Genomic DNA, 57,671 nt, shown 5'->3' on the forward strand with positions numbered 1-57,671 from the left:
CCCTGTGAGGGTAGGACGTCGCCACGCTATAATGGAGGTTTAGCTCAGCTGGGAGAGCATCTGCCTTACAAGCAGAGGGTCAGCGGTTCGATCCCGTTAACCTCCATATGAGTCGTTAGCTCAGTTGGTAGAGCATCTGACTTTTAATCAGAGGGTCACAGGTTCGAGCCCTGTACGACTCATACTCATATTTGCGGGTGTGGCGGAATTGGCAGACGCACTAGATTTAGGATCTAGCGCCTAACGGCGTGGGGGTTCAAGTCCCTTCACCCGCATAACTTTAGCCGGCTTAGCTCAGTTGGTAGAGCATCTGATTTGTAATCAGAGGGTCGAGGGTTCAAGTCCTTTAGCCGGCATTTACGCGGAAATAGCTCAGTGGTAGAGCACCACCTTGCCAAGGTGGGGGTCGCGGGTTCGAAACCCGTTTTCCGCTTTACTATTATGCCGGGGTGGCGGAACTGGCAGACGCACAGGACTTAAAATCCTGCGGTGAGTGATCACCGTACCGGTTCGATTCCGGTCCTCGGCATTCTTAGTAATGCGCCCATAGCTCAATTGGATAGAGTGTTTGACTACGGATCAAAAGGTTAGGGGTTCGACTCCTCTTGGGCGCGTAAATAAATAACGGGAAGTAGCTCAGCTTGGTAGAGCACTTGGTTTGGGACCAAGGGGTCGCAGGTTCGAATCCTGTCTTCCCGATAATGAATATAAGGGGCCTTAGCTCAGCTGGGAGAGCGCCTGCTTTGCACGCAGGAGGTCAGCGGTTCGATCCCGCTAGGCTCCATTCATTTGAAAAAATGAATATCGCGGTGTAGCTCAGCTGGCTAGAGCGTCCGGTTCATACCCGGGAGGTCGGGGGTTCGATCCCCTTCGCCGCGATTTAAGAGCCTGGACCTTTAGCTCAGTTGGTTAGAGCAGACGGCTCATAACCGTCCGGTCGTAGGTTCGAGTCCTACAAGGTCCATTGGTGACATTGTACAGTTTCGGAGGATTACCCAAGTCCGGCTGAAGGGAACGGTCTTGAAAACCGTCAGGCGGGTAAAACCGTGCAAGGGTTCGAATCCCTTATCCTCCTTTCATATTATCGCGGGATGGAGCAGTCTGGTAGCTCGTCGGGCTCATAACCCGAAGGTCGTAGGTTCAAATCCTGCTCCCGCAATTAAAAACTAAAATTAGGGTTCCGTGGTGTAGGGGTTAACATGCCTGCCTGTCACGCAGGAGATCGCGGGTTCAAATCCCGTCGGGACCGTATGGCTCGGTAGCTCAGTTGGTAGAGCAATGGATTGAAGCTCCATGTGTCGGCAGTTCGATTCTGTCCCGCGCCATTTGCGGGTGTAGTTTAGTGGTAAAACTACAGCCTTCCAAGCTGTTGTCGCGAGTTCGATTCTCGTCACCCGCTTTAGTTTTTATTATGGGCCTATAGCTCAGCTGGTTAGAGCGCACGCCTGATAAGCGTGAGGTCGATGGTTCGAGTCCATTTAGGCCCATTTTTCTTGGTCCGTTGGTCAAGTGGTTAAGACACCGCCCTTTCACGGCGGTAACACGGGTTCGAATCCCGTACGGATCATATTTTTTGGAGGATTACCCAAGTCCGGCTGAAGGGAACGGTCTTGAAAACCGTCAGGCGGGTAAAACCGTGCAAGGGTTCGAATCCCTTATCCTCCTTTAACATTATCGCGGGATGGAGCAGTCTGGTAGCTCGTCGGGCTCATAACCCGAAGGTCGTAGGTTCAAATCCTGCTCCCGCAATTAAAACTAAATGAGGGTTCCGTGGTGTAGGGGTTAACATGCCTGCCTGTCACGCAGGAGATCGCGGGTTCAAATCCCGTCGGGACCGCCATGCGGGTGTAGTTTAGTGGTAAAACTACAGCCTTCCAAGCTGTTGTCGCGAGTTCGATTCTCGTCACCCGCTTTAGTTTTATTATGGGCCTATAGCTCAGCTGGTTAGAGCGCACGCCTGATAAGCGTGAGGTCGATGGTTCGAGTCCATTTAGGCCCATTTTATATCAATTACCATACATAATTGGTATTGGGGAAGTACTCAAGTGGCTGAAGAGGCGCCCCTGCTAAGGGTGTAGGTCGGGAAACTGGCGCGAGGGTTCAAATCCCTCCTTCTCCGTAATATATTGGTCCGTTGGTCAAGTGGTTAAGACACCGCCCTTTCACGGCGGTAACACGGGTTCGAATCCCGTACGGATCATGCGTTGGAAGTGATGGCTATATCACTTCTATTTTTTTATTCTTAATAATGTAAACGTTTTATATCGGGTGGAAATATTGTCTCGAAGATGAGATGAGTATGGCTGTGAGCGTAATCCTAGGAATGTGATTACAGATTTAAAACGGCTGAATCCTATGGTAGAAAATTCAATAAGAAAGAAAATCCATCTGGGGACTGAAGGAAATTTGATACGAAGTGTGTTATACTTTAGCTAAGAGAAAATGAAAGAAGTGAGTGTTATGCGTATTTTTGCATATATCTTATTGTCCCTTGGAATCTATGAAGCTTATTTCGTGTCAAAAGCAATTTGTCTGGAAAAGAATGGCCAAAAACAAGAAGTAGCCATAGCCTTACCATTGGGGATTCCTCAGGGTTTGATGTTTGTGGTTTTAATGTTCTTGCTAGGGATTAGTTTTCTATTACCTAGCTGTTGGTAATGAAATAGAAATGGGGCAATGAAATGTCTGAAATGAAATTGGGGATTCGTTATCTTGAAGAATTGCAAAAAGCTTTTAGTCATCGTTTGTTGCAGACAAGTGATGAAATCAAGTTTGCTGAAAGTTTGAAGGATTGTTTAAAACAAGTGAAGCAACAAGAAAAAGTAGATAATCGCTACTATATTTCCTTTGAACGCTTTTATCAACAAGCAAGCCTATTGATTGGGTTATCGACCTTACAATTATCAGATGAGGAAAAGCAAGATTGGTTAGCCTTTAGAAAATGGCATGAGGAAGTGGTTAAACCTAATCTACACTTATATGGCCCGGTAATCATCTAACAAAGAGCACGTTAGTCTAAATCTAGCGTGCTCTTTTAAGTTTCTAGTTTGTTGAGAAAAGTGGGAATTTGACTTTCTTGCAAGTGATAGCGTTGATAAGGGCGTCCAACTTTGAGATAGATAGTTTCGCTGGTCAGGATTTGATGTTGCTCGAGAAATTGGATATATTTACGAATCGAGACATGGGAAAGTGACAATTCAGTAGCTAGTTCCTGAATAGTAAAGCTTGTTTGGCGATTTTTTAGATGATTGAGTATCTGGATTAAGGTATCTTTGCTCAAGCCTTTCTCAATTTCAATGGTGGGATTATTTGTCACTGTAGGCTGAAAAAGCGCATCTAGACTAGCTTGGTCGATGAATTCTTGTTGGAGCATGCTTCGTTTTTGTTGCCACTTCTGGATTGCTTGCTGGAATCGTTCGAAGGTAAAGGGTTTAATTAGATAATCAATCACGCCAGCTTGCAAGGCTTGTTGGGCGAATTGGCTCTGAGTTGCTGCACTAATAATAATCACATCTGGAACCTTTGTGAGCCCATCGATTTCACTAAGCAAATCTAATCCATGCGCCCCATTTAGATGAATATCCAGTAAAATCAGGTCAATCGCATTGCTCTTTAAAAATTGCCGTGCTTCATCTAAGTCTTTGCCGACCACTATTTGAAACGTCGCGTCGATTTTTTGTAAATAGCCTTGATGAATGCGTTGAATCAAGGGCTCATCTTCAATCATCAGTATCTTCATATAATCCTCTTTTCTGTTATAAATTGAATCTTCAAATGAGCATCTACGCGGTGTAATTGCATCTGGGTGTGTTCTTCATTTAGGATTTGTTTGAAAAATGCTTCACTTAATTTGTTTTGATAATCTTCAAGCTTTTGCGCACTAGCTTGAATCATTAAGGTAAGTATGAGATTTTGTGCGTCCTCTTGTAATTGTACTGCTAACTTCTCAGGGTAATTTTGACTGAAGATTTGCTGTGGGTAGTGATAAATTTTTAAGAGATTCATCATGGTTTGACTGTCGGTAAATGCTATAATCTCCCCCAAGATATCAAACTCACTCGCAACTTTAGCTTCAAGAAGTTGTTGCTGCCAATATACTAAAAAGCTTGCTAATATCGGATTTTTAATGAGTAGACTGACTTTTTCACTGAAAGCCTGAGTCATGTCTAATTGTTGTGCTAGAAAATCTTTCAATTGCTCATATTCGCCCAATTCTGTTAACCCGTATAAAATATGCATCTGGTTGAGATAATCATGGGTATGGGTTTGCAAGGTTTTTGCAAATTGCTGCGTCGATTGCAGTTGATGTGCCAAAAATAGGGTTTCGGTCGCATTTTTTAGTACAACCAAATGTCCGACCAACTTACCTTTCACTTCAATTGGTGCAATCGAAACAAAGTAAGCTTGTCCGTTTTGCTGATAATATTGTTCTTGACGTTTATGAAAATCAAGTTGCGTGGACTCTTGAATCAAATCAGTCCAGGGATGTCCGACTAAACTTTGATTGAATAATCCGAGTTGTTGCGCTAAATGTTCAGCCTGATGATTGGCTAGTAAAATATTTTGATTCAAATCAAGAACTAAGACTATATCTTTGGTTTCATTAATCATGGCGTTGCGTTCTTCTAAAAGGCGGGCAATTTCTTTAGGCTCAAGATTATGTAGCTGTCCCTTGAGATGATAGGCCAGTCCAAATGCCACCCCTAGACCAATTAATAGACTCAGTAAAAGACTCCATTGATAATCATATAGTGTTTGGCGAACCATTTGCTTTAAACTAACCAACTTGATGCCCAGTGCGACAACGCCAATTTGCTTACCTTGATGCTTCACAGGCACAAAGACCCGTAACGAACGCCCCAGAGAACCCTTGCTGATAGAATGCGTAACTTTTCCTTGCAAGGCTTGCTTTTCGTCGCCTCCTTCAAAACTTTGCCCAATTTTATCTGGATTAGGGTGCGTGAGGCGAATACTATGATTATCCATCAAAACAATGAAATCCAGATGGTGATTTTTCGTGATTTGTAACAATTTTCGCTGCAAAGGTAGTGGGGCTTGTTTTTGTTCTAAGGCTGAAATGATATCCTCTTGTTTAGCGAGTTCGTGACCAAGCGTAGTGAGATTGTCGATTTGTTGCGTTTGAGTTTGCTTGGTGACATCGCGCATTAAAAATAGATAAAAACTCGTAGCTAAAACTAGAATCACCCCGATAAAAGTCAGTGATAAAAGCGTAAATAAGCGAATTCCTTTCTTCATGTTTACCTCCCATTTCCTCATTAGTATAACATAAGCAGCAACGTACTTAAATTAATTAAAAAAACTTTCCGAATATACTTGTAACCGTTAAACTAAGGATAGTTTTGCTGTCGAGATATTTGTGAAAGATAGCGCAAAAAGATGAAGGGGGAAATTTCAATGAAAAAGTGGCTTTCAATTAGCTTATTAGCATGTTCAGCCTTACTTTTAACAGCATGTAACTCAGGAAAAAGCACGCAAACAAAGAGCACTACAACACAAAGCTCACAAGTAACATCGAGTGCTTCTAAAAACGGCTATACCGATCCAAAGGAATTAAAGGATAGCTATGATGTGATTATTGTCGGAGCTGGTGGTGCAGGAATGACCGCAGCGATTGAAGCCAAAGATGCTGGTTTAAATCCAGTTATCTTTGAAAAAATGCCGGTTGCAGGCGGAAACACATCCAAATCATCAAGTGGAATGAATGCGGCTGGTTCAAAATTCCAAAAAGCCCAAGGAATTAACGATACGACAGATGCCTTTTATGAAGAAACGCTAAAAGGTGGGAAAGGTACAAACGATAAAGAATTATTGCGTTATTTTGTTGACCATTCTGCTGAAGCCATTGATTGGTTAGACCAAAATGGCATCAAATTAGATAACTTAACAATTACTGGTGGAATGAGTGTGAAACGTACGCACCGCCCAACAGATGGTTCAGCAATCGGCGGGTATCTAGTGAAAGGTTTGGAACGCAATGTCGCTGAACGTAAAATTCCAATCTTTGTGAATGCGGATGTAAAAGACATTCATACGGACAATGGTGTGGTTGATGGTGTGAAAGTTCAAATTCAAGGCGAAAAAGCAAAAAATATCAAAGCTAAAGCCGTAATCGTGACGACAGGTGGTTATGGTGCAAGTAAAGAGATTTTAGCGAAATATCGTCCTGATTTGAAAGATTATGTGACAACCAACTCTAAAGGTACAACGGGTGATGGGATTGCTTTAGTCGAAAAACTTGGCGGTCAAATCATTGATATGGATAAAGTGCAAATCCACCCAACTGTTAACCAAGAAAAAGGAATTTTAATTGGAGAAGCAGTACGTGGTGAAGGTGCGATTTTAGTTGATGATGAAGGAAATCGTTTCGTTAATGAAATGGATACGCGTGATAAAGTTTCGGCTGCAATCAATGCCTTACCGAAAAAACGTGCTTATCTTATCTTTGACCAAGGTGTAAGAAGCCGAGCAACTGCGATTGAATTCTATGCCAAACAAGGTTATGTCAAAGAAGGCAAGACGGTGGCTGATTTAGCGAAAACGATCAAAGTACCAAAAGCCAACTTAGAAAAAGCTGTTGCAAATTGGAATAAGGCGGTTGAAAGCAAACAAGATAGTGAATTTAACCGTACAACAGCGATGGAGCATACTTTATCTACACCTAATTACTATGCCATTCAAATTGCCCCAGGTGTCCACTACTCAATGGGTGGGGTGAAGATTAACACCAATACTGAAGTGTTAAACAAAGATAACCAACCAATTAAAGGATTATATGTGGCTGGTGAATTAGTAGGTGGTTTACATGGTGATAACCGAATCGGCGGTAACTCAGTAGCAGATATCGTGATTTTCGGTCGTCAAGCTGGACAACAAGCCGCAGCATTCGTCAAAGCGCAATAATCATAAACTTCATTTTCATTGCAAAAAAGACCAAGCAGATAATTAGGTTTGCTTGGTCTTTTCCTGTTATCAGTGATTATTTCCATCTATCACAGTTTGATTACAATTTGAAAAAAGTGCTTTCCTTTTAGGGTAAATCTGCTATAATACTATTCGTTGCAAGTTCCCGAAAGGATTCGCCTCTTTGCGAAGATGCCTTGTAACCGAATAATTTTAGGGGGAATACTTCATGGTAGAAAAACATTTATTTACTTCAGAGTCTGTTTCTGAAGGACATCCGGATAAAGTCGCGGACCAAATTAGTGATGCGATTTTAGATGCAATTTTAGAAAAGGATCCAATGGCGCGTGTTGCTTGTGAAACTTCTGTAACCACTGGGCTAGTCTTAGTTTTTGGTGAAATTTCAACAACAGCATATGTGGATATTCAAAAAGTCGTGCGCAAAACGATTAATGAAATTGGCTATACGCGTGCAAAATTTGGATTTGATGGAGATACAGTAGCCGTTTTAGTAGCGATTGATGAGCAGTCACCAGATATCGCTCAAGGTGTGAATACGGCGTTAGAAGCAAGAGAAGAGAAAAAAGATGACAAAGACGAAACAGGTGCCGGCGACCAAGGCTTGATGTTTGGTTTTGCGGTAGATGAAACACCTGAATTGATGCCTTTACCAATTGCTTTAAGTCACCGCTTAGTTCGTCGTTTGGCTGTTTTGCGTAAATCAGGGGAATTAAGCTATTTACGTCCTGATGCGAAATCACAAGTCACTGTTGAATATGATGAAAATGAGCAACCATTACGTGTTGATACAGTGGTTATTAGTACGCAACATGATGAAGCTGTGGATAATGCAACGATTCATCAAGACGTGATTGAAAAAGTCATCAAAGCAGAAATTCCAAGTGAACTTTTAGATGAGCAAACAAAATTTTATATCAACCCAACTGGCCGCTTTGTTATCGGAGGTCCTCAAGGCGATGCTGGTTTAACTGGCCGTAAGATTATTGTGGATACTTATGGTGGTTATGCCCGTCATGGTGGGGGTGCCTTTTCTGGTAAAGACGCGACGAAGGTGGACCGCTCCGCAAGTTATGCCGCACGTTACATTGCCAAAAATATTGTCGCAGCGAAATTAGCGAAGAAATGTGAAGTGCAACTTGCCTATGCGATTGGGGTAGCCCAACCCGTTTCTATTTCAATCAATACATTTGGTACAGGGGTAGTGCCAAATGATAAGTTAATTGCGGCTGTGCGTGAAAACTTTGATTTACGTCCAGCAGGGATTATCGAAATGCTAGATTTACGCCGTCCAATTTATCGTCAAACCGCAGCTTATGGTCATTTCGGTCGTACCGATGTCGATTTACCATGGGAACATACGGATAAAGTAGATGCACTATTAGCAAGTGTCAAAGCTTAATCAAACATTTAAACAGACATCCTTTTCTTTTTTGGTTTAGCCCAAGAAAGGAGCGGGTGTCTTTTTTAGTAAATGAATTTTTACTGAATGATAAGTTAGTGAATGATACTTCAGTAAATTTGATTTAATGTAAATGGCGCAATACCCCAGTAGATGCCGCTGTGTTAAGTGTCTTAATCCAAAAAGGTGAAGATTTATTCTCGCATAAGAATCGCACTTATTTTATATTTTCAAAATCAGGGTATACAAAGGAGGCCCAAAAATTTGCTCAGGAACAACAGCTACATCTGATTACTTATCAACAGATGGTGCAAGATTTGAAAAAAAGAATAAACTCTAAAAAGGGAAAGTAAGCAGTTTGAGGTGACCCCCAAAAGTTAGACTTTTTTACGAGACGACTCCGGTCGTCTCGTTTTCATTATGCAGCTAAAAGATGGAGCCTATATTGAACAGGACTCATCCATCCTAACTTTTCTTTTATTCGTTGTTCATTATAATACTTTATAAATCGTTCTATTTCCATTTTTAATTCCTCATAGCTATAGTAAATAACGCCATAGTATATCTCTTGCTTAAGCAGACCGAAGAAATTCTCCATTACGGAATTATCTAGACAGTTGCCCTTTCGAGACATGCTTTGAAATATTCGTTCTTCTTTTAGCCTGTGAGAGTATGCCTTCATCTGGTATGCCCAACCTTGGTCAGAATGGAATGTTCGTCTATAAGGGCAGTCTGAAGTGATTTCAATGGCTTTATCCAAGGCATTCATTACATTCTTTGCTGAAGGTTTCTTATCGATGCTGTAACTTAGTATTTCTCCATTACACATATCCATAAATGGATCTAAATACAGCTTATGCATTGTCATATGTCCTTTGACATCAACTTCATAATACTTAAATTCAGTCGTATCCGTTGTGATTTTTTGATGAGGTATGTGCGTATTAAAGCGTCTGCGAATTCTGTTGGGTGCAATGGTACCAATCCTGCCCTTATAGGAACTATATTTCCTACTTTTGCGTGTGTAGGATGTCACCTGCAAGCCAAGTTTTTGAACTATTCGCTGAACCTTCTTTTTGTTGATGAGATATCCCTGATTATGAAGCTCTCCATGTATTCTACGATATCCGTAATCCTTATTATTCTTACGGATTTCTTGGATTTTTTCTTCAAGTTCTTTGTCAGGATTTTCTCTATCAAATCGTTTTTGCCAATACATATATGTTGCTTTAGGCATGCCTGTATAAGAGAGAAGGTCTTTTAGTTTGAATTCTCGTCGGAGACTGTTGATGACGAGTGCCGTTCTCTCATTTTTTCCTCGTCCTCTAAACGCAGCCTCCTCAGTTCTTTTAAAAAGGCATTCTCAATTCTCAATTTAAGAAGTTCATCTTCTAGCTCTTTTACGTGTTCTGCACTTGTATCAACAGAAGATTCTTCAACTGGTTTGTTTTGTGTATTGCCATTAGTTGTATTCAATGTTTTCTTTCGTCCCTTCTTGCGTGGTCTTAGGGCATCAGGACCAGCTGCACGAAAGCGACTCACCCAATTTGTGATCATACTTGGATTAGTAATTCCTTCTTGCAGAGCTAAATCTTGATATGAGATTTCACTTGATAAATATAACTCTACTATAGAAAGCTTCTTTTCAAAAGAATAAAAATCTTTTTTTCTAGAACGTTTTAATCCTTCATCACCAAATGCATTGTAATTATCCACCCATAGTTTAACTTTATTATCAGATGGAATGCCGAACTTATTTGCAAGATAAGTATAACCACCTTCGCCATTAAGATAAGCATTTACAACTTGCTTTTTAAACTCATAAGAATATTTGGACATAAAAATACCGACCTCCAATTGTTAGATTTTATGGTCTAACTTTTGGGGGTCGGTACAGTTCGCCTACTTTCCTTTTTTTGCACGTATATCACTAGCTGTCATTGCATATCTACTTTCAAGTGCTCGATTCATTGAACGTAATCCGCTAAAACCATTCGCGAAGGCTATGTTTGTTAAGGTTTCAGATGAGTTCACAATCGCAGTATAGGCAGATTGGATACGGATATTTCGCAAATATTCTCCGATTGTTAATTGCATATGTTGTTTGAAAAATCGTGATAAATATTCCTTTGAAAGATGCATATACATGGCCAATTCATCTAAAGAAATCGATTGTTGATAGTTTTCTTCGAGATAATCAGTAATTTTTTGCAAACGATTAAGAATAAAAATCGATTGTTGTGACAGGGCTTGTTTGGGAACTCTAAAATACTGAACAAGCTTTTTTAATATTTGTAAAACTAAAATATATAAATCAAATTGATAGTATTCTTTTTTTTCGTTTGCAAGTGTAAAAAATTCCTGACACAATACTTGAATTTGCTGGTACTGATTGTGTTGGATATCTGTAAATAATTCAGGTTTGTTCAATTGAAGTTCAAAAGAGTCAATATTAGGGTATAGATTTTTTACATAATTATAAGGAAAGATAATAGATAATGCACTTCCATTAGCAGTCGTTTTTATACTATGGATTTCTCTTGAGTTAATGACTAGTATCGTTTTAGGTTGTGTGGAAAATACTTCTTTGTTGATCACAAATTCATCTATTGTTCCTGAATACGTATAACTTAATTCAATACCACGATGCCAATGGGAAGGTATAATTGCCGGGAGTTGGTTGCGTGGTTGTTCGTTGAATAATTCATACCAAATCGGCAAAAACTTAACCGGTTGAACTAATTCATGTTCGGAGTCCATATTCATTTCTCTGTATTCACCAACCCGTATAAAGCCCCATACAAGTTCGCGTCATTGCCTAGTGTTGCGGCGATGATTTGCGGACGTTGCAAGGATAATTTCACGATTTTAATCCCTCGGTCTAGGATACTATCAGCCAACAAGTCATATTGACGGTTAATTTCCTCGATTAAAATGGGTTGCGCGCTAATGCCACCGCCAATCGCATAGTGAGTTAAATCGAGCATTGCATGCATATCCAAAATCAAAATCGCAATATCGCGACAGTAATTTTCAAAGATTGTTACAGCTTGTTCCTCTTTTTGCATAATCGCTTGAAAGGCAACCTTGCCATCTCCAGGATTTTCAAAATTTAAAGCCTTCCCAATATCATGAATCATCTTCACTGCCGAACCCCGTAAGCCATATAAAATCGGTTTATCTTCCAATTTCCCACCATATAGAAAACTTAATTCACCTGCTTGGAAATGATTACCACGGAAAATTTGCCCGTTTAAAATTAAGCCGCCACCGACACCTGTGCCCAAAGTGATAATTGCGCTATTCGGATGACCTTGCAGACTGCCTTGCCAAAATTCACCTAAGGCCCCAGCTTTACCATCATTTTCGGCGCTGACTGCTACATCTGGTGCCTTGGTGTGAACGAGTTGCTTTAAGTCAAGACCATCGATGAAAGGAAGTGCGCCACCGTGATAGACGACTGCGCTATGAGGATCGACTTTTCCTGGAATACTGAAGGCGACTCCCTGGATTTTTTCAGCTACTTCTGCCACTAATGAAAGAATTTGTTCTTTAAAGTCGTCTAAGTTCTTGGCTGTAGAAAGTTGTTTTTTACTTTTGATTGTACCGTCTTTTTGCATCAGTGCACTTTTGATATTGGTACCACCGACGTCGATAATGAGATATTGTTCCATTTGTTTCACCTAGTTTGCTAAATATTTTTTGAAAAAGTTAATTTCGTCTAAATTACATTGTTGAGCGATGGAATCCTTGATATTACAGTGAAAGACATGACCGCGTGGGTGCTTTTCATCGCCATAAATATGCAATTCATGTTTAATTTCTTTGGCCATCAAGTAACCATCTAAACGAATGGCTTGTTCATAAAGAAAATCTTTGTTGCTGCTCATAATAAATAGTGGCGGCAAATTTTTAGTGAGGTATTTTTCGACATTGAGCACTTCTCGGTATTTTTCTTGAGCTTCTTTGGTAAAGTAGCCAGTGACCGCACCTTGTAGATTGCCTGGAAGGTGAATAAAGTAAGCCCCACAGTTTAAGGCGGCGGCACGAATCGTTAAATCAGGAAGTTCGAAGTTAAAGTGTTGACGATAATTTTCATTGGTTAAAATAGCTAAGTATTGTTCGACCATTTGCCCACCCGCACTATCTCCAGCTAAGAAGACGTTGTTTAAATCCAAATGATACTGGTTAGCATGTTCACAAAGCCAGTGCATGACCAAATCGACATCCGCTAAAATACCCGGGAAAGCAACATCTGGTCCTAAATGATAGGTAAAATTCACAAAAGCAAATCCTTCTTTGGCTAAAGACATGCCGTAAAATTGGTAAGTTTCTTTGGTGCCGTAAACCCAGCCGCCACCATGAATATGTACAATGACGGGAATATTTTTTTGCACATTTTTTGGTAAATATAAATCCAGCAAATGCCACTTTGGATCAGGTCCATAACTAAGGTCATCGATACGGGTGACTTCAGGGATTTCTAGTGGTAGATTCGCATCCCGTTTGTCATCATTTTGCTTACAAGCAACGCGCATTTGTTCAATTTCTTTTATGATATTTATTGACATTTAAAATCCTCCTTTAATTCTAGAAAGCGTTTTATATATTAAATTATAAACAATATCCAAAATATTTCTAGTCAATTATTGATAGCTAATAGGAAAATAATTGACATTATGACGATAGTTAGATTTTCCAAAATGTCAATATTCGCCACTTATTGGATAATGAAATGCATTGTATCCGCTTTCTTTCGGTGTATACTTAATTTGAAAACAAAAATATTGGAGGAAAATACAATGAAGTTTTTTGATCGTTTTCAAGCAACCTTAGAAAAAATAGTTGGGCCGATTGCTGCAAGGGTATCGAGTAGTAGATATATTAAGGCGTTAACAGAAGGCTTTATGTACACCATGCCGATTACATTAGGTGTAGCAGTGATTGCGGTATTGTCAAATTTGCCAATAACGGCTTGGTTGAACTTTTTGAAACAAGTTGGTATATATCAAGTCAGTCAAGATATTGTTAGTTTGACTTTATCCTTACTTGCTATTTATGTAGTAGGGGCGATTGGCTATTGTTTTACAAAAAATGAAGGAGAAAATGGTGTAATTGGTGCACTTATTTCGACTGCAGCATTTCTTGTATTAATACCAATTCAACATGCAAAAGTCAATGGAGCTGAAATTACGGCACTAGAAACAAAATACATGGGTAGCGATGGCATTTTTATTGCAATTATTCTAGGACTTTTAATCCCACAACTATATTGTTTCTTAATGAGTAAAAATTTGAAATTAAAGTTGCCTGATTCTGTTCCTCCTATGGTCAGTAAATCATTAACGCCAACTTTCGTATCAATGATTATTTTCTCGATTCTATTTGTTATTAAATATGTTTGCACGCTTACTTCGTATGGTAATTTGTATACATTGATAGCTACGTTTATTGGTAAGCCAATTACTCACTTAGGGACATCACCAATTTCATTGATTATCGTTTTTACGCTAATTAATTTAATTTGGTTCTTTGGTATTCATCCTAACACGATTTTAATGCCTTACATGCCTATTTTAATGGCTGCAGGTGTTGCTAATACTGAAGCATTTGTATCAGGAAAAGCTTTACCATTCTTTACTTTTGTAGTCATATCTTCATGTATTCAAGTTGGTGGAGCAGGCAGTACGTTAGGTTTATGCGTTGCGACTATATTTTCAAAATCTGAAAAATATAAATCTATGCGTAAATTGGTTGTCCCTGCTAATCTTTTTAACATTAATGAACCAGTCATTTTTGGTTTTCCAATTATGCTAAATCCTATCTATTTTGTTCCGATGATTTTAACACCAATATTAAATGGTACAATTGGTATTATTTTATCAAAAATCATTCCAATAACAATAAATCCAACAATCTCAATGCCATGGGTTACACCTGCATTTGTATCAGCCTTCTTTATCGGTGGCGTAGGTTTACTTATTGTTTGGTTGGTTTGTTTACTTGTAGATTTTTTGATTTACTTACCATTTTTTATGATTGATGATAAGAATGCTTTGTTAGAAGAAAAAGCAAATATTTAGCGAAAGAGAGTGTATAACTATGGGATTTCCAAAAGACTTTTTATGGGGTGGTGCAACAGCCGCAAATCAGTATGAAGGAGGCTATTTGTCTGGCGGTAAAGGTTTGGCAGTTGCTGATGTAATCAGTGGTGGTACTAAGACACAAGTACGAAAAATATTAATTGAACTCGCTGATGGAACGAAAAAATGGATTCCTAGATGGGAAGAAATACCTACAGACGCAAAACCTGTTATTGATGAAAATACTTATTATCCTAGTCATCAAGCAGTAGATTTTTACCATCATTACAAAGAAGATATTCGTTTGATGGGCGAAATGGGCTTTAAAGTGTTTAGAATGTCGATAAATTGGTCGCGTATTTTTCCTAATGGTGATGATGTTTGTCCAAACGAGGAAGGATTACAATTTTACGAAGCAGTTTTTGCGGAGTGTAAGAAGTATCAGATTGAACCTTTAGTTACCATTAATCACTTTGATTTACCGCTAAATATTGCATTGAAGTATGGCGGATGGTATAGTCGCAAAACCATAAATATGTTTTTAGATTATTGTAAAACCATATTTGAAAGATATCAGCATCAAGTGAAATATTGGTTGACATTTAATGAAATCAATTTTTTGAGAGACTATTCGACATTAGGTATTACAGAAGCTTCTGATTATAACAAGCAACAACAATCAATCTTCCATGTTTTGTTAGCCAGTGCAAAAGCTGTGCAACTTGGACATCAAATCAATCCAGAATTTAAAATTGGTGCGATGATTGCTAATATTTTGTTTTATCCACAATCTTGCAATCCTGAAGATGTTTTAGAAGAAATGAAGGTTTCAAGAGAATTTAAAGATTTTTACTATGATATACAATGTCGCGGTAGTTATCCAAATTATAAATTAAAAGAATTCAAACGTAATCACTTTAAATTAGAAAAATTACCTGGTGATGAAGAGGAGTTACAAAACGGTACGGTAGATTTTATTTCCATTAGTTACTATAATTCTGCCGTTATCGCTAAACAAAAAGGTGATGCAGAGAAAAGTTCTGGTAATCAATTAGGAGGCATCAAAAATCCTTATCTTGAAGAATCGGAATGGGGTTGGCCGATTGATCCGATTGGGTTAAGAATTGTCTTAAATCGCTTATATGATAAATATCGCTTACCGTTAATGATTGTAGAAAATGGTTTAGGTGCTATAGATAAAATTAAAAATGGTACAATCGATGATGATTATCGTATCGACTATCTGCGCCGACATATCTTACAAATGAAGGAAGCAATTGAATATGATGGCGTTGAATTATGGGGATATACTCCTTGGGGTTGTATTGATTTAGTATCTGCAGGAACAGGTGAAATGGACAAACGTTATGGATTTGTTTATGTAGATAAAGACAATTCAGGTAAAGGCACATTATCACGTACAAAGAAAAAATCATTTGACTGGTACAAACAAGTGATTGCTTCAAATGGTGAAAGTCTATAGTACGAGCGGGCGAGGTAAGAAATATGAATATTATTTTTAGAGCAGATGATTTTGGTATTTGTAAAGGTGTGAATTATGGAATTGCTGAAACGATTAATGAAGGCGTAGTTAAAAATGTTGGATTGATGGTTAATATGGATTCGGCAAAGCATGCGTTACAACTAGTTGAAGTCAAAGATTTGTGCATCGGTTTACATGTAAATATTAGCTTAGGTAAGCCGGTTTTAAGTCCTGATAAGGTTCCATCTTTGGTAGATTCTGCAGGGAATTTCTATTTAAAGGGTAAGAACTTTGAAAATTATGTCGAGCGTGTAAATTTTGACGAGATGCGCAATGAGATTGTAGCTCAAATAGATAATTTTCAAAAGCTTGTTGGGCGTCAACCTGATTATATCGATGGGCATGCAATTTTTTGTTCGGATTTTATTTCTACTATTAAGCAGGTTTCATTTGAAAAAGATTTATATTTCCTAGATCCAATGAATGAACAGTGGAAAGTAAAAAATAAAATTGCAATGTTGCCTTTTATTTCCTTGAATCAGGAAGGCCTTTACAATCCAAGAGATATATTCACTTCGCTAAAGGTAGAGGATTCTCTTGAAAATTATTTAGGAGTCTTTCATCCAGGATTTTTAGATAATTTTATTCTTGAAAATTCTAGCTATACAAGAATTCGTCCAATGGAATGTGAATTTTTAACGAGTCCTTGGTTGAAGTCATGGTTGACGGAGCACAATGTATCATCTGTGTCTATTAGAGAACTAAAATAAATGATAATGGACAGCTATCTTTTGGTGAGGATAGCTGTCCATTTATTATTCATATATCCCATACGTTTCCAGAACTTCTTGTACGAGGATAATGCCATTGCCGGGTTTGTCGATTTCAAGCTCGGTGCGAATGGCTTGGATGATGTCTTTTGCTTGATTGACTTTGGCTAAAATTAAGACCACTTCTTTTTCCGGTTCGATATCCATCGCAAATAATTTACTTGTTTCATGGATGCCAGCACCTCGTCCATGGACAATGGTGCCACCTTTTGCCCCTGCATGATTGGCTGCTGTAATCACATCTTCGGCTTTTCCACGATTTACAATAGTCAAAATTGATTGGTACATAGCACTTTGCTCACTTTCTTTAGGATATTCTTGGTCAGGATAACAACTCACACCGCAAACTTTGAACAAGGGTAGTGAGAAGGCAATTCCATGATTCGGCTTTTCAAAATGAAAGATTTGGGCCAATTTTTGCATGACTTCACGGCAAAGGGTGCTCGGACCAGCCATCATCACAATTTCTTTTCGTTGATCATCAAGGGCAAATAAATGTAAGAGAGAATTTTCAATCGTACCATGTGCACGCAATATAGTGCCCCCACGCATGCCTAGTTTTTTCGCCTTTTTGAGTAATTTGCTACCTAGACCACAGTTGACAATAAAATAAATCTCTTGCATCAGATTCCCTCCCGTTTATTTTTCAATTTAAATAAGACACCTAATAACTCTAACATAATAATTGGCATTAATGCAACTAGGGCTATCATACCAAACCCATCAATAATCAGATTGGCACTTTCGATTTTATCAGCAGCTCCTTGGATAAAGGAGAGGATAAACGTAGCAGTCATTGGTCCAGTAGCTACTCCACCCGCGTCAAAGGCCATCCCGATAAACATTTTAGGGGTGAAAAACATTAATCCCAAAGCCAAAAGATACCCTGGTAATAGATAATGCCATAGCTGGATTTGTGGCACGAGTACCCGCAAGACAGAAAGAAAGACGGCCAGCCCCACACCGACTGCAAGGGAGGCTAGTATTGCTTTTTTCTGGATATAACCACTTGTGACGTCTTCAATTTGATCGGTTAGTACATAGACGGCTGGTTCTGAAAGAATAGTTGCGACCCCTAGAATGAGACCAACCCCTAGAATCCAAGTTTTACCCTCAAAACTTGCAAGTTGATGGCCGATGAGTCCGCCGATATCCATCAGTCCGCCACTAACACCAAGTAAAAAGATGATTAAACCAATATGCACATAGCCAAATCCTATGAACATCCGATAAACTTCTCTTTTTTTCAATTTAAAACTCAAGAGCTGCAAGACGACAAAAATCAGAAATAATGGGAATACAGAAATGGTTCCTTCTTTGACGGTATGGAAAAGCAAATGAGCAAAATGTGACCAGATGGCTTGGTTATCATTGGTAAGTTCAAACGCTGGTGTAGCGAGCGCATTTTTAGGACTGAGTAAGTGTAAAAGTAAAACGGCCAAAATTGCGCCACTAGAAGCAATCGCCACCAGTCCAAAGCTATCTTTCTCGGAGGCTTTACTATCTTTCTTCAGTTTAGAAATCCCAACAGATAGCGCCAAGATAAAAGGAACCGCCAAAACCCCCGTAGTTGAGCCTGAAGCATCAAAGGCCATGGCTAAAAAGGCTGGATTAGTTGGTATGCTTAATAGGAAAATAAGTCCATAGATACCAAGTAATAACTTATAAAGTGGAAAATTATAGAAAACCCGCAAGAAACCAATGGCTAACATCACCGCAACTCCCAATGAAACGCTCATGAGTAAGGTGGTACTAGCCATCATTTTTTGCGTGACTTGTTCAATTTGGTTGGCTAAAACAATTAAGTCTGGTTCCGCCGCACAGATGAAAAATCCAACGACAATGCCGCCGAGTAGTACGGTCCATAATTTGTTGGTCTTAGCGAGAAAAGTCCCAGTTAAATCGCCCAATGGATGAATCGCTAAGTCTACCCCGATTAAAAATAGAGTTAGGCCAATCACCACAAACATTTCACCGATTAAAAAGCGCCATAAAACTGCACCTGGTACCGGACTAATCGTCAAATGTAGCAATATGACAATAAGGGTAATCGGTAAAACGGAGAAAAAGACTTCCTTAAATTTTGCTTGTAAAACCTGCAAACACATCACCTCTAAAATGAAATTTGGTCAACTAAATATTATTTTATCCGTTGGAATGAAAGAAAAATCTACATAAAATAAAACGATAAAATAATAAATTTGTTATCTGAATTGTAACATGGTTGCCAGAACGAATCAAAGATAACGCTTTAAATTTAGAGTTAGACTTAATTTAAAATGAAAAAATACAAGTAATCAAATAAAAGTTAGTGCTATTTTTCAAAAAATCTAGTACAATGTAAACGAAAATCAAAATAAAGGAAGCGACAAGTGAGATGGCTTTTTTACAAGCAAATATTTATTCCAATACTTTAGGAATGGAAGTAATGATAGATATTATTTTACCACAACAAACATATAAAAAATTCGGATCAAATAGTATAGGTGCGACAGAAGATGTTCCAGTTTTATATTTATTACATGGAATGGGCGGCAATCATAGTGTTTGGCACCGACGTACTTCAATTGAGCGTTATGTAAAAGACTTAGAGATTGCGGTGATTATGCCGTCAACGGACCTAGCGTGGTATACAGATACGCAATATGATATGAAATATTGGACTTTTATCTCGGAGGAATTACCACAGCTTTGTCATGAGTTATTCCCACAATTAACGACTAAACGAGAAAAGACTTTTGCAGCTGGGCTTTCCATGGGTGGTTTTGGCGCATTAAAACTAGGCTTGCTTTGTCCAGAAAAATTTGCGGGAATTGCGGCGATGTCAGGAATGCTTACCTTGGTTGAAGCTAAAGAACAATTATTCCAAGTGCGCGATGCAAGTTATTGGCGCGGCATTTTTGGCCCAGAAGAAACTTGGCGAACTTCAGAAAACGACTTTATCTATCAAATTACCCACTATCAAAAGGAACAAAAGAGCAAGTTTTTCATCTGTTGTGGGACGGAAGATGAGCTCTTGTTATCGAGTCAAATTGTTGTGGACCTCATGCAGAAAAATGACTTTGACGTGACTTTTAAAACCGGTCCAGGAGCACACGAATGGCAATTTTGGGATACTTGGATTCAAACGGTATTAAGCTGGATGCAAGAAATCATGCAACAAACAAACTAAGGAAAAAGCGTATCTACTTCATTGGTTACGAGGTAGGTACGCTTTTATTTATTTTTGCAAAAATTGTTGTAGTTTTACTTTGCATGTTTGGCTCTTAGGCAATCCTTCTTGATAGTGGAGCGTGACTTTAGCGGTTAGCATATCTTTAGGCGTAATCTTAATCTTTTTAGGAATCGCTACATTAAGCTCTGCGTCTGTTAATCCTTTGACTTGTCCATTCTGCCATTCGATACTACGAGATACACTTGCTATTTCTTGATCTTTTGCGGTAATAACGACTGCAATATTTTTCACTTTTTCATCAATGAGATTGTCTATTTGCGGTAGTTTCGTGACTACGGCTTGCTTTTGATTACTAACCAGTTTTAAGCCTTTTAAATCCAAATCTTCTAAATCCTGAAAATTGACCTGATATACTTCTAATTGACTGGGTTGGCTGAAACGTCCTACCAAAAAACTAAGTCCCACAACAATCATCACTAAAAGAATAATGGATAAATTCTTTTTCATATTTGCTCGCTCCTTATCTAAATTTAAACGTTTACAATATGATTGTACCAAAAAAACGCTAAAGCACAAATCACTTTAGCGTCGTTTTTTTTCAATACAAAATAGAATCGGGGGTTGATTTTTTTGATTAATAAATTGATATTTCAGCACATTGATGCTTTCTTGGGGGAGCGCTTGGCAGTATTGCTCAACGGCCTGTAATTCTTCTGCTCCACCGGCATGACCATAGTAGCTGACCACAATGATGCGTCCTTTAGCCTTTAGTCGCGATAAGAGCCCGTCTAAAGCTTGCTGGGTTGTTTCAGGGAGTGTAATACAGTGCTTATCGCTATTCGGCAAATAACCTAGATTAAAAATAGCTGCTTGGATTTGATCTTCTGGGGCTAAATAGTCTAGAACATGCTCATGCCCTACTAGATGGCAAGCAACACGCGAGGTTAGATTGGCCTCACTTAAACGTTTGGTGGTTTGCTCGAGCGCTTGTTGCTGAATATCAAAGGCGTGAACCTGACCTTTTTCTCCAACTAATTCGGCTAAAAACAAGGTATCATGGCCATTTCCCATCGTTGCATCAACTACGATATCCCCAGGCTGTACGCATTCCCTTAAGAGTTGATGGCTAAAATGTAAGGCAGTTTTTAGCATATGTTCACCTGCTTACGAATATCGAATTTGCCTTGATAAGAATCACGGCGCAACATTTCTTGATCAATGGCGTTTAGGACTTCCCATTTTTTCAAACTCCACATCGGACCGACAATCGACTCAAATGGTGCATCTCCGGTTAGACGATGGATGATAATGTCTTGTGGAATCAGTTCTAATTGGTCGCAAATGATATCGACATATTCTTTAAAGCCTAATAAGCGCAACCGTCCTTCGTGATAATCTCGGAGCATGCGGGTATTGCGCATCAAATGAAGTAGGTGCAATTTAATCCCTTGAATATCGGAATCTAGAATCGTTCGTTTGACATTTTCCATCATCATTTCATAAGTTTCGCCAGGGAGGCCATTAATCAAGTGGGCGCAGACACGAATATTGTGCTTGCGTAATTTAGCAACACCGTCTAAATACGTTTGATAGCTATGGGCGCGATTGATTAGCTCGCTGGTTTGTTCATAGGTAGTTTGTAGGCCTAGTTCGACCCAAAGATAAAGGCGTTCATTCAGTTCAGCTAAGTATTCCACGACATCATCAGGTAGACAGTCCGGACGTGTCCCAATCGATAAGCCGACCACTCCAGGCAAATTCACCACTTGTTCGAAACGTTCTTTGATGACGGCTAGTGGTGCGTGTGTATTGGTAAAGTTTTGAAAATAGACGATATATTGTGCAACGCCAGGCCATTTTTGATGCATCATATCAATCTCTTTTTGAAATTGAATCGGTAGTGGATCTTCAGGTGCGACAATCATATCCCCTGAGCCAGATACGCTACAAAAAGTACACCCACCATGAGCCACAGTGCCATCACGGTTCGGACAATCAAAGCCACCATCAATCGGAACTTTAAAGATTTTCTCACCGAATTGTTGTCTTAAGGCATAATTCCATGAGTGATAACGTTTATTTTGATCTTCTGCATATAAAAATTTCATCTAATAACTTCCTTATATTATGATATTATGATTCTGAGCCGAAAAAGGATTAAGCACGTTTGTTAAATTCTTGGACAAAACGTTTTTCGGCATAAATAGGATAGGTCAACAGCAACCAACCTAAGCCTAGTGAATAGCCAGCCAGGACATCGCTTGGATAATGCACGCCAAGATAGATACGGCTACACCCAATGAGCAAGATGAATAAAGCGAGGATAACTTGGCAAATGCGTTGACTGGTCTTGTTGTGAATAAAAAGTGGCACGAAGAAAATCAGTGTCCCATATAAAACCATACTACCAGAAGAATGCCCACTAGGAAAGCTATAGCCTGGCGCGTGGACCAGATGCTCACCACTTGGACGTAGGCGATGGACTAACACTTTCACTATATTTGTTAAAGCTAAAGCCACACCAATCATGCCAGCACTTAACCAAAGCGCTTCTAGTTTGCGCTGTCCATAGATTAAGACGGCTATAATGGCGATGGTTAAGATGACCATGGTAATCACATTGGCAAATTTGGTTATCCAACTAAAAAAGGCGGTACCTTGTGGACGTAGCGCTTGAATGGTTTGACTGATCGTTGTGTCAAAGCCTTTCAGAGTTGTCGGATAAAATTTAGCGATGTAAGTCAAAACCGCAAATAGTAGTAAAAAGCAGCTACCGGCAAATTGATAATAAAGTTTGTTTTTCGTCATGTCTTTTCCTTTCTAGATACGAATAATTTTCTTAAACATTTCAGTCATATTACGTCAAATGAATAAGTTTGAGTTCTATTATAGCCGAAATAGTAGTTTTTTAGTAGTAAGTAGTGAAAATACGCGCTGTTTTTCTAAATTTTTATAAAGAAATGTGTCCTTCGTGGAGGAAAAGTTTAACCCTTCGATTAAGAATATAACAAATTGATGAATTTCATTCGTTTTTAAAGTAAAGCTTTTTGTTTTGGTGTATAATAAATCTTGAGCTTTTAGATGAACATTTTACAGGTACATACGTTTGTTTAAAAGGTTTTTGGATAGTCTTTATAAAATAATATTTTAGAATCGATAATTTATTGATGTTGGAGGATAGAAAATGAAAAAACATACTGGTTATCAAGTGAAACATCATACAGCAAATCATAAAAAATATCGAAAATTAAGTAAAACAGCTGCGGTTGTGGGGAGTACTGTGACGGCTGTAAGTGTGGCTGCCCCATTAATGCCTGCGGTGAATGTTCAGGCAGATACTGTGCAATATAGCAGTGCATCTAGTCAACAACAATTTATCAATCAAATTGCCCCACATGCCCAGTCTGTAGCCAATGCCAATGATTTATATGCTTCAGTTATGATGGCTCAAGCGATTTTAGAAAGTGCGTGGGGGCAAAGTACGCTAGCTCAAGCACCCAACTATAATTTGTTCGGTATTAAAGGAAGCTATAATGGTCAAACCGTTTACATGGATACATTGGAATTTTTAAACGGTCAATGGGTAACGAAAAATGAGCCTTTCCGTCGCTATCCTTCTTATGCAGAATCATTTATGGATAATGCGCGTACGTTAAGAACGGTCTCTTTCCAATCTGGGGTCTACTACTATGCTGGGGCTTGGAAGAGTAACACAACTTCATATCGTGATGCTACAGCCTGGTTAACCGGACGTTATGCAACCGATCCTAACTATGCAACTTCGTTAAACCGTATTATTGAAACATACGGGCTAACGCGATACGATACTGCGAGTAATGGCACTCCTTCTACAGTGATTGGTGGAGGGATTAGTTCAGAAAACAATGCAGGAGTAGTTAATAACCCAAGTCAATCTACTGGTAATCTCGGTGGCTCAACTTATACTGTTTCTGTTGGTGATACATTATGGGCAATTTCACGCAAATTTGGTGTGACTATTACACAATTGAAAAGTTGGAATAATTTGTCCAGTGATATGATTTATGTAGGACAAAAATTATCGATTCAAACAGGAACGGGAAATACAGCTGTGACTCCAACTCCGAGTACACCGGGAGTATCTAACAACCCAACCACTTCGAACGCTCAGACTTATACTGTGGTAGCAGGCGATTCAGTTTGGAAGATTGCCCATCAATTCGGTATTTCGATGGATACTTTACGTAGTTTAAATAATATACAAAATAATTTTATCTATCCAGGACAAGTCTTGAAAATTCGAATTATTAGTAGTAATAATGTGACAACACCTACGCCTGAGTCAACTCCAAGTATTCCCACAGGTAGTCAGACAAGTACACAAACACCTACTAATCAAACAAGTGATACAATTTATACAGTCAAATCCGGTGATAGTTTATGGGCGATTGCTAATAAACATGGCCTATCTGTGAGCCAATTGAAGAGCATAAACCACTTAACTAGCGATATTATCTATCCAGGACAAAAACTTAATACCAAGACCAAAGTATCTTCGCAAGATACGGTTTCTTCATCGACAACCAAACCAGCACCAAGCCAAGAGTCGATAACGTCAAGTAATACATCAACAAGCACTAGTAAGACATATACGGTTGCTTCTGGAGATAGCCTTTGGGCAATTGCTAATAAACATGGCTTATCTGTGAGTCAATTAAAGAATATGAATGGATTGACTAGTGATGTAATTTATCCAGGCCAAACATTAAAAGTAGGTCAAGGGAATAATACAAGTACGACAGCGCCAAGTAAAATAGCTACGACAACACCAGCACCAAGCCAAGTGCCGACAACGTCAAGTAATACATCAACAAGCACTAGTAAGACATATACGGTTGCTTCTGGAGATAGCCTTTGGGCAATTGCTAATAAACATGGTTTATCTGTGAGTCAATTAAAGAATATGAATGGATTGACTAGTGATGTAATTTATCCAGGCCAAACATTAAAAGTAGGTCAAGGGAATAATACAAGTACGACAGCGCCAAGTAAAATAGCTACGACAACACCAGCACCAAGCCAAGTGTCGACAACGTCAAGTAATACGTCAACAAGCACTAGTAAGACATATACGGTTGCTTCTGGAGATAGCCTTTGGGCAATTGCTAATAAACATGGCTTATCTGTGAGTCAATTAAAGAATATGAATGGATTGACTAGTGATGTAATTTATCCAGGCCAAACATTAAAAGTAGGTCAAGGGAATAATACAAGTACGACAGCGCCAAGTAAAATAGCTACGACAACACCAGCACCAAGCCAAGTGCCGACAACGTCAAGTAATACATCAACAAGCACTAGTAAGACATATACGGTTGCTTCTGGAGATAGCCTTTGGGCAATTGCTAATAAACATGGTTTATCTGTGAGTCAATTAAAGAATATGAATGGATTGACTAGTGATGTAATTTATCCAGGCCAAACATTAAAAGTAGGTCAAGGGAATAATACAAGTACGACAGCGCCAAGTAAAATAGCTACGACAACACCAGCACCAAGCCAAGTGTCGACAACGTCAAGTAATACGTCAACAAGCACTAGTAAGACATATACGGTTGCTTCTGGAGATAGCCTTTGGGCAATTGCTAATAAACATGGCTTATCTGTGAGTCAATTAAAGAATATGAATGGATTGACTAGTGATGTAATTTATCCGGGTAAACAATTATTGGTAAGTCAAACAAGTAATTCGTCAGCTACAGTTAATTTAATTAGTTTGAATACAACGAATACGAATAGTTCTTCGAATAACTTAAATAGAGCGGCTATTGTAGCTGAAGCAAATAAACATATTGGAAAACCTTATGCTTGGGGGGCGAAAGGACCAGATAGTTTTGATTGTTCGGGTTATACTCGCTATGTGTTCTTGCAAGTAACAGGACGTGATATTGGTAGCAATACAGTAGCTCAAGAAAAAGCTGGTACAATTATTTCTGTTGATCAAGCTAAAGCAGGGGATTTGTATTTTTGGGGTTCTCAAGGTAGTAGTTACCATGTAGCGATTGCTTTAGGAAACGGTTCATATATTTATGCTTCAGAGCCTGGAGACTTTGTAAAAATTGGCTCAGTAGCAAATTTTGCACCTGATTTTGCTGTACGGATGTAATAATCTTAACCTAGACAACATTTCTGCTATAGCAAATACGGAAAATAGTAGAAGAGAACGATTGTTAACTTGAATTTTATTGTAAAATTTGTTACGATAAAACCAACTTATACTTCACATTGACAAGGAACAGTAAAAAGTGATGCAGATTCAGAGAGAGTATGGTTGGTGCAAATACTCCTGACAACTTTTGAAGCTCGCCTTGAAGTGATGGGTGCTGAAAGTAGTAGGCATCCACGGTGACAATCGTTAACATGTTCAAGGTCAGCAATGTCTGATGAAGAATAGGTGGTACCACGTGTGAATGACGTCCTATAGGGAATATTACGTTCCTTATAGGACTTTTTGTATAAGGTTGTGAGAAGGGTCGATTAGCTACTAGCAGCTAAGTTTGTCCGGAATGTCAGGGAAATCCACTGTATTTAAAGATTTTCCTAGACAGACCGGCTTAGATGCGATGTAGCTACCCTTCGAACACCGTGTATAAGGCCGATCAGCTACGAGCGGATAAGCAATCAATATATGAAGTGTTCACACGACATGATTTCATCAGGACCCTTTAGCTAGTCTAAGGTTCAAGATATACCATATTTTTTAGGAGGAAAAGCAAGTGAATTACAATCACAAGACCATTGAGAAAAAATGGCAAAAGTATTGGGCTGCTCACAATACGTTCAATACAACAACAGATCCCGATAAGCCAAAATTCTATGCACTAGACATGTTCCCTTATCCATCTGGGCAAGGCTTACACGTTGGCCATCCAGAAGGGTATACGGCAACTGATATTTTATCTCGTTTCAAACGGGCACAAGGCTATAACGTCTTACATCCAATGGGGTGGGATGCCTTTGGTTTACCTGCGGAACAATATGCTTTAGATACCGGCAATGATCCAGCAGAATTTACCAAGAAAAATATCGAAACCTTCCGTCGTCAAATTAATTCTTTAGGTTTTAGTTATGACTGGAATCGTGAAGTCAACACGACTGATCCTGAATATTACAAATGGACACAATGGATTTTCACCAAATTATATGAAAAAGGATTAGCCTATGAAGCAGAAGTTGCGGTAAACTGGGTGCCTGAATTAGGAACAGTTATCGCCAACGAAGAAGTCATCGATGGTAAGAGTGAACGTGGTGGTTATGATGTGATTCGTAAACCAATGCGTCAATGGATGTTGAAAATCACGGCTTATGCAGACCGCCTATTAGATGATTTAGAAGAATTAGACTGGCCAGAAAGTATCAAAGAAATGCAAAGAAACTGGATTGGTCGCTCGGTTGGGGCGAATGTAACCTTTAAAGTGGCCGGTACAGATAAAGAATTTACCGTCTTTACCACTCGTCCAGATACTTTATTTGGGGCTACCTATACCGTACTTGCGCCAGAATTGGACTTAGTAAAAGAAATTACGACACCAGAACAAATGCAAGCTGTGGAAGACTATATCGCCCAAGCAGCGAAAAAATCTGACTTAAACCGTACTGATTTAGCTAAGGAAAAAACTGGGGTATTTACCGGAGCTTATGCAATTAACCCAGTCAATGGAAAAGAAATACCAATTTGGATTGCGGATTATGTGCTTGCTTCATATGGAACTGGGGCAATTATGGCAGTACCGGCACATGATGACCGAGATTTTGAATTTGCGAAAACATTTGATTTAGAAATTATCCCCGTCTTAGCAGGTGGCGATGTAACTAAAGCACCATTTACTGAAGATGGCGAACATATCAATTCTGAATTTTTAAATGGTTTAAATAAACAAGAAGCCATTGATAAAATGGTGGCTTGGTTAGAAGAACATGGCGTAGGGAAAAAAGAAGTCAGCTATCGTCTTCGTGACTGGTTATTCTCACGTCAACGCTACTGGGGCGAACCAATTCCAATCATTCATTGGGAAGATGGCACAACTACCGCTTTAAGCGAAGAAGAATTACCATTGCGTTTACCTAAAGCGGATAATATCAAACCAAGTGGTACCGGTGAATCACCATTAGCCAACATTACAGATTGGGTCAATGTGGTCGATCCTAAGACAGGCTTGAAAGGTCGTCGTGAAACCAATACTATGCCACAATGGGCGGGTAGTTCATGGTACTTCTTACGCTATGTTGATCCACACAACAAACAAGCTTTGGCCGATTATGAAAAATTAAAACAATGGTTGCCAGTAGATATTTACATCGGGGGAGCTGAACATGCGGTATTACACTTATTGTATGCTCGTTTCTGGCATAAATTCTTGTATGATTTAGGCGTAGTACCAACCAAAGAACCATTCCAAAAATTATTTAACCAAGGAATGATTTTAGGGGAAAACAATGAAAAAATGTCTAAATCTCGCGGCAATGTCGTAAACCCTGATGATGTCGTGAAACAATATGGTGCTGATACTTTACGTCTTTATGAAATGTTTATGGGACCATTGGACGCCTCAATTGCTTGGAGTGAAAATGGCCTTGAAGGTAGCCGTAAATTCTTAGACCGTGTATGGCGTTTGATTGTTGATGAAAATGGTAAACTTAGAGACCGTATCACGACCTTTAACGATGGTAAATTAGATAAAGTCTATAACCAAACTGTGAAGAAAGTGACAGAAGACTTCGAAAATCTACACTTTAACACAGCTATTTCTCAAATGATGGTCTTTGTCAATGAAGCTTATAAGGCAGATGCACTTCCTTATGCCTATATTGAAGGTTTTGTTCAATTATTAGCGCCAATTGCTCCACATATCGCTGAAGAATTGTGGGAAATCTTAGGCAATGAAGGCGGCATTTCTTATGTGCCATGGCCTACCTTTGATGAAGCAGCTTTAGTTGAATCAGAAGTAGAAATTGTTTGCCAAATCAACGGAAAAGTCCGTGCCAAACTAATGGTACCAGTCGATAGTAGTAAAGAAGCCTTGGAAGAACTTGCTTTAGCCAATGAACAAATCAAAGAACAAATTGCTGGCAAGACTGTCCGCAAGGTGATTGCTGTACCGAATAAATTGGTAAATATCGTAGCAAACTAGCAAATAAAAACAAGCACTTATCCTCTGCACTAGGAGGTGAGTGCTTGTTTTGCTATTATTTTTAAACTAATTCAATCACTATTTAAATTCAATCCGCAAGTTTTCTTTCTTCTTCTGATAATCTGATAGAAATGCCATAATCTTATCGCCTTCCTTTCTTTGTAGTATATTGTATTGCCTTGTGCTATGTCAGTAAAATATCGCAGTGGAATTCGAACCTTCAAAATAGTAGGTGGTGAGGTCTGAAATGTAATCAGGACATATTTGATTCAACAAAAGACTCGCAGAAATTTTGGAAGATGTGAAAAGCTTACGTTAAATGAACTGAGGACAAAAAAGATAGGGCGGCTTATTTGTTCACTTAGATAGCTAGTTGATGCATATTTGTTATAAAAAGTATGAAATATTTTGATTTTTGAGCAGTCTAGTGTGATTTTGGAAATGTCTTTGTTATAATGAGAAAAAACAGAAAAAGAGGTTGAATGATGTCTTATTCAGAACTTTTACATAAAGAAGCGATTCGCCCGTTTTTATTGGAAATGCGCATTGGCTTGGAAAAGGAAAGTCAACGTGTCGATTTAGCGGGCAATCTAGCACAAAGCGATCATCCCAAAACATTAGGAAGCCGGACTTTTCATCCATATATTCAAACAGATTTTGCTGAAACGCAGGTCGAATTAATTACACCAGTGACAAATAGTCCAAAAGAAGCTTTGCGAAAATTAGCAATGATTCATGATGTTATTTATCGTTCTATGAATCCTGAGGAAATGCTTTGGCCCTTAAGTATGCCGCCAGCCTTGCCTGATGATGAAGAACAAATTATGATTGCCAAACTAAAGACAAAAGAAGATGTGTTATACCGTCGTTATTTGGCAAAAGTTTATGGTAAACGTAAGCAAATGGTTAGTGGGATTCATGTCAATATCGAGTTAGGTCAAAAATTCATGACGACCCTTCATCAATTAGAAAATAGTCCAGTGAGTTTGGCTGCCTTTCGTACACAAGTGTATCTGCACCTCACACAGCAATACTTACATTATCGTTATGTTTACACCTATCTATTTGGGGCTTCTCCACTTCCGGAAAAGAACTATTGTCTATCCGATGCCCCTCATGATTATGTTCGTAGTATTCGTAATTCTAAAGCTGGCTACCAAAACAAAGAAGCCCTTCATGTCAGCTTTGAAAGTTTTGACCAGTATTGTCAAGATTTAAAACAGCTCGTCGCCCAAGGAAAATTGATTGAAGAAAAAGAGTTCTATTCAGCCGTGCGTTTACGTCAAGGAAAAGGCGAAGAGTATTTAGAAGATGCGATTCGTTACATTGAATTACGTAATGTGGACTTAAATCCTTTTGAAGCGATTGGTATCAATGAAGAACAGCTTGTTTTTATCCAAGTATTCTTATTATATTTATTAACTCAAGAAGCGCCAAGTGATGTCGATGCCTTTTTACAACTTGGTGAGCAATACAACCAACAAGTCGCCATGGAGCATCCTGAAAAAGAAAGTGCCTTGCAAGAAGAAGTGATTCGCATTATTGATGAATTGGTGGCTTTAGTCAAAGAGTTAGATTTACCTGTAGAACAAGAATGGCTTAGAAAATGGCAAAAGATGGCGCGCCACCCACAAGCCACGCTAGCTAGTGAGTACATTGCTAAATTAAAAAACCAAACGCAACACGAACTGGCAACGCAATTAGGACGTCAATATCACGAAAAAGCTTGGGCGCATCCTTATCAGTTGGCAGGATATCGTAGCATGGAATTATCGACGCAAATCATGATGTTTGATGCCATTCAAAAAGGCGTGACAGTTGAAGTATTGGATGAGGTCGATCAGTTTATCAAATTAACTTACGATGGCCAAACAGAATATGTGAAAAAGGCGAATATGACCAGTAAAGATAACTATGTCGTCCCATTAATCATGGAAAATAAAGTGGTAACGAAAAAAGTGCTTGCCGCTTCTCATTTTAGAGTCCCTCAAGGTGCGGAATACCAAGATTTAGCCAGTGCCTTAAGAGATTATCCTAAATATGCGCAAGGAAAAGTAGTGATTAAGCCTAAGAGTACCAACTACGGGCTAGGAATTACGATTTTTAAAGAGGCGATGAGTCAAGCGGATTATCAAAAAGCCTTAGAAATTGCTTTTAAAGAAGATATCGATGTTTTGGTAGAAGAATATTTTGCCGGTACTGAATATCGTTTCTTTGTGATTAATGGTCAGACCAAGGCTATCATGTTACGAGTGCCAGCAAATGTCAAAGGCGATGGGCTACATTCTATTCGTGAATTAGTTGAACAGAAAAACCAAGATATTTTACGCGGCACGCATCATCGTTATCCGTTAGAAAAGATTCAGTTAGGCGATATCGAAGCGTTGATGCTTAAAGAACAGGGATATGATTTTGAAACGATCTTGCCAAAGGATGTCACAGCTTGGTTAAGAGAAAATTCCAATATCTCTACAGGTGGCGATTCGATTGATATGACCGATGAAATTCCGGATGATTATAAGCAAATTGCCGCTCAAGCAGTCGAAGCATTGGGAGCGAAAATTTCAGGTATTGATTTAATTATTCCGGATTATCATCAAAGTGCCACTGCGCCAGATGCTTATGGAATTATTGAGGCGAATTTCAACCCTGCTATGCATATGCACGCCTATCCATATGAAGGGAAAGGACGCCGCTTAACCTTAGAAGTGTTGCAGATGCTATTTCCAACCTTGAAAATATAAAAGGCTCGCCAAATTTGATTGGCGAACCTTATGAAAAGAGCTTATGCCAAAAAGATTCATGTTTTTTGGATGTAGGCTCTTTTGTGTTTGATGGATATTTTTCAGCAATATCAATGATCGCTTCGTTGACTGCCTGACTATCCACGATTAACAAGCCGATACTATCCTCATTACAAGGCTGACTTGACTCGGTGACGGTAAAAGGAATTTGAGCTTGACTGAGAATGGTGATATAGGTCGCTTGCAGACTTTCGGGCAATTTCGCATTTAATAACGCTTTGTAGCCTTTAAATTCTGCTAGATGGTTTTTCAGAGTGGTTTGTAGCTTAGGATTTTGCATTTCACTTTTGGTCATGGAAAGTAAGCAACGTTCTCTAAAAGTCCCTAGATATTTTGCTTGTTCTTCGGGATTGATTTTCGGTGCGCCGTATAGAGACTTATCTAAATGTTGTTGTAATTGATCGCTCATGCATTTTCCTCCGATTCGTTTTCTCCATTGTAACAAAAGCACTTGAAGTCGTCAAAACAGCTTTAACGTAGAAAATGTGCTAGAATAGAAGCGAGGTGAGGAAAATGAAATTAACTTTAACGCCAGAAGCAATCGAAAAATTACAAACAAAAATGCAAAAGGGAGATTATATCTTGCTTGACTATGAAGATGCGACGGGACCTTTTGTCGATAGCGCTGCCAGTTGTCAATTATATCCAAGTTTTCGTTTCTTGTTTGTCCCAGGTGACTTTGACCAAGAAAAATTAGCGGTCTATGATCATGTACACGAAACTCCGCTTGGCAAAGTTTATATGAAGTCAAGATCGGAAATGTTACTAGATGAAGATGTTCGAGTGGTAGTTGAACCTGTCTATCATGCCTTGCAATTACGTTCAGATAGTGGCATTTTAGCCAACAATATCGAAGTTAGACGGATTAACCCTGCCGATTATGAAGGCAAAACGAATACTACTCCAGGTACTTGTTAATAAATAAGGATAAGTTAGCCTAGTGTTTAGCGAACGTTGAATAACTAAGAGAATCCAAATCATTGGAAAATCTACTTTATTTACATTTTTTTGAATAGAAAAAAGCAGCCGAGTACGAAAAGAATGGAAAAAAACGTACTCGGCTTTACTAATTATGGAAGATGGTCAATGAGAATAGGAAAACCATCTAAATATTACATACACTAGAAAAGAATCTAGCGTAGATACCTAATTTTGGACTAATTTCAAAAAACGTTGTGGCAATCTCTGACATACCAAAAATCCAATACCTGCAGAACAAATGGCTTTAATCATATCTGGTAGCAAAAAGTTCACACAACCAGCGATGAGGGCTTGATTCAATGGCATGCCGGTCGCAAATTTTAACCAAATGCTACCAACAATTAAGGTAGTCGCAAACCCGATTATATTGGCAATTAGTACCGTCACAAAGCTTTTCGGATTCATTTGGATGATGGCCCCGATGAGGAATGCACATAGTACAAATCCCCATAGATAGCCCCCTGATGGACCAAATAAGGCACCGACACCCGCCGAACCACCAGCATAAACGGGTAGCCCAATCGCACCTAAAACAAGATAGATAATAACCGCAAGACTACCTACTTTACGTCCTAAAATCGTGGCAGTTAAACCAACAATAAAGGTTTGTAGCGTTAAGGGAACAATTGGCAAAGGAATAGTAAATTGCGCAAATACGGCAATCACTGCGGCAAAAATCGCTGCGACCAATTGTTTTTGTAATCGAATATTTTGCATAATTAAATTCTCCTTTTAATTATGTTAACCATGTATTAATTTCTGGTTAACTCAAAAAGATTATAACATCATGTTTACCAAAATGCAAATAAAGGTTAACGAAAGTAAAAAGTACTCTCTATTTGTTGTAATTAAGTGAATAATATCGAAGAATACGAAAATGCGGTGAGGAAGTTGGATGAATACGTAAGAGTTTTAAATATGGATAAATACAAGACAGACGATTTTTCCATTAATATTGATTAAATGTTCAAAATTCCAACATATTCTTGTCTATATTTGATATAATGTAAAAAAAACAACAAAGGATTAAACATGAATAAACGAGAACGACTAGAAGAAATTACACGATTGGTAAATAAAAAAGGTACGGTACGAATTTCTGAGATTGTTAAATTGCTAAATGTTACTGATATGACAGTTCGACGTGATTTTATAGAATTGGAAGAGCAAGGAGTTCTAACCAAAATCCATGGTGGTGCTAGAAGTAATAAGGCTTTTCAATATCGGGAATATTCTCATTCTGAGAAACATATTCAAAATAAGGAAGCCAAGCAAGAGATAGCAGAAAGGGCAACACAACTGATAGAAGATGGAGACACGGTATTTTTAGGTCCAGGAACAACAGTGGCCTTTCTGGCTGAAGCCATTAAAAATCCTCGTCTAACTGTCATCACAAACTGTATGCCTGTTTTTACCATCTTATCACAAAAGAAGACAGAGGATTTTCAAGTCTTTCTCCTTGGAGGAGAATATCGCCAAGTGACAGAATCGTTTGTAGGAGAAATTACCAATACAAGTTTAGAAAAACTGCGATTCAGCAAGATTTTCTTTTCAGGTAACGGGCTTAAAGGGAGTGATGTCATGACTTCCACCCTAGCTGAAGCTTATACGCAAAATATTGCTATTAAACATTCTTTAGAAAAATATCTACTGCTAGATGCCTCGAAAATTGGAAAAGATGATTTTACTTCTTTTTGTGATTTGAATGATTTGACAGCACTAGTGACAGATATGAATGCGAATGATGAAAACTACCAATTATTACATAACCACATTGAAATTATTTCAACAAAATTATAAAATTATCAAAACCAACAGCAAAATGTTGGTTTTTTGTTTGTATACGAAAAAAAATAAACAAAATATGTTGACTTTATGTTTGTTTGATTGTATAATTTAAACATAAAAAGTGAAAACGCTTTTTCTAAGTTTTGCAAAACAAAGATTTTTTGCCATATATGGCTACAACTTTATATTTTTGTTAGGAGAGAGGTTATGACAATCATTATCGGTGCTGATCCAGCGGGCTCAAAACTAAAAGACCTTATTAAAAATTATTTACAAGAAAAATCATATGACTTTAAAGATGTCAGTGATGGAAGTGATTTTGTTGATACAACTTTGGCGGTAGTTGCAGCAGTCAATCAAGAGGAAGAAAATCTAGGCATTGTGATTGATGCTTATGGAGTTGGCCCATTCATGACCGCAACTAAAGTTAAAGGTATGATCGCTGCAGGAGTTTCAGACGAACGTTCTGCCTATATGACAAGAGGACACAACAATTCGCGTATTATTACAATCGGTAGTGAGATTGTAGGAGAAGGAATTGCTAAAAATATCGTTAAAGGATTTATTGAAGGTAAGTATGATGGCGGCCGTCACCAAATTCGTATCGATATGCTAAATAAAATGTGCTAATTGCTGTAGACAAAGGAGAATAAGAGATGAAAATTGCAATCGGTTGTGACCACATTGTAACCTATGAAAAAATCGCTGTGGTAGATTATTTGAAAAATCAAGGATATGAAGTATTGGACTTTGGGACTTATGACAATGTTCGTACTCATTACCCAATCTTTGGTAAAAAAGTTGGTGAAGCTGTTGTAAGCGGAAAAGCAGATTTGGGTATTTGTATTTGTGGAACAGGTGTTGGTATCAACAATGCTGTAAACAAGGTTCCTGGTGTTCGATCAGCCTTGGTTCGTGATATGACCTCAGCACTTTACGCTAAGGAAGAGTTAAATGCCAACGTCATTGGTTTTGGAGGAAAGATTACAGGTGAGTTGCTTATGTGTGACATCATTGAAGCCTTCATTAAAGCAGAATACAAACCAACTGAAGAAAATAAACGTTTGATCGAAAAGATTGCTGCAGTTGAGACGCTCAATCAAGAGCAAGCTAATCCAGAGTTTTTTACGGAATTTCTTGAAAAGTGGGATCGCGGAGAATACCACGACTAGGAGGCTCACATGATTTTGACGATCACTTTAAATCCGTCGGTTGATATTGCCTATCAATTGGATACCTTTCATTTGGATACGGTCAATCGAGTAGAAAAAGTTCAAAAAACAGCTGGTGGCAAAGGGCTCAATGTCACACGGGTTTTGAAACAAGTCGGTGAAGATGTTATAGCAACAGGCTTTATTGGCGGTGAGATTGGAAGTTATGTAAAGAAACAACTTACTCGAAATGATATTAAAAATTCCTTTGTGGAAATTGGGAACGAAACACGTAACTGTATTGCGGTGCTTCACGATGGTCAACAGACAGAGATTTTAGAACAAGGACCAACTATCCAAGAACATGAAGCCTTGAATTTTATCGAACATCTAGAAATTATTCTGAACAATGTAGAGGTTGTTGTTATTTCAGGAAGTTTGCCTAAGGGACTTGCTAGCAATTATTATGTAGAGATTGTAGAACTTTGTAAACAATGCGATGTAGCTGTTGTTTTGGACTGTTCTGGTGAGGCACTGAAAAAAGTTTTAGAAAGCCAGCAGAAGCCGACGGTTATTAAGCCTAATACAGAAGAGTTATCACAGTTAATTGGCAAAAATATCACAGATGATATTCAAGAATTGAAATCAGTTCTATCTGGTCAATTATTCCAAGGAATTGAATGGATAGTCGTATCCTTGGGTGCAAAGGGAGCTTTTGCTAAGCACAATGACAAGTTCTATCGTGTTAAAATTCCAAAAATAAATGTCGTCAATCCAGTAGGTTCGGGTGATTCAACCGTTGCAGGTATTGCAGCGAGTTTGGCACATGCATTGCCTGATGTAGGACTACTAAAAAATGCAAATGTTTTGGGCATGTTAAATGCTCAAGAAGAACAGACAGGTTATGTCAACTTAGAACATTCAGAAGTATTGTATTCTCAAATTGAAGTCGAGGAGGTTTAAGATGGTATTAACAGCAGAAAAAAGAAAATATATGGAAAAAGTCAGCAATGATGCAGGAGTCATTTCAGCTCTTGCCTTCGACCAACGTGGAGCCTTGAAAAAAATGATGGCAAAACATCAGGCAGAAGAACCTACTGTGGAGCAGATGGAAGAACTAAAAACTCTAGTTTCTGAAGAACTAACACAGTTTTCTTCTTCTATTCTTTTAGACCCTGAATTTGGCTTACCAGCTTCACGCGCCCGCGATGAACAGTGTGGCTTGCTTTTGGCCTATGAAAAAACTGGCTATGACACTAGCTCTACTAGTCGTTTGCCAGATTGCCTAGTAGAGTGGTCTGTAAAACGATTAAAAGAAGAGGGGGCAGATGCCATTAAGTTTCTACTTTACTATGACGTTGATGGTGACCAATATGTCAATCTTCAAAAACATGCTTATATCGAACGCTTAGGTTCAGAATGTCAGGCAGAAGGTTTGCCATTCTTCTTGGAAATTTTGAGCTACGATGAAACGATTGAAGACAATGCTAGTGTAGAGTTTGCTAAAGTTAAACCTAGAAAAGTAAATGAAGCCATGAAAGTCTTTTCTGATGAACGTTTTGGAGTAGATGTTCTCAAGGTAGAAGTACCTGTGAATATGAATTTTGTAGAAGGGTTTGGAACAGGGGAAGTCGTTTATACAAAAGAAGAAGCAGCCGAATATTTCCATCAACAAGAAGCATCAACTCATTTGCCATATATTTATCTAAGTGCAGGTGTTTCTGCTAAACTCTTCCAAGATACACTAGTGTTTGCACATGAATCAGGTGCTAAATTTAATGGTGTTCTCTGTGGTCGTGCAACATGGGCAGGTGTTGTGCCAGTATATATTGAAAAAGGAGAAGAAGCAGCCCGCGAATGGTTACGAACTGTTGGTCGTGAAAATATTGAGGGACTTGATGCCGTCTTGTCTCAAACTGCAACATCCTGGGTAGAAAAATTTTATAAAAAATAACCATTTTTCTCAAAAGAAAGGGTTTACATTTTCTAAGGATATGCTATAATAATCTTATCAGCAAGAATATAGAGTGGATTGTAACTAATTCGATTAGGCAAGACTACAAATGGATTTGGGAGTAGAATGTTCTCGGTTTGTTTGTAGTCTTTTTTGCTTAAAAATATAGGAGGGTTTTATGTTTAGGATTATACAGTCATTAAATAATAACGCTGCTCTGGTAAAAAATGAACATGGGGAACAGGCAGTCGTGATGGGATTAGGTATAACCTTTCAAAAGAAAAAGGGAGATTTGATTGTTAAGGATAAGATAGAGAATATCTTTTCGCTAAAAAATGATGAGGCCAAAGAAAGCTTTCTAACATTATTAAAAGATATTCCCTTAGATTTTATTTCGGCAACCTACACAGTTATCAATCATCTAGTAGCAACGTATCATTATCCTGTACAAGAATATCTCTATGTGACACTGACAGATCATATCTATTGTGCATATCAGGCGGTTCTAAAGAATACTTATCAAGAAAGTAAGCTGCCCAATATTTCATCCGAATATCCATTGGAATATAACATGGCGCGTGAAGCCTTAGCTATATTTCGTGAAAAGTTGCTAAAAGATTTTCCCAATGATGAGATTGGAAGAATTGCCCTTCACTTAATTAATGCAAAGGGTGAAACCATTCATCCCACAAGTGAAGAACATGACATCAGCAAAAAAATTATAGCAGAGGTTGAACAAATCTTAACGGAGAATGGGATTAAACGTTCGAAAGAAAATAGCAATTTTTATGATCGTTTTATGATCCATTTGTCCTATTTTTTGAATTACTTAGATAGATCTCATCAGTCAAATGAATCTATTGCTAGTTTGGAACAGTATATCAAGCTCCAGAATCCAAGAGCTTACCTGATTGGAAGTCAGATTTTTGAGATGATCACAACATTAGTTGATGAACCTGTAAATGACAGTGAAAGGTTCTATATTGTACTACATATTCAACGATTATTGTAAATCAATTCAATTTTAAAAGGAGGTTCATATTTTGAACAGAGAGGAAATTACGTTATTAGGTTTTGAGATTGTTGCATTCGCTGGTGATGCACGTTCTCGAATGATGGAGGCACTGGCTGCTGCTCAAAAAGGAGACTATGCAAAAGCAGAAGAACTAGTTGAAGCTGCCAATGCTTGTATTGTTGAAGCTCATCATGCTCAGACTAGCTTGTTGCAAAAAGAAGCGGCTGGTGAGGATTTAGCCTTTAGTGTGACGCTTATGCATGGTCAAGACCATCTCATGACGACATTATTATTGAAAGACATGATGAGTCATATGATTGAACTGTACAAACGAGGTGATAAGTAATGAATAAATTGATTGAATTCATTGAGAAAGGGAAGCCTTTCTTTGAAAAGATTTCGAGAAATCCATATTTAAGGGCTATCCGTGATGGTTTCATCGCAGCAATGCCAGTTATTTTGTTCTCAAGTATCTTCCTATTGGTAGCTTACGTACCTAATATCTTTGGTTTTACTTGGTCTGATGAAGTAGTTGCTGCCATCATGAAACCTTACGATTACACAATGGGGATTGTAGCTGTCCTAGTTGCAGGAACGACCGCAAAATCTTTGACAGACGCTTTTAACCGTCAATTGCCAAAAACCAATCAAATCAACTTCATTTCAACCATGATTGCCTCAATTTCAGGTTTCCTATTACTGGCTTCTGACGGTATTGAAGGTGGTTTTGCCAATGGTTACATGGGAACTAAGGGTCTTTTGATAGCCTTTCTAGCAGCCTTCATTACGGTTAATCTCTATAAGGTCTGTGTGAAAAACAATGTCACCATTCGTATGCCAGACGAAGTTCCACCGAACGTATCCCAGGCATTTAAAGATGTAATTCCATATGCATTGTCTATCTTCGTTTTGTATGGAATTGATCTTGCGACGCGTCAATTCCTTGGAACAAACGTTGCTGAGGCTATTCTAAAATTATTTGAGCCATTATTTACAGCAGCAGATGGTTATGTTGGTATTACCATTATCTTTGGTGCCTATGCCTTGTTCTGGTTTGTAGGGATTCATGGTCCATCTATTGTTGAGCCAGCAATTGCAGCCATTACTTATGCAAATGTTGAAACCAACTTCCAACTTTTGCAGGCGGGTCAACACGCTGACAAAATCCTGACTTCAGGTACTCAAATGTTTATCGTGACAATGGGTGGTACAGGTGCTACCTTAGTTGTACCATTCATGTTTATGTGGTTGACTAAGTCTAAACGAAATAAAGCAATTGGACGTGCTTCAGTTGTTCCAACCTTCTTTGGTGTAAACGAACCAATCTTGTTTGGTGCACCACTCGTACTCAACCCAGTATTCTTTGTTCCATTTATTTTAGCTCCAATTGCCAACGTATGGATTTTCAAATTCTTTGTTGATACGTTAAAAATGAACAGTTTCAGCGTCAACTTACCATGGACAACTCCGGGTCCGTTGGGGATTGTCATGGGAACAAACTTTGCTCCACTCGCCTTTGTATTAGCTATCTTGTTGGTATTTGTCGATGTACTTATCTATTATCCATTCTTGAAAGTTTACGATGAGCAAATTCTTTCTGAGGAACAATCAGGTAAAGTAGAAAATAGCTTGAAAGAGAAAGTGGCAGCTAACTTCAATACTGCCAAAGCAGATGCTATTCTTGAAAAAGCCTCAGTTGATACCGAAATTTCTGAACAAACAAACGTACTGGTACTTTGTGCAGGAGGCGGTACAAGTGGATTGCTTGCCAACGCACTAACTAAGGCTGCAAAAGAATATGGTGTTCCAGTCACAGCGACAGCAGGAAGTTATGGTGCTCACCGTGAGATTTTGCCAGAGTATCAATTAGTCATACTTGCACCTCAAGTAGCATCGAACTATGATGATATAAAACAAGAAACCGATGCATTGGGCATTAAACTTGCCAAAACTGAAGGGGCTCAATACATTAAACTCACTCGTGATGGTCAAGGTGCACTTGACTTTGTCAAACAACAGTTTTAATCAAAAGGGGAGGGAGTTTTAAATCTCCAACTCCTACCCCTTTATTTATTTTTGATAGAAGAAGGTAGGCATATGGTTAAAACATTACCAAAAGATTTTATATTTGGTGGAGCAACTGCTGCATATCAAGCAGAAGGCGCCACAAAGACAGATGGAAAAGGTCGTGTTGCATGGGATAAGTATCTAGAAGATAATTACTGGTACACTGCGGAACCAGCTTCTGATTTTTATAATCGTTATCCAGTTGATTTAGAATTAAGTGAACAATTTGGGGTAAACGGCATTCGTATTTCAATTGCGTGGTCTCGTATCTTCCCAACAGGCTTTGGAGAAGTGAATCCAAAGGGAGTAGAGTTTTATCATAAATTATTTGCGGAATGCCATAAACGTCACGTAGAACCATTTGTAACGCTTCACCATTTTGATACACCAGAAACGCTACATTCTAATGGTGACTTTCTGAATCGAGATAACATTGAACACTTTGTCAATTATGCAGCGTTTTGCTTCAAAGAATTCCCTGAAGTTAATTACTGGACAACCTTTAATGAAATCGGCCCAATTGGTGACGGTCAGTATCTTGTTGGGAAGTTTCCGCCAGGTATTCAGTATGATCTTTCTAAAGTATTCCAATCTCATCACAATATGATGGTTTCACATGCCAAGGCAGTTAAGCTCTACAAGGATGCTGGTTATAGTGGAGAAATTGGTGTTGTACATGCATTGCCAACGAAATATCCTTATGATCCAACCAATCCAGACGATGTCCGTGCAGCGGAACTTGAAGATATTATTCACAATAAATTTATCCTAGATGCAACATACTTGGGTTACTATTCTGAAAAGACTCTTGAAGGTGTTCGCCATATTCTGAAAGTAAATGGTGGGGAATTAGACCTTCGTGATGAAGACTTTGCTGCATTAGATGCCGCAAAAGATTTGAACGACTTCTTGGGCATCAATTACTATATGAGTGATTGGATGAGAGCTCATGATGGAGAAACGGAAATTATCCATAATGGTAAAGGTGAAAAGGGAAGCTCTAAGTATCAAATCAAAGGAGTTGGTCGTAGAGAGTCTCCAGTTGATATTCCAAAAACAGACTGGGATTGGATCATCTATCCACAAGGTCTTTATGACCAAATCATGCGTGTGAAAAATGACTATCCAAACTATAAGAAAATCTACATCACTGAAAATGGTCTAGGCTATAAAGATGAATTTGTAGATGGTACAGTCTATGACGATGGTCGAATTGATTATGTGAAAAAGCATTTAGAAGTGATTTCAGATGCTATCTCAGATGGTGCCAATGTTAAAGGTTATTTCATCTGGTCCTTGATGGATGTATTTTCTTGGTCAAATGGATACGAGAAACGATATGGTTTGTTCTATGTTGACTTTGAAACCCAAGAACGCTATCCAAAGAAAAGTGCTTATTGGTATAAAAAAGTATCAGAAACACAGGTTATTGAATAAAAATAATACAAGGATGCCTAGCTCATGTTAGCATCCTTGTTTTCATATAAGAGAGGCAGTTTTTATGCTCGAATTAAAAAATGAGAACTTAACGTAAGCGTTGGATAGCTTAGCAGTCTTTTTCCCTCCTTTAATTTAAGATAGTCAGCACTTTACAACTTTTTCTTAAATTTTAACAAAAAAAAAGCGGAAATACCACGCTTCTTCTAGTGAGATTAAATTGCAGTAAAATCAATAGAAAGAAGGTATTTCCACATGACTCAATCATATCAGACTACAAAGCTAATTTCCATTACATCGATTATTTTTAAAATTTTTACAGGTACTCTATCCACGCCTACATTAATGAACTTCTCTGGTTTGGTATTAGCTACGATTTGTATAACTGGTATTGCTTCTGTTCGCTCCTTTTACAATTGGTTTTTGCGACTGTACTACGGAAAATCCTTGAATACTTACTATCATACACTGTCAGTCATTGGAGAAAAGCTCGGTATTCTTGAATTAAAAGTCCTTCAATCTCTATTAGAAATAGATCGCTTTCAAGAGCTTTCCAGTCAATATCCTGTACTATTCCTAATCGATGATACGCTTCAGCCTAAGTATGGCAAAAAATTTGCACATGTTAAAGTACTTCACGACCACGCCTTACATACAGGGAAAGCTTATGTGAATGCACACGATTTTGTCACTTTAGGGATTGCTTTTCCCATTCAGAGTGGAAAACAAGTGGAATACATCATGTTTCCTTTTTCCATGCGAATGTACATTCCTGGTGGTAAATCTAAGTTAAAATTGGCTGAAGAGATGGCTACCGCTGCACTAATGACATTTAAACCAAGCCAACACATCATTGTAGAATGTGATAGCTGGTATCCCAAAAAAGAGCTTTTAGATTTTGTCAAACTTCATCAGAACGTTGATTTTATCGCTAATATTCGAAAAGATACCGCGCTATTTGAGTTGCCAGAAAAGACTGGTAAACGCGGGCGTCCACGTAAGTACGGAAAGAAATTCAGTTGTACAGATATAGCTTTTTCAGATAGTGATGGCACTTATGAGGTTGGCATGACGTATTGCCTAACCCATCTATTTTCTATGCCGGTTTATGTCGTTCGAACAAAGAAATCTGACCAAGAGGGTGGAAGATTATTCATTTCCACGATAGATCCTGAAAAATTACCAGCCATTAAACCTGAAACTCAAGGACTGTGGTGCATTTTAGAATACTATGAACAGCGTTGGAAGATTGAGACTTACTTTTATGAAATCAAAACATTTTGGTCTTTTGGAAGCTATCAAGTTCGCTCCTATGAAGAAATTGAAAGAATGAATTTTTTGATCAATTTCACCTATGGATTAATTAAAATATTACCATTGATAGATAGCCGCTTTTCTGCATTGATGTCACAAGGGACAAGTGCACGCAAAAATGCCTTAAGCCGCGTCATTCTTGAAGAACAAATTTTCCATACTTTGGGGGCAGAGTCCCAAAACGCCAAAAATAAACGCCCAAATATCAGGGTCTTATTTCGCATGCCCTTAAAAAACGGATAGAAAACTATTTTTTGTAAAGTGCTGACAGATGATTATATTAATGTACCCCGAGGAAGAGTTATTTTTGATGAACGAAACAATCAAAGTATTATCTATATAGATGAGTGCTATCTTTCAGATGAGAAAGTTTTGAAAAAAATTATCAAATTATTTCAAGTGAAAAATTATGTAATAAAAACAGACATTCATTATCAGTGTCCAAATTGTTTGGGAAATATATGGGACGATTGATAACTGATTTAATGACCATTGGTAGTGACGCCATATTAGGACTCAATAAATGTATGGGTGAATTAATCAAATTGATAGAAGTACCCTAATGTAGTAGAAATAAGAAATGAGAATAACGAATTATGCATTTTGGCAAGATTCGTTTATTACTCCTGAATACAGAGATAATAGATGGTATTAAGTTAATTCAGAATTAAATGGTTATTGGTTGCATAATATAAAAAGAGCCTAGACTCCTTATAAATAAAGGATTCTAGACTCTTTTCTCTTATTCCCACTCAACAGTTGCAGGTGGCTTAGAAGTGATATCATACACGATGCGGTTGACATGAGCGACTTCATTAACGATTCGTACAGAGATTTTTTGTAAAACATCCCATGGAATACGGGCAAAGTCAGCAGTCATGCCATCAATTGAAGTCACCGCGCGAATCCCCACCGTGTAATCGTAAGTACGACCATCACCCATGACACCGACTGAACGAATGCCTGGTAGAACAGTGAAGTATTGCCAAATATCACGGTCAAGACCAGCTGCAGCAATTTCTTCACGTAAGATAGCATCAGATTCGCGGACGATTTCTAATTTTTCTTCTGTGATTTCGCCAAGGACACGGATTCCTAGACCTGGGCCTGGGAATGGTTGACGCCAAACGATACTATCTGGCATACCAAGCTGTGTACCTAATGCGCGCACTTCATCTTTGAATAAAGTGTTTAATGGTTCGATTAATTCAAATTGCATATCTTCAGGTAGTCCACCTACATTGTGGTGTGACTTGATTGTTTGGGCAGTTTCGGTTCCTGATTCGATGACGTCGGTATAAAGTGTGCCTTGTGCTAAGAAAGAAATGCCTTGTTCACCAGCAAGTTTTGCGGCTTCATCATCAAACACATACACAAATTCATTCCCGATAATTTTACGTTTTTGCTCAGGATCACTCACGCCAGCTAATTTATCTAAGAAGCGCTTTTTGGCATCTACTTTAATGATGTTCAAGCCAAATTTGCCACCAAGACTTTCCATGACTTGGTCCGCTTCGTTTTTACGTAATAGGCCATGATCAACAAAGATACAGGTTAACTGATCGCCAATTGCTTTTTGTAGTAACACCCCAACGACACTTGAGTCCACACCACCAGATAAACCTAGTAGGACTTTTTTATCGCCGACTTGTTTTCTAATATTGGCAATTTGCATATCAATGAAGTTTTCCATGCTCCAATCGCCTTTACATCCACAGATTTCTAAAGCAAAATGTTTTAGTAAATCATTACCGTATTCTGAGTGACGAACTTCTGGGTGGAATTGTACCCCATACATTTTACGTTGTGCATTTTGGATAGAAGCAATTGGACAGTCTTTACTTGTAGCGACGACTTCAAATCCTTCAGGTGCTTGGGTCACTAAATCCCCATGACTCATCCAGACAACTTGTTTTTCTGGTGTGCTAGCAAATAGTTGTGCTTCTTTTGTAGTGACTTCTAATTCAGCTTTTCCGTACTCTTTGTTTACAGCAGGCTCAACTTTACCACCTAATTTATGTGTGATTAGCTGCATCCCGTAGCAAATCCCTAAGACTGGAATTCCTAAGTTGAAAATCTCTTCATCAATACCAAAAGCAGAGTCATCGTACACACTGTTTGGTCCACCTGAAAGAATAATACCTTTAGGATTGATGGCCTTGACTTCTTCAGCAGTGATTTTGTGGCTTAGCAATTCAGAAAAGACGCCAAATTCACGAATACGACGTGTAATTAATTGATTGTACTGGCTACCATAGTCTAGTACAATAATTTTTTCAATGTTTGGCAAATTGTCAACATTCTTCAAAATCATATACCCCTTATTCTATTGATTTAATATCCGGCCTTTTTGTTCAAAAGCTTTCTATTAAGTACTAATATTAATCGCTTTGACTAGATTTTACAAGTATTTCTGAAAATTTCCTAGAATTCTCATCAAAAATTTACTTCAAATAGTAAGAAATGTCGGTCTGCTAGTATTTCTTCAAGTAGAGTTGGTCAATTTCGTGATTATCGGTTTTGTGCAAAATAATATCGGCACGGTTTTTGGTTGGTAAAATATATTCTTTGAGGTTCTTTAAATTGACCGTTTCCCAAATATGCTGGGCGGTATCCAAAGCTTCCTTACGATCACCGATGGCAAACTTATAGTAATAGTTATTTGGTTTTTGGAAGGCAGAATCAAGTAACGACTCAAAACGTTCAAGATACCATTTTTCGATTAATTTTGGATGCGCATCTACATAAATGGAGAAATCAAAGAAATCGCTCACATAAATTTGTTGATTCGCCGGTAATTGCAAGGTGTTAATTCCTTCAACAATTAGGATATCTGGTTGGTGAATGGTTTGATATTCATTTTCCAATACATCGTAAACTTCATGAGAATAAGTTGGAATTTTGATGTTTTTTTCACCGGATTTTACGCGATTTAAAAAGTCAAGTAAACGGACCATATCATAGCTTTCAGGGAAGCCTTTACGATTGAGAATCCCTTTTTCGATTAAGACTTTATTTGGGTGTAAGAAACCGTCAGTCGTAATCAATTGGACGCTTTTTCTTGGAAATAGTTTGCTTAATAAATGCTGAAGCAATCTTGCGGTGGTGCTTTTACCGACAGCCACACTTCCGGCAATCCCAATAATAAAAGGTGGCGTTTTCACATAGCGGTGTAAAAATAAGCCCTTGGTTAATGTGATGGACTCAGCAGCTTGCATATATAATTGAATTAAATGACAAAGTGGAATATAGACGTCTTCTACATCCTGCATTGAAATTCGATCGTTTAAACTTTTGATATTATCTAATTCGCTTTGGGTCAAGGACATTTTGCCATTAGTATAAAATCCTTGCCATTGTTCACGAGGAACTTGATAATAGTTGGATAAATTTTCCATTGAACACCCTCGATTCAAATAAGATTACAGACTTCAGTTTACCATAAAATAAGCCAAGATGATATGAAAATTACTTACCAATATATGAAAGAAAATAACTTTACATGGTCTTTTGAAAATTTTGTATTTTACACAAAAGTCTAGTATGATAAAAGAGAAAAAGGTTGTGAAGCAACTTGCCCAGACATGAAGAAATTCGTGTGCTTACCTTCCGCAGAGAAAATCGGATGAAAGGAGATTTTCTCAAGCGGGAGGGCGAATTTCACAATGTCTAGCTGCCGAACACCGTCAAAAAAAGGTTGTGAGAAGGGTCGGTCAGCTACAAGCAGCTAAGGTTGTCTGGAATGCCAGGAAAATCCGCTATATTTCAAGATTTTCCTAGGCAGGCCAGCTTAGATGTGATGTAGCTACCCTTCGAACACCGTCAAAAAGGTTGTGAGGTAGCTTGCCCAGACATGAAGAAATTCGTGTGCTTACCTACCACTGCGAAAATCGGATGAAAGGAGATTTTTGCAAGTGGGAGGGCGAATTTCACAATGTCTAGCTGCCGAACACCGTCAATAAAAGGTTGTGAGGTAGCTTGCCCAGACATGGAGAAATCAAACAGATAGGAATAGATGAATGAATCATTATTATAGTAATAACACAAATTTAGAACATGAATTTCAAAACTTCACTTTTACATTAAAAGGAAAGCAATTTAAGTTTACGACGGATAGTGGTGTGTTTTCAAAAGCTACGATTGACTACGGTTCACGGGTATTAATCGATACATTTAGTGCCGAAAATTTACCAGCAGGACCGTTATTAGACGTGGGTTGCGGTTATGGTCCGATTGGCTTATCTTTAGCTTATGCTTGGCAACGAGAAGTCGAAATGGTAGATGTCAATGAACGAGCTTTGGCATTAGCACAAAAAAATGCATCTCAAAACCAAATAGAGAATGTAGATATTCATTTATCAAATATCTATGAAAATGTCCATCAAAAGCAATATGCGGCAATTATTAGTAATCCACCTATTCGAGCAGGAAAAAAAGTGGTACATGCAATTTTGACGGATAGTTATGACTTGCTATTGCCTGGAGGAACTTTGACCGTCGTTATTCAGAAAAAGCAAGGAGCGCCGAGTGCCCAAAAGAAAATGCAAGAAGTCTTCGGTAATGTGGAAATCTTAAAGAAGGATAAGGGATATTATATTATTCAAAGCGTAAAATAGGAAAAATGTTTTTACAAGCTGACAATGGGAGATAAGTGCGTCATTGTTAGCCTTTATAATTGTAAACGTTTAAAAAATTAGTGAGCAAATAGAGCGTTTTCTAATAAAAATACGAACATTCTCAGAAAAAATCCGAATATTTCTCATTTTAGTTAAAAATACTATAAAAGATTTGTGGGCAATTTTTGTTCTTTTTGCTACAATTTTATTAACGAGGAGGAATGGCAATGAAGCTGACCATTCGACAAATTGCAGAAATGGCAGGAGTATCCATAACAACAGTATCACAAATATTAAATAATAAGGGTAGTCGTTTTAGTGAGAAAACAAGGAAGCGCGTTTTAGATATTGTTAATGAATATCAATACAAGCCAGATTTTTTTGCTTCCAATTTAATCAATCGTCATTCAAAAACAATTGGGATGATTGTTCCTGAAGTGACTGACCTCTTTTTTACGAAGATTGTTGAAGGGGCCGAAAGTTATTTAGATCCTTTGGGATATATGTTGGTATTATGTCATAGCCAACAAGATCCAGATAAAGAAATCAAGTTTTTAGAAGAGTTAGCACATCGTTCGGTTGATGGGGTGTTATTAGCAACGCCGAATTTAATTCCTGAGAATATCCGTAAAAATAACCGTTATAGAGATCGAATGCCGATGATTTTGATTGATCGTGGCATCAACCGACGTGATCATGGAAGAATAATTATTAAAGAATATGAAGCTTGTTACCAGACAATTGTATATTTATCACAACAAGGGCATCAAAAAATCGGCATGTTACAAGAACAAACGGGGTATTATCAATTAGAAGAACGTCTGAATGGCTATAAAGATGCTTTGAAAGATTTGAATATACCATTTCATAAAAATCGTACCGTTGCTGGTGAGTTAACAGTTCGTGGGGGCTATTTAGCAACAAAACAGTTATTGGCTCAAGACGATGAAATAACTGCAATCTTTTGTGCGAATGATGCAATGGCGATGGGCTGTTACCAAGCTTTGTACGAGTTAGGTAAGAAAGTTCCAGAAGATATTTCTGTGGTTGGGTTTGACGGTATGAGTTTGACGGAATCGATGGTACCACCATTAACAACAATTGCTCAGCCTATTTTTGACATTGGATATACCGCGGCGAAATTTTTAGTTGATGCGATTGAATATCCTGAGCGAGAAATTCCCAATAAAGTTTTTAATACTAAATTAATAATTCGTGAGAGCGTCCGTCCGTTGACAAAAGAATAAAAGTAGTCTATATTGAGTTTGCAAAGGCTTTCATATTTTTGTCAAAATACGTAAACTGTTTTACTCAGATGGATGAAGCCTTGTTCTTTTTGTTGTATAATAAAGTATTGTGAAAGGACGGAGAATTTATGCGAATGGTTGATTTAATCGCCAAAAAGCGTGATGGTCAATCTTTATCAAAAGAAGAGATTGAATGGATTGTCACTGGTTATACAAACGGTAAAATTCCAGATTATCAAATGAGTGCGTTGACGATGGCGATTTTTTACCAGGATATGACTGACCAAGAGATTACTGATTTAACCTTGGCAATGGCAAATTCTGGCGATGTCGTGAATCTAGAGAATATTGAAGGTATTAAAGTAGATAAACATTCTACAGGAGGTGTGGGTGATACCACCACTTTAGTATTGGCGCCTTTAGTAGCCAGTGTCGGTGTGCCTGTCGCTAAGATGTCTGGTCGTGGTTTAGGCTATACTGGAGGCACGCTTGATAAATTAGAGGCCATTCCAGGTTTTCAAATCGAATTAAGTGAAGATAAGTTTGTGGAACTAGTCAATGAGAGTAAAGTAGCAGTTATCGGTCAGTCTGGGAATTTAGCCCCAGCCGATAAAAAGTTATATGCTTTACGCGATGTGACAGCCACAGTTGATTCTATTCCATTGATTGCCAGCTCGATTATGAGTAAGAAGATTGCTGCTGGAGCCGATGCGATTGTTTTAGATGTCACGACTGGAGACGGCGCTTTTATGAAAAATCTAGAAGATGCCAAACGCCTAGCTTCTACCATGGTTCAAATCGGGAAACTAGCAAATCGTCAAACGATGGCGGTGATTTCTGATATGTCACAACCTCTGGGAGAAGCAATCGGTAATAGCTTAGAAGTAGTCGAAGCCATTGAAACGCTCCAAGGTAAAGGACCGAAAGACTTAGAAGAAATGTGCTATGTTTTAGGAAGCCAAATGGTTGTATTAGCGAAAAAAGCTGATACTTTGGAACAAGCACGGGAAATGTTGGAAGAAGCGCTACATTCAGGTAAAGCTTTTGCTAAGTTTAAAGAAATGGTTGCCAATCAAGGTGGCGATGTGAGTGTCATTGATCACCCAGAAAAACTATTAACGGCTAAATATGAAATTGAACTACCAGCCAAACAAAGTGGTGTGATTACTAAATTAGTTGCCAATGAGTTAGGAATTGCAGCTATGATGTTAGGTGCTGGTCGCAAAACCAAAGAAGATACAATCGACTTTGCGGTTGGATTGAAATTACGTAAAAAAGTCGGTGAGGCCATTCAAGAAGGTGAAAGTGTCCTAACGATTTATGCAAATCAACCAGCAGAAGAAATTCAAGATGTGGTGGCATTGTTGTATCAAAACATTGAAATTGGTCCATCAGGTCAAGAACCACCATTAATCCATGGAATTATTACAGAATAGGAGTCTATCATGTCATTTAATCAATATATCGATCATACAATTTTAAAAGCAGAAACAAAAAAAGAAGATGTATTACGTATCATTAAAGAAGCAAAAGAAAATCATTTTTGCTCTGTATGTATTAACCCAACTTGGGTGAGTTTAGCAGCTAAAGAACTAGCTGATAGTGATGTAAAAGTCTGCACAGTCATTGGTTTCCCCTTAGGTGCCAATACTACGGCAGTGAAAGCCTTTGAAACAACAGATGCCATCAATAATGGGGCGGATGAAGTGGATATGGTTATTAATATTGGGGCTTTGCGTGATGGCAATGAAGAACTTGTCTTAAATGATATTCAAGCAGTCGTGGATGCAGCCAAAGATAAAGCTTTAGTCAAAGTGATTATCGAAACAGCTTTACTTACCGATGAAGAAATCGTCAAAGCTTGTCAATTAGCCCAAAAAGCTGGGGCTGATTTCGTAAAAACTTCAACAGGTTTTTCAACAAGCGGAGCAAAAGCAAAAGACGTTGCATTAATGCGCCAAACAGTTGGTTCAGATATGGGTGTCAAAGCTTCTGGCGGTATCCATACAGCACAAGAAGCACAAAGTATGCTTGATGCTGGGGCAACACGTCTTGGTGTAAGTGCAAGTATGGCAATTATTGCTGGTGAAAAAGGAACTGGCTATTAAGAGGGTGTATCTATGAAAGCTAAACAAGAATGGATTGATTTAGCAACGCAAGCCCTTGATAAAGCCTATGTCCCTTATTCTCACTTTCCAGTAGGGGCGTGTCTTGTCTGTGAAGATGGCACACTTTATCAAGGAATTAATATCGAAAATGCTTCTTACGGCTTAACAAACTGTGCCGAAAGAACTGCATTCTTTAAGGCAGTCTCAGAAGGAAAACGCAACTTTAGCCATTTGGTGATTGCTGGCCATACACCTGAACCAATCTCTCCTTGTGGGGCTTGTCGTCAAGTGATGGCAGAATTTTGTACACCGGATATGCCAGTCACATTAATAGGCGACGAAGGTGTCATCAAAGAAACAACGGTGGAAGAATTATTACCTTACTCTTTTTCCAACCAAGATTTACATGTACATTAATTACGGTTATCCAGCATATGGCTGATAACATATAAGACTTATCTAATTTAGGGGGCTTTACAGAAGTGAAAAAAGCAAAATTATTCAGTTTAGCTACAGTTGCTTTAACTAGTACATTAGTGTTAGCTGCATGTGGCTCAAGCAAATCAAATGACGGCGCGAAAAAAGACGCTGCCAAAGACAACAAGAGTGTAGCAATTGTTACTGACGTCGGTGGGGTTGATGACCGTTCTTTTAACCAATCAGCTTGGGAAGGATTACAAGCTTGGGGGAAAGAAAATGGTCTGAAAAAAGGTGTAGGTGGCTATAACTATTTCCAATCTGACAAAGAATCAGCTTATGCTACTAACCTTAACTCTGCTGTACAAAATGGCTTCAAGACAATCTTTGGTATTGGTTTCAAACTTTCGCCTGAAATCAAGAAAGCTGCTGCTCAAAACAAAGATAACAACTTTGGTATTATTGATGATGTAATCGAAGGTGAAGATAATGTAGTATCTGCTACTTTCAAAGATAATGAAGCTGCTTACTTAGCTGGTGTTGCTGCGGCTGCTACTACTAAGACGAATAAAGTAGGTTTCATCGGTGGTGAAGAAGGGGTTGTTATTGACCGCTTTGAAGCTGGATTTGTGAAAGGTGTAGAAGAAACTGCTAAGAAATTAGGTAAGACAATTACAGTTGATGTACAATATGCTGGTTCATTTGGTGATCCTGCAAAAGGTAAAGCTGTTGCTGCTCAAATCTATGAAGGTGGCGCAGACATCATCTTCCATGCTTCAGGTGGTACTGGTCAAGGGGTATTCCAAGAAGCTAAAGCAATTGATGAACAATTAACTGAAGCACAATTAGCTGAAAAACAAGTTTGGGTTATCGGTGTAGATAGCGACCAACAAGCAGAAGGTGCCTTCAAAACTAAAGATGGTAAAGATGCTAACTTAACTCTTTGCTCAACTCTTAAAGGTGTAGGTGCTGCAGTTGCCGATATTTCTCAAAAAGCTGCTGATGGTAAATTCCCTGGTGGTAAACACTTAGAATACGGTCTTAAAGATGGCGGGGTTGATTTAACAGATGGTTTCTTAAGTGATGAAGCTAAGAAACAAGTTGAATCAGCTAAGAAAGATATCTTAGACGGTAAAGTTGAAGTACCAGAAAAACCAAGTAAATAATTAAATGTAATGTATTCTGTGATCTTATCCTTTGTGATAAGATCACAGTTTCTATCAAGGTTACAATTAAGGAGACTAATTTAATCTCTTTAATTGTGGGAATTGATTTTTCACAAAAAATGTTGATGCATCATGTTTATAAGTAAGGAAGTGAAAGAAGTTGACTCAAGGATTTGAAAATGTCGTTGAGATGCGAAATGTAACCAAAATTTTTGGTAGCTTTGTAGCAAATAATCAAGTAAATCTACAAGTACGTCGTGGAGAAATTCATGCCTTGCTTGGAGAAAATGGTGCGGGTAAGTCAACTATGATGAATATGTTGGCCGGACTTTTGCAACCAACTTCTGGAGATATTCTCTTAAATGGAGAGGTAGTACAGATTACAAGCCCTACAACTGCTAATAAATTAGGAATCGGAATGGTTCACCAGCATTTCATGTTAGTCGATGCGTTTACCGTAACTGAAAATATTATGTTAGGTAGCGAAATTAGTCGCTTTGGAGTATTAGATCGCAAAAAAGCGAAAGAAGAAATTGTAAAAATCTCTGAACAATATGGCTTGCAAGTCGATCCAGATGCTTATGTTCGTGATATTTCAGTTGGGATGCAACAACGTGTTGAAATTTTAAAAACACTTTATCGTGGTGCCGATGTCTTAATTTTTGACGAACCAACTGCAGTATTGACTCCTCAAGAAATTGAAGAACTTATTATGATTATGAAAGAATTAATTAAAGAAGGGAAGTCAATCATCTTAATTACCCATAAATTGGATGAAATTAAAGCAGTTGCCGACCGTTGTACTGTTATTCGCCGTGGTAAATACATCGGTACAGTCGATGTCAAGGATGTAACCAGTCAGCAATTAGCGGACATGATGGTAGGACGTGCGGTATCCTTCAAAACCCCTAAAAAGGATGCAAATCCCCAAGAAGTGGTCTTGTCTGTGCAAGATTTGGTGGTCAAAGAAAATCGTGGCTTAGAAGCGGTGAAAGGTCTATCGCTTGAAGTGCGTGCCGGTGAAGTATTAGGAATTGCCGGGATTGATGGGAATGGACAATCCGAATTGGTTCAGGCTTTAACTGGTTTGCGTAAAGTCGAAAGTGGTAAAGTAACATTAAATGGGGATGATATTACCAACCAACGCCCACGTAAAATTACTTTAGAAGGTGTAGGACATGTCCCTGAAGACCGTCATAAATATGGTTTAGTATTGGATATGACTTTGGCAGAAAATATCGCACTACAAACTTACTTTACTGATCCATTAAGTAAAAACGGTATTTTAAATTACAATGAAATCAATGAGCATGCGCGTGATTTAATGCAAGAATTTGACGTGCGAGCTGCAAGTGAAATCGTTCCGGCTAAAGCTTTATCAGGTGGGAACCAACAAAAAGCGATTATCGCCCGTGAAGTTAGCCGTGATCCTGATTTGTTAATTGTTGCAAATCCTACGCGTGGTTTGGACGTTGGGGCAATTGAGTTTATCCACAAACGTCTGATTGATCAACGCGATAAGATGAAAGCTGTCTTATTAATCAGTTTTGAATTAGATGAAATCTTAAATGTATCTGACCGAATCGCTGTTATTCATGGTGGTAAAATTGTTGGGATAGTGGATCCAAAAGAAACCAATGAACAAGAATTAGGTCTATTGATGGCAGGTTATTCATTAGAAGAGGCCAGAAAAGAATTAGCAAATAGCGAGGTAGGTGAGGCAAATGCATAATAAATCTGAAAGAATTCAAAATATCATTGTGCCGATTATCGCTGTTATCCTAGGGTTCGTTCTAGGTGGTTTAATCATGTTAGGTTTTGGGTTTAATCCGATGGAAGGTTATGGACAAATGTTTAAAACAGCCTTTTTAAATCCATTAACTGGTGAAGTCAATCCGCGTAATATCGGTGAAATCTTTGTATCGGCAGCACCACTAATCTTTACGGCATTAGGTTTCTCGATTGCCAATACTGCTGGTTTCTTCAATATCGGGTTATCAGGACAAGCTTTATGTGGCTGGGTAACTAGTATTTGGATTGCGTTATCTATGCCTGACGCTCCACGTTTTGTCGTATTACTTGTGGCAATTGTTGCTGGGGTATTATCTGGTGCGATTGCTGGTGCGATTCCAGGATTTTTACGTGCTTTCTTTGGTACGAGTGAAGTTATCGTAACCATTATGATGAACTATATTTTACTTCACATCGGTAACCATATTGTGAATAATGTGATGAGTCCAAAAATCATCCAAAGTAAAGGGATGACAGTGGCGATTAATAAGAGTGCTTCTTTACAAACACCTTGGTTAGCTGCCTTAACCAATAATTCTCGTTTGAATTTAGGAATTTTCTTTGCAATTATCGCTTTGGTGGTTGTTTGGTTTGTCATGAAGAAAACGACGCTTGGTTATGAAATTCGCGCTGTTGGTTTGAACCCATATGCTTCTGAATATGCGGGTATGTCAAGTAAACGTACGATTATCGTTTCAATGGTCATTTCTGGTGCTTTAGCAGGTATGGGTGGCGTTGTCTTAGGTTTAGGTACCTTTGAAAACTTCACTTCACAAAGTTCTTCCTTAGCCATTGGTTTTGATGGAATGGCGGTATCGCTACTTGGTAATGGTAGCTCGCTTGGTATTTTTGCTGCTGCTTTACTATTTAGTGTCTTACAACTAGGTGGTCAAGGGATGCAAGTTGTCGGTATTCCATCTGAGTTAGTGAATATTGATATTGCAATTATCATCTTCTTTGTTGGTATTAGCTTTGTCATTCGTTATATTTTGGCTAAATTTACTGGCAAAAAATCCGCAACCGTTAAAGTTGAAAAAGATTCAAAACCAAATGAAGAAAGTCAAGAAGGAGGGACCATCTAATGAATCTAGATGCAATTGCTACAATTATTACGCAAACATTGATTTATGCAGCTCCGTTAATTTTGACTGCGCTAGGTGGCGTTTTCTCTGAACGAAGTGGGATTGTTAACGTTGGTTTGGAAGGTATCATGGTTATGGGGGCCTTTAGTTCAGTGGTCTTTAACTTAACGTATGCCTCTCAATTCGGCAAATTAACCCCTTGGCTTGGTTTGTTAGTCGGGGGGCTAGTAGGTTGTCTATTCTCATTACTACATGCGGTGGCAACGATTAACTTCCGCGCCGATCATATTATCAGTGGTACGGTAATGAACTTAATGGCTCCAGCTTTAGCAGTCTTTTTAGTGAAAGATTTGTATGATAAAGGTCAAACAGATAGTATCCAAGAATTCTTTGGTTATTTCCATTTTCCAATTTTAGGCGATATTCCTGTTATTGGTAAATTATTCTTTGCCAAAACCTCATTAACTGCGTATATTGCGATTTTAATTTCTTTTGTTGCTTGGTTTGTTGTATTTAAAACAAAATTTGGTTTACGTCTACGTTCTGTAGGGGAACATCCACAAGCAGCGGATACTTTAGGGATTAATGTTTATGCGATGCGTTATGCTGGGGTATTAATCTCTGGTTTCTTAGGCGGTATGGGTGGTGCTTTATTCGCCCAATCAATCGCTGGACGTTTTGCGGTAACTACTATTGCTGGTCAAGGTTTCATTTCGATGGCAGCCATGATTTTCGGTAAATGGAATCCAATTGGTGCGATGGGAGCGGCTCTATTCTTTGGCTTCTCACAAAACTTAAGTATTGCTGGTAAGGCGATTCCATTTATTGCTTCAATTCCAGATGTTTACTTATTAATCGCGCCTTATGTATTGACGATTATCGTATTGGTTGCGTTCTTTGGTCAAGCGGCTGGTCCGAAAGCCAATGGTACCAACTATATTAAATCTAAATAATCTGATGACAAGAAGACATTTGTCCTTTTGTCGAGGTTCAAAGCTTGCTATAATCACAATGTAAGCACAACCAAGATTGAATAAACTTAAGGAGGACAATCGGATATGTGCTGATAGTTCTCCTTATTTTATTAAGTAAATAGAGTCGAAAAGCGGCTTTAAAATGAATAGAAAGCAGGGATAACATGTTCAAACGTGTACACTTAATTGTTTTAGATTCTGTAGGGATAGGTCAAGCACCAGATGCGGACAAATTTAATGATGTCGGTGCGGATACTTTAGGGCATATTGCTGAAGTAGCTGGACTTACAATTCCTCATTTAGAAAATCTAGGACTAGGTACCATCGCGCCATTAAAAGGAGTCAAAGCGGTTGAAAATCATCAAGGTTATGCCACAAAACTTGAAGAAATTTCAGTGGGTAAAGATACAATGACTGGTCACTGGGAAATTATGGGCTTAAACATCAAAAAGCCTTTCCGTGTCTTCCCAAATGGTTTTCCACAAGAATTATTAGATAAAATTGAAGCCTTTTCTGGACGTAAAGTAGTCTGCAATTTACCATATTCAGGTACCAAAGTTATTGATGATTATGGGAAGCATCAAATGGAAACGGGTGATTTAATCGTTTATACTTCAGCTGATCCAGTTTTACAAATTGCCGCTCACGAAGAAGTCATCCCATTAGAAGAATTATAT

At 38.4% G+C, this 57,671-nt stretch carries 48 protein-coding genes, 25 tRNA genes, 1 riboswitch and 1 other annotated feature (1 of these 75 running past the window's edge); of the genes, 57 read left to right on the top strand and 16 right to left on the bottom strand.

All coding sequences use genetic code 11. The features are described 5' to 3' along the window. Positions 1–33: 33 nt before the first annotated feature. The 27 genes from I567_RS00005 to I567_RS00135 all read left to right on the top strand — a co-directional run bounded on the left by I567_RS00005 (position 34) and on the right by I567_RS00135 (position 2,999). Positions 34–106 (top strand) — tRNA-Val (locus I567_RS00005). A 3-nt stretch (positions 107–109) separates the two neighbouring features. Then, positions 110–182 (top strand) — tRNA-Lys (locus I567_RS00010). An 11-nt stretch (positions 183–193) separates the two neighbouring features. Next, a tRNA-Leu gene (locus I567_RS00015) sits at positions 194–275 on the top strand. Between the two features lie 8 nt (positions 276–283). Continuing rightward, positions 284–356: transfer RNA gene (locus I567_RS00020), tRNA-Thr, on the top strand. 5 nt (positions 357–361) lie between these two features. Beyond that, a tRNA-Gly gene (locus I567_RS00025) sits at positions 362–433 on the top strand. Between the two features lie 10 nt (positions 434–443). After that, positions 444–529 (top strand) — tRNA-Leu (locus tag I567_RS00030). A gap of 11 nt (positions 530–540) precedes the next feature. Then, a tRNA-Arg gene (locus tag I567_RS00035) sits at positions 541–614 on the top strand. An 11-nt stretch (positions 615–625) separates the two neighbouring features. Further along, positions 626–699, top strand: a tRNA-Pro gene (locus I567_RS00040). A 12-nt stretch (positions 700–711) separates the two neighbouring features. Further along, positions 712–784 (top strand) — tRNA-Ala (locus I567_RS00045). A gap of 21 nt (positions 785–805) precedes the next feature. Continuing rightward, positions 806–879, top strand: a tRNA-Met gene (locus tag I567_RS00050). 11 nt (positions 880–890) lie between these two features. Continuing rightward, positions 891–964 (top strand) — tRNA-Ile (locus I567_RS00055). 21 nt (positions 965–985) lie between these two features. Further along, a tRNA-Ser gene (locus I567_RS00060) sits at positions 986–1,075 on the top strand. Between the two features lie 10 nt (positions 1,076–1,085). Then, positions 1,086–1,159 (top strand) — tRNA-Met (locus I567_RS00065). A gap of 17 nt (positions 1,160–1,176) precedes the next feature. After that, positions 1,177–1,249 (top strand) — tRNA-Asp (locus I567_RS00070). A gap of 3 nt (positions 1,250–1,252) precedes the next feature. Further along, positions 1,253–1,325, top strand: a tRNA-Phe gene (locus tag I567_RS00075). 3 nt (positions 1,326–1,328) lie between these two features. Continuing rightward, a tRNA-Gly gene (locus tag I567_RS00080) sits at positions 1,329–1,399 on the top strand. 14 nt (positions 1,400–1,413) lie between these two features. Beyond that, positions 1,414–1,487 (top strand) — tRNA-Ile (locus I567_RS00085). A gap of 8 nt (positions 1,488–1,495) precedes the next feature. Next, a tRNA-Glu gene (locus I567_RS00090) sits at positions 1,496–1,567 on the top strand. A gap of 8 nt (positions 1,568–1,575) precedes the next feature. Beyond that, positions 1,576–1,665, top strand: a tRNA-Ser gene (locus tag I567_RS00095). A gap of 10 nt (positions 1,666–1,675) precedes the next feature. Further along, positions 1,676–1,749 (top strand) — tRNA-Met (locus I567_RS00100). A gap of 15 nt (positions 1,750–1,764) precedes the next feature. After that, positions 1,765–1,840 (top strand) — tRNA-Asp (locus I567_RS00105). Between the two features lies 1 nt (position 1,841). Then, positions 1,842–1,912: transfer RNA gene (locus I567_RS00110), tRNA-Gly, on the top strand. Positions 1,913–1,925: 13 nt separating this feature from the next. Beyond that, positions 1,926–1,999, top strand: a tRNA-Ile gene (locus tag I567_RS00115). Between the two features lie 32 nt (positions 2,000–2,031). Beyond that, positions 2,032–2,119 (top strand) — tRNA-Ser (locus tag I567_RS00120). Between the two features lie 9 nt (positions 2,120–2,128). Next, positions 2,129–2,200, top strand: a tRNA-Glu gene (locus I567_RS00125). A 260-nt stretch (positions 2,201–2,460) separates the two neighbouring features. After that, entirely contained in the window at positions 2,461–2,658 is a 198-nt protein-coding gene (locus I567_RS00130; RefSeq protein WP_016250230.1) for a hypothetical protein, read from the top strand. A gap of 23 nt (positions 2,659–2,681) precedes the next feature. Beyond that, the gene (locus tag I567_RS00135) at positions 2,682–2,999 is read left to right on the top strand and encodes a hypothetical protein (RefSeq protein ID WP_016250231.1); all 318 of its coding nucleotides are present in this window, start codon (positions 2,682–2,684) and stop codon (positions 2,997–2,999) included. Positions 3,000–3,034: 35 nt separating this feature from the next. Here I567_RS00135 and I567_RS00140 read toward each other — a convergent pair whose 3' ends face one another. After that, on the bottom strand, positions 3,035–3,739 hold the full coding sequence (locus I567_RS00140; protein ID WP_016250232.1) for a response regulator: 705 nt from the start codon (positions 3,737–3,739) through the stop codon (positions 3,035–3,037). Continuing rightward, positions 3,736–5,256, bottom strand: coding sequence for a Spo0B domain-containing protein (locus I567_RS00145; RefSeq protein WP_016250233.1), 1,521 nt, complete (start codon positions 5,254–5,256; stop codon positions 3,736–3,738). The genes I567_RS00140 and I567_RS00145 overlap by 4 nt, the downstream gene beginning before the upstream one ends. Before the next feature lie 159 nt (positions 5,257–5,415). Between I567_RS00145 and I567_RS00150 the strand changes: the two genes are divergently transcribed. Both I567_RS00150 and metK read left to right on the top strand, forming a co-directional pair. Beyond that, entirely contained in the window at positions 5,416–6,921 is a 1,506-nt protein-coding gene (locus I567_RS00150; protein WP_016250234.1) for a flavocytochrome c, read from the top strand. Between the two features lie 151 nt (positions 6,922–7,072). Continuing rightward, positions 7,073–7,153: riboswitch (SMK box riboswitch) on the top strand. Next, positions 7,151–8,341 (top strand): methionine adenosyltransferase, encoded by a 1,191-nt coding sequence (gene metK / locus I567_RS00155; RefSeq protein WP_016250235.1) that lies wholly within the window; start codon positions 7,151–7,153, stop codon positions 8,339–8,341. Its footprint overlaps the riboswitch before it by 3 nt. A 418-nt stretch (positions 8,342–8,759) precedes the next feature. Here the strand turns inward: metK and I567_RS12225 are convergent. From I567_RS12225 to I567_RS00185, 4 genes are all read right to left on the bottom strand, one after another. After that, positions 8,760–10,180 (bottom strand): IS3 family transposase gene (locus I567_RS12225; RefSeq protein ID WP_111736128.1). Its coding sequence is split into 2 segments (ribosomal slippage): positions 8,760–9,613 and positions 9,613–10,180, totalling 1,422 coding nucleotides; the frame shifts between segments, so codons are not numbered across the junction. Between the two features lie 63 nt (positions 10,181–10,243). Continuing rightward, positions 10,244–11,107: a helix-turn-helix domain-containing protein gene (locus I567_RS00175; protein ID WP_016250238.1), complete on the bottom strand. Its 864-nt coding sequence runs from the start codon at positions 11,105–11,107 to the stop codon at positions 10,244–10,246. Then, on the bottom strand, positions 11,104–12,015 hold the full coding sequence (locus I567_RS00180; protein WP_016250239.1) for an ROK family protein: 912 nt from the start codon (positions 12,013–12,015) through the stop codon (positions 11,104–11,106). The genes I567_RS00175 and I567_RS00180 overlap by 4 nt, the downstream gene beginning before the upstream one ends. Positions 12,016–12,024: 9 nt before the next feature. Beyond that, positions 12,025–12,912 (bottom strand): alpha/beta hydrolase, encoded by an 888-nt coding sequence (locus I567_RS00185; protein ID WP_016250240.1) that lies wholly within the window; start codon positions 12,910–12,912, stop codon positions 12,025–12,027. Positions 12,913–13,143: 231 nt separating this feature from the next. Here I567_RS00185 and I567_RS00190 point away from each other — a divergent pair, with 231 nt between their 5' ends. From I567_RS00190 to I567_RS00200, 3 genes are read left to right on the top strand one after another with little or no spacing between them, the layout of a single operon-like run. After that, positions 13,144–14,424, top strand: coding sequence for a PTS sugar transporter subunit IIC (locus I567_RS00190; RefSeq protein ID WP_016250241.1), 1,281 nt, complete (start codon positions 13,144–13,146; stop codon positions 14,422–14,424). Between the two features lie 19 nt (positions 14,425–14,443). Continuing rightward, positions 14,444–15,907, top strand: a complete 1,464-nt coding sequence (locus tag I567_RS00195) for a family 1 glycosylhydrolase (protein WP_016250242.1) — start codon at positions 14,444–14,446, stop codon at positions 15,905–15,907. 23 nt (positions 15,908–15,930) lie between these two features. Continuing rightward, complete coding sequence (locus tag I567_RS00200; RefSeq protein WP_016250243.1) at positions 15,931–16,677, top strand: ChbG/HpnK family deacetylase; 747 nt, start codon at positions 15,931–15,933, stop codon at positions 16,675–16,677. A gap of 45 nt (positions 16,678–16,722) precedes the next feature. Here I567_RS00200 and I567_RS00205 read toward each other — a convergent pair whose 3' ends face one another. After that, the gene (locus tag I567_RS00205; RefSeq protein WP_016250244.1) at positions 16,723–17,361 is read right to left on the bottom strand and encodes a P-II family nitrogen regulator; all 639 of its coding nucleotides are present in this window, start codon (positions 17,359–17,361) and stop codon (positions 16,723–16,725) included. Beyond that, a complete protein-coding gene (locus I567_RS00210; protein WP_231940218.1) occupies positions 17,361–18,845 on the bottom strand; it encodes a DUF1538 domain-containing protein in 1,485 nt (494 codons plus the stop codon). The genes I567_RS00205 and I567_RS00210 overlap by 1 nt, the downstream gene beginning before the upstream one ends. A gap of 269 nt (positions 18,846–19,114) precedes the next feature. Here I567_RS00210 and I567_RS00215 point away from each other — a divergent pair, with 269 nt between their 5' ends. After that, positions 19,115–19,909, top strand: coding sequence for an alpha/beta hydrolase (locus I567_RS00215; RefSeq protein WP_016250246.1), 795 nt, complete (start codon positions 19,115–19,117; stop codon positions 19,907–19,909). Between the two features lie 48 nt (positions 19,910–19,957). Here I567_RS00215 and I567_RS00220 read toward each other — a convergent pair whose 3' ends face one another. From I567_RS00220 to I567_RS00235, 4 genes are all read right to left on the bottom strand, one after another. Beyond that, the gene (locus I567_RS00220; RefSeq protein WP_016250247.1) at positions 19,958–20,419 is read right to left on the bottom strand and encodes a hypothetical protein; all 462 of its coding nucleotides are present in this window, start codon (positions 20,417–20,419) and stop codon (positions 19,958–19,960) included. Positions 20,420–20,494: 75 nt separating this feature from the next. Then, positions 20,495–21,064, bottom strand: coding sequence for a tRNA (mnm(5)s(2)U34)-methyltransferase (locus tag I567_RS00225; protein ID WP_016250248.1), 570 nt, complete (start codon positions 21,062–21,064; stop codon positions 20,495–20,497). Continuing rightward, positions 21,058–22,020: a TIGR01212 family radical SAM protein gene (locus I567_RS00230; protein ID WP_016250249.1), complete on the bottom strand. Its 963-nt coding sequence runs from the start codon at positions 22,018–22,020 to the stop codon at positions 21,058–21,060. The genes I567_RS00225 and I567_RS00230 overlap by 7 nt, the downstream gene beginning before the upstream one ends. Positions 22,021–22,069: 49 nt before the next feature. Continuing rightward, positions 22,070–22,720, bottom strand: a complete 651-nt coding sequence (locus tag I567_RS00235) for a phosphatase PAP2 family protein (RefSeq protein WP_016250250.1) — start codon at positions 22,718–22,720, stop codon at positions 22,070–22,072. A 376-nt stretch (positions 22,721–23,096) separates the two neighbouring features. On the opposite strand from I567_RS00235, the gene I567_RS12230 reads away from it, so the two are divergent. The 3 genes from I567_RS12230 (at position 23,097) to gshAB (ending at position 31,826) form a co-directional block, all read left to right on the top strand. Further along, entirely contained in the window at positions 23,097–26,057 is a 2,961-nt protein-coding gene (locus I567_RS12230; protein WP_016250251.1) for a C40 family peptidase, read from the top strand. A gap of 110 nt (positions 26,058–26,167) precedes the next feature. After that, positions 26,168–26,375, top strand: a binding site (T-box leader). Positions 26,376–26,667: 292 nt separating this feature from the next. After that, positions 26,668–29,082 carry a leucine--tRNA ligase gene (leuS, locus tag I567_RS00245; protein ID WP_016250252.1) on the top strand — a complete coding sequence of 805 codons (2,415 nt, stop codon included), beginning with the start codon at positions 26,668–26,670 and terminating at the stop codon, positions 29,080–29,082. Between the two features lie 485 nt (positions 29,083–29,567). Beyond that, a complete protein-coding gene (gshAB, locus tag I567_RS00250; RefSeq protein ID WP_016250253.1) occupies positions 29,568–31,826 on the top strand; it encodes a bifunctional glutamate--cysteine ligase GshA/glutathione synthetase GshB in 2,259 nt (752 codons plus the stop codon). A 28-nt stretch (positions 31,827–31,854) separates the two neighbouring features. Here the strand turns inward: gshAB and I567_RS00255 are convergent, their stop codons facing one another. Then, complete coding sequence (locus I567_RS00255; RefSeq protein ID WP_016250254.1) at positions 31,855–32,295, bottom strand: YueI family protein; 441 nt, start codon at positions 32,293–32,295, stop codon at positions 31,855–31,857. Positions 32,296–32,399: 104 nt separating this feature from the next. On the opposite strand from I567_RS00255, the gene I567_RS00260 reads away from it, so the two are divergent. Further along, entirely contained in the window at positions 32,400–32,804 is a 405-nt protein-coding gene (locus tag I567_RS00260; protein ID WP_016250255.1) for an iron-sulfur cluster biosynthesis family protein, read from the top strand. A gap of 228 nt (positions 32,805–33,032) precedes the next feature. On the opposite strand, the gene I567_RS00265 is transcribed toward I567_RS00260, so the two are convergent. Further along, positions 33,033–33,584 (bottom strand): biotin transporter BioY, encoded by a 552-nt coding sequence (locus tag I567_RS00265; protein WP_016250256.1) that lies wholly within the window; start codon positions 33,582–33,584, stop codon positions 33,033–33,035. A 315-nt stretch (positions 33,585–33,899) separates the two neighbouring features. Here I567_RS00265 and I567_RS00270 point away from each other — a divergent pair, with 315 nt between their 5' ends. The 10 genes from I567_RS00270 to I567_RS00315 all read left to right on the top strand — a co-directional run bounded on the left by I567_RS00270 (position 33,900) and on the right by I567_RS00315 (position 43,836). Next, positions 33,900–34,667, top strand: a complete 768-nt coding sequence (locus tag I567_RS00270; protein WP_016250257.1) for a DeoR/GlpR family DNA-binding transcription regulator — start codon at positions 33,900–33,902, stop codon at positions 34,665–34,667. A 195-nt stretch (positions 34,668–34,862) separates the two neighbouring features. Continuing rightward, on the top strand, positions 34,863–35,285 hold the full coding sequence (gene lacA, locus I567_RS00275) for a galactose-6-phosphate isomerase subunit LacA (protein ID WP_016250258.1): 423 nt from the start codon (positions 34,863–34,865) through the stop codon (positions 35,283–35,285). Positions 35,286–35,311: 26 nt separating this feature from the next. After that, positions 35,312–35,827: a galactose-6-phosphate isomerase subunit LacB gene (lacB, locus tag I567_RS00280; RefSeq protein ID WP_016250259.1), complete on the top strand. Its 516-nt coding sequence runs from the start codon at positions 35,312–35,314 to the stop codon at positions 35,825–35,827. Between the two features lie 9 nt (positions 35,828–35,836). After that, on the top strand, positions 35,837–36,769 hold the full coding sequence (locus I567_RS00285; protein ID WP_016250260.1) for a tagatose-6-phosphate kinase: 933 nt from the start codon (positions 35,837–35,839) through the stop codon (positions 36,767–36,769). Position 36,770: 1 nt separating this feature from the next. Beyond that, a complete protein-coding gene (gene lacD / locus I567_RS00290) occupies positions 36,771–37,760 on the top strand; it encodes a tagatose-bisphosphate aldolase (protein WP_016250261.1) in 990 nt (329 codons plus the stop codon). 178 nt (positions 37,761–37,938) lie between these two features. Beyond that, positions 37,939–38,772 carry a PRD domain-containing protein gene (locus tag I567_RS00295; protein WP_016250262.1) on the top strand — a complete coding sequence of 278 codons (834 nt, stop codon included), beginning with the start codon at positions 37,939–37,941 and terminating at the stop codon, positions 38,770–38,772. Positions 38,773–38,803: 31 nt separating this feature from the next. Beyond that, positions 38,804–39,121: a PTS lactose/cellobiose transporter subunit IIA gene (locus I567_RS00300; protein ID WP_016250263.1), complete on the top strand. Its 318-nt coding sequence runs from the start codon at positions 38,804–38,806 to the stop codon at positions 39,119–39,121. Continuing rightward, positions 39,121–40,800, top strand: coding sequence for a lactose-specific PTS transporter subunit EIIC (locus I567_RS00305; RefSeq protein ID WP_016250264.1), 1,680 nt, complete (start codon positions 39,121–39,123; stop codon positions 40,798–40,800). The genes I567_RS00300 and I567_RS00305 overlap by 1 nt, the downstream gene beginning before the upstream one ends. A gap of 72 nt (positions 40,801–40,872) precedes the next feature. Further along, positions 40,873–42,279, top strand: coding sequence for a 6-phospho-beta-galactosidase (gene lacG, locus I567_RS00310; RefSeq protein WP_016250265.1), 1,407 nt, complete (start codon positions 40,873–40,875; stop codon positions 42,277–42,279). Positions 42,280–42,534: 255 nt separating this feature from the next. Beyond that, positions 42,535–43,836 (top strand): IS701 family transposase, encoded by a 1,302-nt coding sequence (locus I567_RS00315; protein ID WP_016250266.1) that lies wholly within the window; start codon positions 42,535–42,537, stop codon positions 43,834–43,836. A gap of 499 nt (positions 43,837–44,335) precedes the next feature. Here I567_RS00315 and guaA read toward each other — a convergent pair whose 3' ends face one another. After that, a complete protein-coding gene (guaA, locus tag I567_RS00320) occupies positions 44,336–45,907 on the bottom strand; it encodes a glutamine-hydrolyzing GMP synthase (RefSeq protein WP_016250267.1) in 1,572 nt (523 codons plus the stop codon). Between the two features lie 160 nt (positions 45,908–46,067). Continuing rightward, the gene (coaA, locus tag I567_RS00325; protein WP_016250268.1) at positions 46,068–46,991 is read right to left on the bottom strand and encodes a type I pantothenate kinase; all 924 of its coding nucleotides are present in this window, start codon (positions 46,989–46,991) and stop codon (positions 46,068–46,070) included. A gap of 621 nt (positions 46,992–47,612) precedes the next feature. On the opposite strand from coaA, the gene I567_RS00330 reads away from it, so the two are divergent. The 10 genes from I567_RS00330 to deoB form a co-directional block, all read left to right on the top strand. Then, on the top strand, positions 47,613–48,209 hold the full coding sequence (locus I567_RS00330) for a class I SAM-dependent methyltransferase (RefSeq protein WP_016250269.1): 597 nt from the start codon (positions 47,613–47,615) through the stop codon (positions 48,207–48,209). A 227-nt stretch (positions 48,210–48,436) separates the two neighbouring features. Next, positions 48,437–49,456, top strand: a complete 1,020-nt coding sequence (locus I567_RS00335) for a LacI family DNA-binding transcriptional regulator (RefSeq protein ID WP_016250270.1) — start codon at positions 48,437–48,439, stop codon at positions 49,454–49,456. A gap of 128 nt (positions 49,457–49,584) precedes the next feature. Further along, the gene (locus tag I567_RS00340; RefSeq protein WP_016250271.1) at positions 49,585–50,892 is read left to right on the top strand and encodes a pyrimidine-nucleoside phosphorylase; all 1,308 of its coding nucleotides are present in this window, start codon (positions 49,585–49,587) and stop codon (positions 50,890–50,892) included. Positions 50,893–50,901: 9 nt separating this feature from the next. Continuing rightward, positions 50,902–51,564, top strand: a complete 663-nt coding sequence (gene deoC / locus I567_RS00345) for a deoxyribose-phosphate aldolase (RefSeq protein ID WP_016250272.1) — start codon at positions 50,902–50,904, stop codon at positions 51,562–51,564. A 12-nt stretch (positions 51,565–51,576) separates the two neighbouring features. Continuing rightward, on the top strand, positions 51,577–51,981 hold the full coding sequence (locus I567_RS00350) for a cytidine deaminase (RefSeq protein ID WP_016250273.1): 405 nt from the start codon (positions 51,577–51,579) through the stop codon (positions 51,979–51,981). Between the two features lie 65 nt (positions 51,982–52,046). Beyond that, positions 52,047–53,147: a BMP family lipoprotein gene (locus I567_RS00355; RefSeq protein ID WP_016250274.1), complete on the top strand. Its 1,101-nt coding sequence runs from the start codon at positions 52,047–52,049 to the stop codon at positions 53,145–53,147. A gap of 190 nt (positions 53,148–53,337) precedes the next feature. Then, entirely contained in the window at positions 53,338–54,879 is a 1,542-nt protein-coding gene (locus I567_RS00360; protein WP_171310184.1) for an ABC transporter ATP-binding protein, read from the top strand. Beyond that, positions 54,872–56,020 (top strand): ABC transporter permease, encoded by a 1,149-nt coding sequence (locus I567_RS00365; protein ID WP_016250276.1) that lies wholly within the window; start codon positions 54,872–54,874, stop codon positions 56,018–56,020. Before I567_RS00360 ends, I567_RS00365 begins: the two co-directional genes overlap by 8 nt. Beyond that, positions 56,020–56,973, top strand: a complete 954-nt coding sequence (locus I567_RS00370; protein ID WP_016250277.1) for an ABC transporter permease — start codon at positions 56,020–56,022, stop codon at positions 56,971–56,973. Before I567_RS00365 ends, I567_RS00370 begins: the two co-directional genes overlap by 1 nt. Positions 56,974–57,158: 185 nt before the next feature. Continuing rightward, positions 57,159–57,671 carry the 5' end (the start) of a phosphopentomutase gene (deoB, locus tag I567_RS00375; RefSeq protein ID WP_016250278.1) on the top strand. 654 nt of this gene lie beyond the right edge of the window, so 513 of the gene's 1,167 nt are visible here — the first part of the coding sequence; its start codon is at positions 57,159–57,161; its stop codon lies off the right edge, out of view.

It is taken from the genome of Enterococcus cecorum DSM 20682 = ATCC 43198 (assembly GCF_000407565.1).
Classification (GTDB): Bacteria; Bacillota; Bacilli; order Lactobacillales; family Enterococcaceae; genus Enterococcus_E; species Enterococcus_E cecorum.

Coding starts and splice junctions, on each gene's coding strand:
- I567_RS00130 (WP_016250230.1), top strand. CDS start 2,461: ATGCGTATTTTTGCATATATCTTATTGTCCCTTGGAATCTATGAAGCT.
- I567_RS00135 (WP_016250231.1), top strand. CDS start 2,682: ATGTCTGAAATGAAATTGGGGATTCGTTATCTTGAAGAATTGCAAAAA.
- I567_RS00140 (WP_016250232.1), bottom strand. CDS start 3,739: ATGAAGATACTGATGATTGAAGATGAGCCCTTGATTCAACGCATTCAT.
- I567_RS00145 (WP_016250233.1), bottom strand. CDS start 5,256: ATGAAGAAAGGAATTCGCTTATTTACGCTTTTATCACTGACTTTTATC.
- I567_RS00150 (WP_016250234.1), top strand. CDS start 5,416: ATGAAAAAGTGGCTTTCAATTAGCTTATTAGCATGTTCAGCCTTACTT.
- metK (WP_016250235.1), top strand. CDS start 7,151: ATGGTAGAAAAACATTTATTTACTTCAGAGTCTGTTTCTGAAGGACAT.
- I567_RS00175 (WP_016250238.1), bottom strand. CDS start 11,107: ATGAATATGGACTCCGAACATGAATTAGTTCAACCGGTTAAGTTTTTG.
- I567_RS00180 (WP_016250239.1), bottom strand. CDS start 12,015: ATGGAACAATATCTCATTATCGACGTCGGTGGTACCAATATCAAAAGT.
- I567_RS00185 (WP_016250240.1), bottom strand. CDS start 12,912: ATGTCAATAAATATCATAAAAGAAATTGAACAAATGCGCGTTGCTTGT.
- I567_RS00190 (WP_016250241.1), top strand. CDS start 13,144: ATGAAGTTTTTTGATCGTTTTCAAGCAACCTTAGAAAAAATAGTTGGG.
- I567_RS00195 (WP_016250242.1), top strand. CDS start 14,444: ATGGGATTTCCAAAAGACTTTTTATGGGGTGGTGCAACAGCCGCAAAT.
- I567_RS00200 (WP_016250243.1), top strand. CDS start 15,931: ATGAATATTATTTTTAGAGCAGATGATTTTGGTATTTGTAAAGGTGTG.
- I567_RS00205 (WP_016250244.1), bottom strand. CDS start 17,361: ATGCAAGAGATTTATTTTATTGTCAACTGTGGTCTAGGTAGCAAATTA.
- I567_RS00210 (WP_231940218.1), bottom strand. CDS start 18,845: ATGTGTTTGCAGGTTTTACAAGCAAAATTTAAGGAAGTCTTTTTCTCC.
- I567_RS00215 (WP_016250246.1), top strand. CDS start 19,115: ATGGCTTTTTTACAAGCAAATATTTATTCCAATACTTTAGGAATGGAA.
- I567_RS00220 (WP_016250247.1), bottom strand. CDS start 20,419: ATGAAAAAGAATTTATCCATTATTCTTTTAGTGATGATTGTTGTGGGA.
- I567_RS00225 (WP_016250248.1), bottom strand. CDS start 21,064: ATGCTAAAAACTGCCTTACATTTTAGCCATCAACTCTTAAGGGAATGC.
- I567_RS00230 (WP_016250249.1), bottom strand. CDS start 22,020: ATGAAATTTTTATATGCAGAAGATCAAAATAAACGTTATCACTCATGG.
- I567_RS00235 (WP_016250250.1), bottom strand. CDS start 22,720: ATGACGAAAAACAAACTTTATTATCAATTTGCCGGTAGCTGCTTTTTA.
- I567_RS12230 (WP_016250251.1), top strand. CDS start 23,097: ATGAAAAAACATACTGGTTATCAAGTGAAACATCATACAGCAAATCAT.
- gshAB (WP_016250253.1), top strand. CDS start 29,568: ATGTCTTATTCAGAACTTTTACATAAAGAAGCGATTCGCCCGTTTTTA.
- I567_RS00255 (WP_016250254.1), bottom strand. CDS start 32,295: ATGAGCGATCAATTACAACAACATTTAGATAAGTCTCTATACGGCGCA.
- I567_RS00260 (WP_016250255.1), top strand. CDS start 32,400: ATGAAATTAACTTTAACGCCAGAAGCAATCGAAAAATTACAAACAAAA.
- I567_RS00265 (WP_016250256.1), bottom strand. CDS start 33,584: ATGCAAAATATTCGATTACAAAAACAATTGGTCGCAGCGATTTTTGCC.
- I567_RS00270 (WP_016250257.1), top strand. CDS start 33,900: ATGAATAAACGAGAACGACTAGAAGAAATTACACGATTGGTAAATAAA.
- lacA (WP_016250258.1), top strand. CDS start 34,863: ATGACAATCATTATCGGTGCTGATCCAGCGGGCTCAAAACTAAAAGAC.
- lacB (WP_016250259.1), top strand. CDS start 35,312: ATGAAAATTGCAATCGGTTGTGACCACATTGTAACCTATGAAAAAATC.
- I567_RS00285 (WP_016250260.1), top strand. CDS start 35,837: ATGATTTTGACGATCACTTTAAATCCGTCGGTTGATATTGCCTATCAA.
- lacD (WP_016250261.1), top strand. CDS start 36,771: ATGGTATTAACAGCAGAAAAAAGAAAATATATGGAAAAAGTCAGCAAT.
- I567_RS00295 (WP_016250262.1), top strand. CDS start 37,939: ATGTTTAGGATTATACAGTCATTAAATAATAACGCTGCTCTGGTAAAA.
- I567_RS00305 (WP_016250264.1), top strand. CDS start 39,121: ATGAATAAATTGATTGAATTCATTGAGAAAGGGAAGCCTTTCTTTGAA.
- lacG (WP_016250265.1), top strand. CDS start 40,873: ATGGTTAAAACATTACCAAAAGATTTTATATTTGGTGGAGCAACTGCT.
- I567_RS00315 (WP_016250266.1), top strand. CDS start 42,535: ATGACTCAATCATATCAGACTACAAAGCTAATTTCCATTACATCGATT.
- guaA (WP_016250267.1), bottom strand. CDS start 45,907: ATGATTTTGAAGAATGTTGACAATTTGCCAAACATTGAAAAAATTATT.
- coaA (WP_016250268.1), bottom strand. CDS start 46,991: ATGGAAAATTTATCCAACTATTATCAAGTTCCTCGTGAACAATGGCAA.
- I567_RS00330 (WP_016250269.1), top strand. CDS start 47,613: ATGAATCATTATTATAGTAATAACACAAATTTAGAACATGAATTTCAA.
- I567_RS00335 (WP_016250270.1), top strand. CDS start 48,437: ATGAAGCTGACCATTCGACAAATTGCAGAAATGGCAGGAGTATCCATA.
- I567_RS00340 (WP_016250271.1), top strand. CDS start 49,585: ATGCGAATGGTTGATTTAATCGCCAAAAAGCGTGATGGTCAATCTTTA.
- deoC (WP_016250272.1), top strand. CDS start 50,902: ATGTCATTTAATCAATATATCGATCATACAATTTTAAAAGCAGAAACA.
- I567_RS00350 (WP_016250273.1), top strand. CDS start 51,577: ATGAAAGCTAAACAAGAATGGATTGATTTAGCAACGCAAGCCCTTGAT.
- I567_RS00360 (WP_171310184.1), top strand. CDS start 53,338: ATGCGAAATGTAACCAAAATTTTTGGTAGCTTTGTAGCAAATAATCAA.
- I567_RS00365 (WP_016250276.1), top strand. CDS start 54,872: ATGCATAATAAATCTGAAAGAATTCAAAATATCATTGTGCCGATTATC.
- I567_RS00370 (WP_016250277.1), top strand. CDS start 56,020: ATGAATCTAGATGCAATTGCTACAATTATTACGCAAACATTGATTTAT.